The 56,494-nt window shown below is 59.8% G+C and carries 55 protein-coding genes and 4 tRNA genes; 30 read left to right on the top strand and 29 right to left on the bottom strand.

The window, feature by feature from the left end; all coding sequences use genetic code 11:
• Nucleotides 1-51: 51 nt before the first annotated feature.
• From J1G33_RS24965 to rluD, 6 genes are all read right to left on the bottom strand, one after another.
• Nucleotides 52-127 (bottom strand) — tRNA-Lys (locus J1G33_RS24965).
• Between the two features lie 5 nt (nt 128-132).
• Nucleotides 133-209, bottom strand: a tRNA-Pro gene (locus J1G33_RS24960).
• A 9-nt stretch (nt 210-218) separates the two neighbouring features.
• Nucleotides 219-294 (bottom strand) — tRNA-Asn (locus tag J1G33_RS24955).
• 295 nt (nt 295-589) lie between these two features.
• Nucleotides 590-3,154, bottom strand: a complete 2,565-nt coding sequence (gene clpB / locus J1G33_RS24950; protein WP_223018958.1) for an ATP-dependent chaperone ClpB — start codon at nt 3,152-3,154, stop codon at nt 590-592.
• Nucleotides 3,155-3,289: 135 nt separating this feature from the next.
• On the bottom strand, nt 3,290-4,015 hold the full coding sequence (gene pgeF / locus J1G33_RS24945) for a peptidoglycan editing factor PgeF (protein WP_223018957.1): 726 nt from the start codon (nt 4,013-4,015) through the stop codon (nt 3,290-3,292).
• Entirely contained in the window at nt 4,012-4,974 is a 963-nt protein-coding gene (gene rluD, locus J1G33_RS24940; RefSeq protein WP_005784662.1) for a 23S rRNA pseudouridine(1911/1915/1917) synthase RluD, read from the bottom strand. The genes pgeF and rluD overlap by 4 nt, the downstream gene beginning before the upstream one ends.
• Nucleotides 4,975-5,123: 149 nt before the next feature.
• On the opposite strand from rluD, the gene J1G33_RS24935 reads away from it, so the two are divergent.
• Both J1G33_RS24935 and J1G33_RS24930 read left to right on the top strand, forming a co-directional pair.
• On the top strand, nt 5,124-6,149 hold the full coding sequence (locus J1G33_RS24935; protein WP_005784660.1) for an outer membrane protein assembly factor BamD: 1,026 nt from the start codon (nt 5,124-5,126) through the stop codon (nt 6,147-6,149).
• 127 nt (nt 6,150-6,276) lie between these two features.
• Complete coding sequence (locus J1G33_RS24930) at nt 6,277-6,510, top strand: PP0621 family protein (RefSeq protein WP_005784659.1); 234 nt, start codon at nt 6,277-6,279, stop codon at nt 6,508-6,510.
• On the opposite strand, the gene thiO is transcribed toward J1G33_RS24930, so the two are convergent.
• The 5 genes from thiO to pilV all read right to left on the bottom strand — a co-directional run bounded on the left by thiO (nt 6,497) and on the right by pilV (nt 9,807).
• The gene (thiO, locus tag J1G33_RS24925; RefSeq protein ID WP_032877963.1) at nt 6,497-7,606 is read right to left on the bottom strand and encodes a glycine oxidase ThiO; all 1,110 of its coding nucleotides are present in this window, start codon (nt 7,604-7,606) and stop codon (nt 6,497-6,499) included. The genes J1G33_RS24930 and thiO overlap by 14 nt on opposite strands.
• Before the next feature lie 62 nt (nt 7,607-7,668).
• A complete protein-coding gene (locus tag J1G33_RS24920; RefSeq protein WP_032877965.1) occupies nt 7,669-8,070 on the bottom strand; it encodes a type IV pilin protein in 402 nt (133 codons plus the stop codon).
• 11 nt (nt 8,071-8,081) lie between these two features.
• On the bottom strand, nt 8,082-8,612 hold the full coding sequence (locus J1G33_RS24915) for a PilX N-terminal domain-containing pilus assembly protein (RefSeq protein ID WP_032877967.1): 531 nt from the start codon (nt 8,610-8,612) through the stop codon (nt 8,082-8,084).
• Nucleotides 8,613-8,617: 5 nt separating this feature from the next.
• The gene (locus J1G33_RS24910) at nt 8,618-9,325 is read right to left on the bottom strand and encodes a prepilin-type N-terminal cleavage/methylation domain-containing protein (protein WP_223018956.1); all 708 of its coding nucleotides are present in this window, start codon (nt 9,323-9,325) and stop codon (nt 8,618-8,620) included.
• The gene (gene pilV / locus J1G33_RS24905) at nt 9,322-9,807 is read right to left on the bottom strand and encodes a type IV pilus modification protein PilV (protein ID WP_005784655.1); all 486 of its coding nucleotides are present in this window, start codon (nt 9,805-9,807) and stop codon (nt 9,322-9,324) included. The genes J1G33_RS24910 and pilV overlap by 4 nt, the downstream gene beginning before the upstream one ends.
• Before the next feature lie 206 nt (nt 9,808-10,013).
• Here pilV and J1G33_RS24900 point away from each other — a divergent pair, with 206 nt between their 5' ends.
• On the top strand, nt 10,014-10,595 hold the full coding sequence (locus tag J1G33_RS24900; protein WP_078820257.1) for a GspH/FimT family pseudopilin: 582 nt from the start codon (nt 10,014-10,016) through the stop codon (nt 10,593-10,595).
• On the opposite strand, the gene ispH is transcribed toward J1G33_RS24900, so the two are convergent.
• The 6 genes from ispH to murJ all read right to left on the bottom strand — a co-directional run bounded on the left by ispH (nt 10,549) and on the right by murJ (nt 18,066).
• Nucleotides 10,549-11,496, bottom strand: a complete 948-nt coding sequence (ispH, locus tag J1G33_RS24895; protein ID WP_005784653.1) for a 4-hydroxy-3-methylbut-2-enyl diphosphate reductase — start codon at nt 11,494-11,496, stop codon at nt 10,549-10,551. The two genes, J1G33_RS24900 and ispH, sit on opposite strands and share 47 nt — an antisense overlap.
• 177 nt (nt 11,497-11,673) lie before the next feature.
• The gene (fkpB, locus tag J1G33_RS24890; RefSeq protein WP_177464497.1) at nt 11,674-12,111 is read right to left on the bottom strand and encodes an FKBP-type peptidyl-prolyl cis-trans isomerase; all 438 of its coding nucleotides are present in this window, start codon (nt 12,109-12,111) and stop codon (nt 11,674-11,676) included.
• 7 nt (nt 12,112-12,118) lie between these two features.
• The gene (lspA, locus tag J1G33_RS24885) at nt 12,119-12,631 is read right to left on the bottom strand and encodes a signal peptidase II (RefSeq protein WP_032877979.1); all 513 of its coding nucleotides are present in this window, start codon (nt 12,629-12,631) and stop codon (nt 12,119-12,121) included.
• The gene (gene ileS, locus J1G33_RS24880; protein WP_223018955.1) at nt 12,624-15,455 is read right to left on the bottom strand and encodes an isoleucine--tRNA ligase; all 2,832 of its coding nucleotides are present in this window, start codon (nt 15,453-15,455) and stop codon (nt 12,624-12,626) included. The genes lspA and ileS overlap by 8 nt, the downstream gene beginning before the upstream one ends.
• Before the next feature lie 14 nt (nt 15,456-15,469).
• Nucleotides 15,470-16,408: a bifunctional riboflavin kinase/FAD synthetase gene (ribF, locus tag J1G33_RS24875; RefSeq protein WP_003188404.1), complete on the bottom strand. Its 939-nt coding sequence runs from the start codon at nt 16,406-16,408 to the stop codon at nt 15,470-15,472.
• Between the two features lie 119 nt (nt 16,409-16,527).
• On the bottom strand, nt 16,528-18,066 hold the full coding sequence (gene murJ / locus J1G33_RS24870) for a murein biosynthesis integral membrane protein MurJ (RefSeq protein WP_078820255.1): 1,539 nt from the start codon (nt 18,064-18,066) through the stop codon (nt 16,528-16,530).
• 253 nt (nt 18,067-18,319) lie between these two features.
• Here murJ and rpsT point away from each other — a divergent pair, with 253 nt between their 5' ends.
• A complete protein-coding gene (gene rpsT / locus J1G33_RS24865) occupies nt 18,320-18,598 on the top strand; it encodes a 30S ribosomal protein S20 (protein ID WP_003188401.1) in 279 nt (92 codons plus the stop codon).
• Nucleotides 18,599-18,861: 263 nt separating this feature from the next.
• Here rpsT and J1G33_RS24860 read toward each other — a convergent pair whose 3' ends face one another.
• Entirely contained in the window at nt 18,862-19,347 is a 486-nt protein-coding gene (locus tag J1G33_RS24860) for a peptidylprolyl isomerase (RefSeq protein ID WP_003171645.1), read from the bottom strand.
• Here J1G33_RS24860 and J1G33_RS24855 point away from each other — a divergent pair.
• The 3 genes from J1G33_RS24855 (at nt 19,346) to J1G33_RS24845 (ending at nt 22,715) form a co-directional block, all read left to right on the top strand.
• Nucleotides 19,346-19,636, top strand: a complete 291-nt coding sequence (locus tag J1G33_RS24855) for a DUF3565 domain-containing protein (RefSeq protein ID WP_103734661.1) — start codon at nt 19,346-19,348, stop codon at nt 19,634-19,636. The genes J1G33_RS24860 and J1G33_RS24855 overlap by 2 nt on opposite strands.
• A gap of 79 nt (nt 19,637-19,715) precedes the next feature.
• Nucleotides 19,716-21,815, top strand: a complete 2,100-nt coding sequence (gene pta, locus J1G33_RS24850; RefSeq protein WP_078820253.1) for a phosphate acetyltransferase — start codon at nt 19,716-19,718, stop codon at nt 21,813-21,815.
• Nucleotides 21,816-22,715, top strand: a complete 900-nt coding sequence (locus J1G33_RS24845; protein ID WP_005784643.1) for an acyltransferase — start codon at nt 21,816-21,818, stop codon at nt 22,713-22,715.
• Nucleotides 22,716-22,908: 193 nt separating this feature from the next.
• Here the strand turns inward: J1G33_RS24845 and cysN are convergent, their stop codons facing one another.
• The 3 genes from cysN to J1G33_RS24830 form a co-directional block, all read right to left on the bottom strand.
• The gene (gene cysN / locus J1G33_RS24840) at nt 22,909-24,807 is read right to left on the bottom strand and encodes a sulfate adenylyltransferase subunit CysN (RefSeq protein WP_223018954.1); all 1,899 of its coding nucleotides are present in this window, start codon (nt 24,805-24,807) and stop codon (nt 22,909-22,911) included.
• A gap of 9 nt (nt 24,808-24,816) precedes the next feature.
• Entirely contained in the window at nt 24,817-25,734 is a 918-nt protein-coding gene (gene cysD / locus J1G33_RS24835) for a sulfate adenylyltransferase subunit CysD (protein ID WP_005784641.1), read from the bottom strand.
• Between the two features lie 259 nt (nt 25,735-25,993).
• Nucleotides 25,994-26,752, bottom strand: coding sequence for a Nif3-like dinuclear metal center hexameric protein (locus tag J1G33_RS24830; protein ID WP_078820249.1), 759 nt, complete (start codon nt 26,750-26,752; stop codon nt 25,994-25,996).
• 101 nt (nt 26,753-26,853) lie between these two features.
• On the opposite strand from J1G33_RS24830, the gene algW reads away from it, so the two are divergent.
• Both algW and J1G33_RS24820 read left to right on the top strand, forming a co-directional pair.
• Complete coding sequence (gene algW / locus J1G33_RS24825; RefSeq protein WP_005784639.1) at nt 26,854-28,014, top strand: Do family serine endopeptidase AlgW; 1,161 nt, start codon at nt 26,854-26,856, stop codon at nt 28,012-28,014.
• A gap of 112 nt (nt 28,015-28,126) precedes the next feature.
• The gene (locus J1G33_RS24820; protein ID WP_223018953.1) at nt 28,127-30,220 is read left to right on the top strand and encodes a TonB-dependent siderophore receptor; all 2,094 of its coding nucleotides are present in this window, start codon (nt 28,127-28,129) and stop codon (nt 30,218-30,220) included.
• Nucleotides 30,221-30,347: 127 nt separating this feature from the next.
• Here the strand turns inward: J1G33_RS24820 and hemH are convergent, their stop codons facing one another.
• Nucleotides 30,348-31,373: a ferrochelatase gene (gene hemH, locus J1G33_RS24815; protein WP_223018952.1), complete on the bottom strand. Its 1,026-nt coding sequence runs from the start codon at nt 31,371-31,373 to the stop codon at nt 30,348-30,350.
• A 14-nt stretch (nt 31,374-31,387) separates the two neighbouring features.
• Complete coding sequence (locus tag J1G33_RS24810; protein ID WP_032877988.1) at nt 31,388-32,287, bottom strand: TIGR01777 family oxidoreductase; 900 nt, start codon at nt 32,285-32,287, stop codon at nt 31,388-31,390.
• Nucleotides 32,288-32,499: 212 nt separating this feature from the next.
• On the opposite strand from J1G33_RS24810, the gene J1G33_RS24805 reads away from it, so the two are divergent.
• The 12 genes from J1G33_RS24805 (at nt 32,500) to J1G33_RS24750 (ending at nt 42,491) form a co-directional block, all read left to right on the top strand.
• Complete coding sequence (locus tag J1G33_RS24805; protein ID WP_223018951.1) at nt 32,500-33,486, top strand: FAD-dependent oxidoreductase; 987 nt, start codon at nt 32,500-32,502, stop codon at nt 33,484-33,486.
• Nucleotides 33,483-33,698: a TIGR02450 family Trp-rich protein gene (locus J1G33_RS24800; RefSeq protein WP_005784634.1), complete on the top strand. Its 216-nt coding sequence runs from the start codon at nt 33,483-33,485 to the stop codon at nt 33,696-33,698. The genes J1G33_RS24805 and J1G33_RS24800 overlap by 4 nt, the downstream gene beginning before the upstream one ends.
• 111 nt (nt 33,699-33,809) lie before the next feature.
• Nucleotides 33,810-34,769 carry a DUF523 and DUF1722 domain-containing protein gene (locus J1G33_RS24795; protein ID WP_005784633.1) on the top strand — a complete coding sequence of 320 codons (960 nt, stop codon included), beginning with the start codon at nt 33,810-33,812 and terminating at the stop codon, nt 34,767-34,769.
• A 3-nt stretch (nt 34,770-34,772) separates the two neighbouring features.
• Complete coding sequence (locus J1G33_RS24790; protein WP_223018950.1) at nt 34,773-35,702, top strand: MerR family transcriptional regulator; 930 nt, start codon at nt 34,773-34,775, stop codon at nt 35,700-35,702.
• The gene (phrB, locus tag J1G33_RS24785) at nt 35,703-37,145 is read left to right on the top strand and encodes a deoxyribodipyrimidine photo-lyase (RefSeq protein ID WP_032877992.1); all 1,443 of its coding nucleotides are present in this window, start codon (nt 35,703-35,705) and stop codon (nt 37,143-37,145) included. It abuts the gene before it with no gap.
• Nucleotides 37,138-37,560 carry a nuclear transport factor 2 family protein gene (locus J1G33_RS24780; protein ID WP_032877993.1) on the top strand — a complete coding sequence of 141 codons (423 nt, stop codon included), beginning with the start codon at nt 37,138-37,140 and terminating at the stop codon, nt 37,558-37,560. Before phrB ends, J1G33_RS24780 begins: the two co-directional genes overlap by 8 nt.
• Nucleotides 37,557-38,339 (top strand): SDR family NAD(P)-dependent oxidoreductase, encoded by a 783-nt coding sequence (locus J1G33_RS24775; protein WP_032877994.1) that lies wholly within the window; start codon nt 37,557-37,559, stop codon nt 38,337-38,339. The genes J1G33_RS24780 and J1G33_RS24775 overlap by 4 nt, the downstream gene beginning before the upstream one ends.
• Nucleotides 38,336-39,583: an FAD-dependent oxidoreductase gene (locus J1G33_RS24770; RefSeq protein ID WP_223018949.1), complete on the top strand. Its 1,248-nt coding sequence runs from the start codon at nt 38,336-38,338 to the stop codon at nt 39,581-39,583. Before J1G33_RS24775 ends, J1G33_RS24770 begins: the two co-directional genes overlap by 4 nt.
• The gene (locus J1G33_RS24765; protein WP_148853436.1) at nt 39,580-40,389 is read left to right on the top strand and encodes a DUF1365 domain-containing protein; all 810 of its coding nucleotides are present in this window, start codon (nt 39,580-39,582) and stop codon (nt 40,387-40,389) included. The genes J1G33_RS24770 and J1G33_RS24765 overlap by 4 nt, the downstream gene beginning before the upstream one ends.
• Nucleotides 40,376-41,647 (top strand): cyclopropane-fatty-acyl-phospholipid synthase family protein, encoded by a 1,272-nt coding sequence (locus J1G33_RS24760; protein WP_223018948.1) that lies wholly within the window; start codon nt 40,376-40,378, stop codon nt 41,645-41,647. Before J1G33_RS24765 ends, J1G33_RS24760 begins: the two co-directional genes overlap by 14 nt.
• Entirely contained in the window at nt 41,640-42,131 is a 492-nt protein-coding gene (locus J1G33_RS24755; RefSeq protein WP_032877998.1) for a DUF2878 domain-containing protein, read from the top strand. Before J1G33_RS24760 ends, J1G33_RS24755 begins: the two co-directional genes overlap by 8 nt.
• A 54-nt stretch (nt 42,132-42,185) precedes the next feature.
• Nucleotides 42,186-42,491: a YkgJ family cysteine cluster protein gene (locus J1G33_RS24750; protein WP_032803249.1), complete on the top strand. Its 306-nt coding sequence runs from the start codon at nt 42,186-42,188 to the stop codon at nt 42,489-42,491.
• 137 nt (nt 42,492-42,628) lie between these two features.
• Here J1G33_RS24750 and J1G33_RS24745 read toward each other — a convergent pair whose 3' ends face one another.
• From J1G33_RS24745 to hemA, 6 genes are all read right to left on the bottom strand, one after another.
• Nucleotides 42,629-43,147: an acyloxyacyl hydrolase gene (locus J1G33_RS24745; RefSeq protein WP_005784623.1), complete on the bottom strand. Its 519-nt coding sequence runs from the start codon at nt 43,145-43,147 to the stop codon at nt 42,629-42,631.
• A 110-nt stretch (nt 43,148-43,257) separates the two neighbouring features.
• On the bottom strand, nt 43,258-44,052 hold the full coding sequence (gene murI, locus J1G33_RS24740; protein ID WP_032877999.1) for a glutamate racemase: 795 nt from the start codon (nt 44,050-44,052) through the stop codon (nt 43,258-43,260).
• A complete protein-coding gene (locus J1G33_RS24735; protein WP_223018947.1) occupies nt 44,045-44,800 on the bottom strand; it encodes a molybdopterin-synthase adenylyltransferase MoeB in 756 nt (251 codons plus the stop codon). The genes murI and J1G33_RS24735 overlap by 8 nt, the downstream gene beginning before the upstream one ends.
• Nucleotides 44,794-45,624, bottom strand: a complete 831-nt coding sequence (gene prmC / locus J1G33_RS24730) for a peptide chain release factor N(5)-glutamine methyltransferase (RefSeq protein WP_078820237.1) — start codon at nt 45,622-45,624, stop codon at nt 44,794-44,796. The genes J1G33_RS24735 and prmC overlap by 7 nt, the downstream gene beginning before the upstream one ends.
• Entirely contained in the window at nt 45,625-46,707 is a 1,083-nt protein-coding gene (gene prfA / locus J1G33_RS24725; RefSeq protein ID WP_032878002.1) for a peptide chain release factor 1, read from the bottom strand. It abuts the gene before it with no gap.
• Nucleotides 46,704-47,993, bottom strand: a complete 1,290-nt coding sequence (gene hemA, locus J1G33_RS24720) for a glutamyl-tRNA reductase (protein WP_032878003.1) — start codon at nt 47,991-47,993, stop codon at nt 46,704-46,706. Before hemA ends, prfA begins: the two co-directional genes overlap by 4 nt.
• A gap of 182 nt (nt 47,994-48,175) precedes the next feature.
• On the opposite strand from hemA, the gene J1G33_RS24715 reads away from it, so the two are divergent.
• The 9 genes from J1G33_RS24715 to J1G33_RS24675 all read left to right on the top strand — a co-directional run bounded on the left by J1G33_RS24715 (nt 48,176) and on the right by J1G33_RS24675 (nt 56,338).
• Complete coding sequence (locus J1G33_RS24715) at nt 48,176-49,900, top strand: tetratricopeptide repeat protein (protein WP_122733165.1); 1,725 nt, start codon at nt 48,176-48,178, stop codon at nt 49,898-49,900.
• 4 nt (nt 49,901-49,904) lie between these two features.
• Entirely contained in the window at nt 49,905-50,522 is a 618-nt protein-coding gene (gene lolB / locus J1G33_RS24710) for a lipoprotein insertase outer membrane protein LolB (RefSeq protein WP_032878005.1), read from the top strand.
• Between the two features lies 1 nt (nt 50,523).
• On the top strand, nt 50,524-51,372 hold the full coding sequence (gene ispE / locus J1G33_RS24705) for a 4-(cytidine 5'-diphospho)-2-C-methyl-D-erythritol kinase (protein WP_032878006.1): 849 nt from the start codon (nt 50,524-50,526) through the stop codon (nt 51,370-51,372).
• A gap of 37 nt (nt 51,373-51,409) precedes the next feature.
• A tRNA-Gln gene (locus J1G33_RS24700) sits at nt 51,410-51,484 on the top strand.
• A 46-nt stretch (nt 51,485-51,530) separates the two neighbouring features.
• Nucleotides 51,531-52,472 (top strand): ribose-phosphate pyrophosphokinase, encoded by a 942-nt coding sequence (locus J1G33_RS24695; protein WP_003208392.1) that lies wholly within the window; start codon nt 51,531-51,533, stop codon nt 52,470-52,472.
• A gap of 138 nt (nt 52,473-52,610) precedes the next feature.
• Nucleotides 52,611-53,216: a 50S ribosomal protein L25/general stress protein Ctc gene (locus tag J1G33_RS24690; RefSeq protein ID WP_005784612.1), complete on the top strand. Its 606-nt coding sequence runs from the start codon at nt 52,611-52,613 to the stop codon at nt 53,214-53,216.
• Between the two features lie 167 nt (nt 53,217-53,383).
• A complete protein-coding gene (gene pth / locus J1G33_RS24685; RefSeq protein WP_005784610.1) occupies nt 53,384-53,968 on the top strand; it encodes an aminoacyl-tRNA hydrolase in 585 nt (194 codons plus the stop codon).
• 22 nt (nt 53,969-53,990) lie between these two features.
• Nucleotides 53,991-55,091, top strand: a complete 1,101-nt coding sequence (gene ychF, locus J1G33_RS24680; protein ID WP_005784608.1) for a redox-regulated ATPase YchF — start codon at nt 53,991-53,993, stop codon at nt 55,089-55,091.
• A gap of 323 nt (nt 55,092-55,414) precedes the next feature.
• On the top strand, nt 55,415-56,338 hold the full coding sequence (locus tag J1G33_RS24675; protein ID WP_032878007.1) for a sigma 54-interacting transcriptional regulator: 924 nt from the start codon (nt 55,415-55,417) through the stop codon (nt 56,336-56,338).
• Nucleotides 56,339-56,494 lie beyond the last annotated feature (156 nt).

Raw genomic sequence — 56,494 nt, 5'->3', positions numbered from 1 at the left:
CTAGAACCTCTGATTCTAAGATTTGATTCCAGCGTGAACTGGTCTCAAAAATGGTGGGTCGTGTGGGATTCGAACCTACGACCAATTGGTTAAAAGCCAACTGCTCTACCAACTGAGCTAACGACCCAAATATGGTCGGGGTAGGGGGATTCGAACTCCCGACATCCTGCTCCCAAAGCAGGCGCGCTACCGGACTGCGCTATACCCCGATTTGAAATTGGCTCCGTGACCAGGACTCGAACCTGGGACCCAATGATTAACAGTCATTTGCTCTACCGACTGAGCTATCACGGAACTACATATTTCAAATTTACTGCTGTGTAACCTTCTCTTCGACCCTGTCCGTATCGCTACGTTAGCGTCTCTGAGGCGCGCTATTCTACAATCTTAAAAACCCCTGTCAACCCTTTAAATTGCTTTTAAGACAATGATTTGCGCTTCTTTCTGATTTCTTCTTGGGGAGAAGAAACCCGTGGGCTGACGTTGCTGCGGGGCGCACTTTACAAGCCTTTGCCTTACAGTTCAACGCCCTATCGAAAAAAAAGGCCTCGCAATGCGAGGCCTCTTGTTATTACACCGGGTGCTGGCCTCAGTGGAAGACGATTTCGTCGTCTTTCACCGTTGCCGTGACGCGAGTGCCCGGCATAAAGCTGCCCGACAGGATCAACTGTGCCAGCGGGTTCTCGATCCAGCGCTGGATCGCACGCTTCAACGGCCGTGCGCCATACACCGGGTCGTAGCCCACTGCGATCAGCTTGTCCAACGCCTCGCCGCTCAGCTCAAGGTCGAGCTCACGCTCAGCCAGGCGACTGCGCAGGCGGCCCAACTGGATTTCGGTGATACCCGCAATCTGATCCCGTGCCAGAGGCTCGAAGATCACCACTTCATCCACCCGGTTGATGAATTCCGGGCGGAAGTGGGTGGTCAAGGCGTCCATCACCGCTGCGCGCTGGGCTTCGCGATCCCCCACCAGTTCCTGGATCTGTGCCGAGCCCAGGTTGGAGGTCATCACGATCACCGTATTGCGAAAGTCCACCGTACGCCCGTGGCTGTCCGTCAAGCGACCATCTTCCAGCACCTGCAGCAAAATGTTGAACACATCCGGGTGCGCCTTCTCGACCTCATCCAGCAGGATCACCGAGTAAGGCTTGCGTCGCACGGCCTCGGTCAGGTAACCGCCCTCCTCGTAGCCCACATAGCCTGGTGGTGCGCCGATCAGGCGAGCCACCGAGTGTTTCTCCATGAACTCGGACATATCAATGCGCACCATGGCCTCTTCAGTATCAAAGAGGAACTCGGCCAGGGCCTTGCACAGCTCAGTCTTACCTACGCCGGTCGGGCCGAGGAACATGAACGAGCCGCTTGGACGGTTCGGGTCGGACAAGCCGGCACGGGAACGCCGTACCGCATTGGATACCGCCACCACAGCCTCTTCCTGACCGATGACGCGCTGGTGCAACAAACTTTCCATTTTCAGCAGTTTGTCGCGCTCGCCTTCGAGCATTTTCGAGACTGGAATGCCGGTCCACTTGGAGACTACTTCGGCGATCTCCTCCTCGGTCACCTTGCTGCGCAGCAACTGGTTCTCAGGCTTGCCGTGCTGGTCGACCATCTGCAGGCTGCGTTCCAGGTCCGGAATCACACCATATTGCAACTCAGCCATGCGGCTCAGATCGCCTTTACGACGCGCGGCTTCCAGTTCCTGACGGGACTGCTCGATTTTCTGCTGGATCTGCGCCGAACCCTGTACTTCGGCTTTTTCCGAGGTCCAGATTTCTTCGAGGTCCGAATACTCACGCTCCAGACGGACGATTTCTTCCTGAAGTTTTTCCAGGCGTTTCTTCGCTGCCTCGTCCTCTTCTTTCTTCAACGCCTGGGATTCGACTTTCAGTTGAATCAGGCGCCGATCCAGGCGGTCGAGCACTTCCGGCTTGGAGTCAATCTCCATGCGAATGCGGCTGGCCGCTTCGTCGATCAAGTCGATGGCCTTGTCCGGCAACTGACGATCGGTGATGTAGCGATGACTCAGCTTGGCCGCCGCAATGATTGCGCCATCCGTGATCGCCACCTTATGGTGGACCTCATAGCGTTCTTTCAGGCCCCGCAGGATCGCGATGGTGTCTTCTTCGCTTGGCTCTTCCACCAGCACTTTCTGGAAACGCCGCTCAAGGGCCGCATCCTTTTCAATGTACTGACGGTATTCGTTAAGCGTGGTCGCACCGACGCAATGCAACTCGCCCCGCGCCAAGGCCGGCTTGAGCATGTTGCCAGCATCCATGGAGCCTTCGCCTTTACCGGCGCCGACCATGGTGTGCAGTTCGTCGATAAACAGAATGATCTGGCCTTCCTGCTTCGACAATTCATTAAGCAGGGATTTCAGTCGTTCTTCGAACTCACCACGGAACTTGGCACCGGCGATCAGGGCCCCCATGTCCAGGGACAACAGGCGTTTGCCTTTTAAGCCGTCCGGCACTTCACCATTAATGATGCGCTGGGCCAGGCCTTCGGCAATCGCGGTTTTACCCACGCCAGGCTCACCGATCAGCACCGGGTTGTTCTTGGTGCGACGCTGCAGGACCTGGATGGTGCGACGAATCTCATCGTCACGACCAATCACCGGGTCGAGCTTGCCTTCTTCTGCACGCTTGGTCAGGTCGACGGTGTATTTGTCCAGGGCCTGGCGCGACTCCTCATGGTTGGGGTCGTTCACGGGCTCGCCGCCACGCAGGTTGTTGATAGCGTTTTCCAGGGCTTTCTTGCTCACGCCCTGCCCCAGCAACAATTTGCCGAGCTTGCTGTTGTCGTCCATGGCGGCGAGCAGCACCAGTTCGCTGGAGATGAACTGGTCACCCTTCTGCTGGGCCAGGCGGTCCGCCTGATTGAGCAGGCGCGCCAGGTCCTGGGACATATTCACGTCGCCGGTAGGGTTTTGAATTTTCGGCAGTTGGTCGAGCTCTTTACTCAACTCCTTGCGCAGGCTGTTGATGTCAAAGCCCACCTGCATCAACAAGGGTTTGATAGAACCACCTTGTTGCTCCAGGAGCGCCTGCATCAAGTGTGCCGGCTCAATCGCCGGATGGTCGAGGCCGACCGCCAGGGATTGGGAGTCCGATAAGGCCAACTGCAATTTGCTGGTTAAACGATCAATACGCATTAGTCACCTTCCTTTTGAGCAGGCCGGAGCTATGAACAAACACATCCTGAATGAAGAAACCTGCCAGATACCCTTATAGATGGGGTGGATTCTGGGGGTTTCAAGCGGCGGACTGTTGATACAGGTCAGGACAGTCTAGCGTTCAAGCCAGATAAGGGAGGCGAATCGGCCCGTACGCGGGCTGCGGCGATAAGAAAAGAAGCGTGTATCGGTCACGGTGCAAAAACCACCACCATATACAGCGGCGACACCGTTTGCTGCCAGACGCAGGCGCGCCAGCTGGTAGATGTCGGCCATGAACTTGCCGGGGTTGTGGCTGGGAACAAAGGCTTCAGCGGTGGCCGGCAGTTGCTGCATGAACGCTTCACGTACCTCCGGGCCGACCTCAAAGGCTTGCGGGCCAATGGCTGGGCCGAGCCAGACCAGGACGTCTTCAGGAGCAGTATCCAGGCTTTCGAATGCGGCCTCCAGCACGCCAGCCGCCAAGCCACGCCAACCGGCATGGGCTGCGGCAACCCGGGTACCCGCACGATTACAGAACAGCGCAGGCAGGCAATCGGCGGTCATGGATGTGCAGGCGATGCCGGGGGTGCTGGTCCAACTGCCATCTGCCTCGACGGTAAGGCCTGGATCGGCCTCAACCACGTGAGTACCGTGGACTTGGCGCAACCAGGCAGGCTGGATATCGAAGGCGCTGCTCAGACGACGGCGATTTTCAAGGACGGCCTCAAGGCTGTCCTCGACGTGATCGCCCAGGTTGAGGCTGTCGAACGGCGCCAGACTGACACCGCCCGCACGAGTCGTGACGCAGGCTTTGACCTGAGACGGCGCGGGCCAGTCAGGAATCAGCCAGTCACTCATCCGATAAACGCCTCACGATCCTGCTTGAGCAGCGACAACAACCAGACCAGGTCGTCTGGAAGTGGCGATTCCCAACTCATGCGCTTACCGCTCGTCGGATGATCCAGTTCCAGGAAGCGTGCGTGCAGTGCCTGGCGCGGGAAGGACTTCAGCGATTCGACCATTGTCTGGCTTGCCGCCGGCGGAATACGGAAGCGCCCACCGTAGGCAGGATCGCCGACCAACGGGAAGTTGATATGCGCCATGTGCACGCGAATCTGGTGGGTGCGCCCGGTCTCCAGCTTGACCCGCACATGGGTGTGGGAGCGGAAACGCTCCAGCACACGGTAGTGGCTGACGGCTTGCTTGCCACCTTCCATCACCGCCATACGCTGGCGCTGCTGGCCATGGCGACCAATCGGGGCGTTGATCTTGCCCCCGGCCACCACCACACCGATCACGATGCACTCGTAGATCCGGCTGACGCTGCGACTCTGCAACTGAGTAACCAGTTGCGTCTGCGCCTGAATGGTCTTGGCCACCACCATCAAACCGGTGGTGTCCTTGTCCAGACGGTGCACGATGCCGCAGCGCGGGACATTGATGATGTCCGGGACGTGGTGCAACAGGGCATTGAGCAAAGTGCCATCAGCGTGCCCGGCAGCCGGGTGAACCACCAGGCCAGCGGGTTTGTTGATGACCAGGATGTCGTCGTCTTCATAGACGATATCCAGCTCGATGTCCTGGGCGACCCATTCTCCCTGGGCTTCCTGCTCGGCAGTCAGCTCAAGAATCGCACCGCCATGAACTATGTCTCGCGGGCGGATAACCGCTCCATCCACAGTCAGGCGGCCGTCTTTGATCCAGGCGGAAAGGCGCGAGCGCGAGTGCTCAGCGAATAATTGTGCGGCGACTTGATCGAGGCGTTGGCCGCCCAATTCGGACGGCACCTCTGCGCGAAGTTCAATTTTATCGGACATGCTCAGACTAGGCGTGGCACAGCCTTTGGTTTCGGCTGCGCGCTTGTGGTTAAATACGGCGTCTTTTGCCCCGAGGCTTTCAACGGGGCGCTCATCATAACAGGACGGCCCCGCCCAAGACAGCGGCCGTCATAGGGACGCAAGCCGCCATGCAAGTGAAACACCTGCTGCTGATCGCCATCCTCGCCATGACTGCTGCTTGCTCGTCAACAAAGGACGTCGTCGACGAAAACCTGAGCGAAGTCGAGCTGTACCAGCAAGCTCAGACAGACCTGGACAATAATAGCTACACCAGCGCCACAGCGAAGCTGAAGGCATTGGAGTCGCGCTACCCATTCGGCCGCTATGCCGACCAGGCCCAGTTGGAGCTGATCTACGCCAACTACAAGAACGCCGAGCCGGAAGCTGCCAAGTCCGCCGCCGAGCGTTTTATCCGCCTGCACCCACAGCACCCGAACGTGGACTACGCCTACTACATGAAAGGCCTGACCTCGTTCGACCAGGACGTTGGCCTGCTGGCGCGCTTCCTGCCGCTGGACATGACCAAGCGTGACCCGGGCGCTGCACGCGACTCCTACAACGAGTTCGCCCAGCTGACCAGCCGCTACCCCAACAGCCGCTACGCGCCGGACGCCAAGCAGCGCATGATCTACCTGCGCAACCTGCTGGCCTCCTACGAAATCCACGTGGCCCACTACTACCTGACCCGTCAGGCCTACGTAGCTGCCGCCAACCGTGGCCGCTATGTTGTGGAGAACTTCCAGGAAACCCCATCCGTGGGCGACGGCCTGGCGGTGATGACCGAGGCTTACCAGCGTCTGCACCTGGACACCCTGGCGACCACCAGCCTGGAAACCCTGAAGCTCAACTACCCAGATCACCCAAGCCTGAAAGATGGCCAGTTCGTGCCTCAGGTTGCCGAAGCCGACAACCGTTCGTGGCTGAGCAAGTACACTTTGGGCCTGATCGAGTCTCGTCCGCCACTGCCGCCGGGTGAAACCCGCGCCAACCAGGACGTGATCAAGCAGTACCAGGACGCCAAGGATGCCATCCCTTCGGACCTCAAGCCTCACGACGAGAACGGCGACGTTATCGAAGAAGAGGAGCCGCAGGCCCTTGGCAACAACGAAGACCGTTCGTGGTTCAGCTACATGACCTTCGGTGTGTTCGACTGATTGTTCGACGCAACGCAAAAGGGAGCTCTGAAGGAGCTCCCTTTTTTATGAGCGAGTATTTATTGCGCTGTGCGCCTGTGGCCAGCTTGGCTAAACTGGCGCATTCCTTGTCGAGAAACTGCCCATCATGCTTCGTCTACTGTTCTGGATTGCCGTCATTGCTGCCGCGGTATGGTTCTGGCGCAAATTCAAAAACCCTGCAGCCCGCCAGCAACGACCTGCCGAGCCGAACGCAGCGCTGATGGTGCGATGCGCCCACTGCGGCGTGCACCTGCCGCAGGATCGCGCACTGAGTTCGCGCCAGGAGTGGTACTGCACCCAGGCGCACCTGGAACAAGGGCCGAAGTCTATCCAGCGTTGAGGCGACCTGCCGGGGCATAAGGCGCCGGATCAATGATCGGAGCCCGCCCCAACAGCAAGTCGGCGAACAACTGGCAGGAGGCAGGTGCGAGTACCAGGCCATTGCGGTAATGCCCGCAATTGAGCCACAAGCCCTGAAAGCCGGGAACCTCTCCGATATAGGGGATACCTTCCGGCGAACCGGGCCTCAACCCCGCCCAATGCCCGACTACCTCGGCGTCCGCCAAGGCGGGGATCAGTTCCACCGCAGACGCCTTGAGGCTCGCCAACGCAGTTTCGGTCGGCGTCTTGTCGAACCCCTCATGTTCCAATGTGCTTCCAATCAGAATGTGCCCATCGCGGCGGGGGATTGCATAGCGCCCCTTGGCCAAGACCATGCTGGATAAAAAGTCGGACGCGCACTTGTACAGGATCATTTGGCCTTTGACCGGCTCCACGGGAAGGGTCATGCCCAGTGTGCTCAGCAACTGCCCGCTCCAGGCCCCGGCGGCGAGCACCACCTGATCGGCAAAAACCGGTCCCGTAGCAGTGTTCACCCCCACCACGCGATTGTTGTTCTGCACAAAACCCGACACTTCGCAGTGCTCGTGAATCGTCACATCCGGCAACGCCAGCAGCGCCGCCTTCAAGGATTTAACCAGGCGAGGGTTGCGCACATTGGCCACATCGGCCATGTAGATCGCCCGGGAGTAGCCGCCTCCCAGCGCCGGCACGGCATCATGAGCCTGGGACACATCCACCTTGCTCAATGGCCGCCCTTCACGCGCAGCCCAGGCCAATGCATCAGCCTCATCATCCAGGTCAAGCCAGTACAAACCCGTGGTATGAACCTCGGGATCGACACCGGTTGCGGCAAACAAGCGCTGTGCCAACTGCGGATAGAAATCCTGGGACCAATGGGCCAAGGCAGTCACGGCCGGGCTATAACGCCATGGATACAACGGTGAGACAATTCCGCCACCCGCCCAGGAAGACTCCTGCCCAAGCCCCACACGCTCCAGCAGCATGACTGCACGCCCTTCTCTGGCAAGGTTGTACGCCGTCAACAGCCCGATTACTCCGCCGCCGACAATCACCACTTGCTGTTGCTTTGCCATCATCTGATCCCGCCGATAAACAGGGAAAGGCGCGCCCGGCGCCCACTCTTCAAGCACTCTCATCACTGCCCCCAGCAGACTTTGCGCGACATTTCAGGCGCCGCTCCCGGGTTGCTTCGCATACCGGTGCTGCTCAAGCTGAAAGCTGCACACGCGTCGTCCGCCATGACTGAGTCCACGGCAGGCGTAGCGAGCAAGTCGAAATCCTGGGGGTTTAAAATCACACTGATTCTATAGTGATCGTTACCCGCAATGGCGCCGCCCGCATCAATAAAAGTGCCGTTTCTGGTATATGCGCGCTCCAGGTGCTGGGCTTGCTCGCTCAGCAACGCGACTATTTGCGCGCGATACACCTTTTTTACCTGGCCGATGTACCCGGGATACGCAATGCCGGCCAACAACGCAACGATCGCCACGGCGATCAATAACTCCATCAGGGTAAAGCCCTGGCTATCCATGCCCATCCCATTGCTCCTTATTGAAGTTGCCGCCATGAAATCCGTCGAAACCTGACGTTGCCGCCCTCCTCCACCCGTGCATAAACCGACTCCAGCACCGTGCGCGATTGGCCTGTAAGGCCCACGGCAGTGATGCGAAAGAGCGCTGCCCGTGTATCGGGCGGCAAATGAGCCAGCCCTGCTCCTTCCCCCAGGGATTGAACGCCATAAAACCCACCCCTCAAGGCCAACCAGGTGACCGCTGAGACAGGGTTTGCCCCTGCGCCAGTCAAGGAAAATGCTTCATTGGGCGGTACACACGTAATAACCGAGTTGCACACAGGCATCGCAGGGCCGCCCCTCTGCACAACCGACTCCCCCAGCCGCAAACCGCTCTCAGCAGACTGAAAGGATTGATTACGCTGCCACAGGCTACTCGCGACTTTTTGCTGGGCGACCGCCCCCTGTATCGACGACAGCCCCAGCTGCGATAACAACAGCAGGAATACCAGACTGATCAGCAGCACCATCCCGTTCTGCCGTACCCGAATACCGCCAAGCATCGACATCGCCCCTAACCCAACCGATTTCGCAGCGCCGCGACGACACTGTAGGTCTGATCCTTAACCCGCCCAGTTGGGTCTTGCAGAGTCATGGAGATACGCACACTACGTACCAAAGAACTGTCAGCCGAATGGCTGTCGTAACGCACCACAACCGTTGATGCAGGCTCAGCCGCCAAGCCAAAACTGATGTCGAATGCACGCACGTTATCAATCAGTACCGCCTTTGCCGGTGCTGCCGGAGTACTGACCTTCAACTGGCCCGATTCATAGGTGTAGGTGAGCTGGCGTATGCCAAAGCGGATCAGGCCAGGGGCGGCGGCAGGCGCTGCCCCCTCATACGCATGGGCCGTCTCCTTGCAGTCGGACAACACCGTCCAGTCGGGCTTGCCAGCGCCGTCACCGATGTACGCGGTGACCAACGTCAGCGACCTTGAACTTCCCGACGCGTCCCAGCTTATCGGTCGATCGAAGGCAGCCGGGGCGTTGTCGATAACGGTCGCGGCCAAACATCCCAACATGCCTGCCTGACGAATGTCCTGTGTGATCTTGCCCAGGGCAAGCCGCGCATCATCCTGCAGCACCATGGCGGCCTGCTGGCTGTCGTGAGTCAATCGTGAACTTATGAGCACCTGACTCACCCCCAACACCAGCACCAGCCCGACGGCGAGTGCCAGCAACAACTCCACCAGGCTGAAACCTCGGGCATGACGATTCATTGCAAGGCTCCCTGCTCACTGGTGACTCGGCTGGTCAGCGTGAAGGTTTCCCGTGCTCCTGGGGTGCCTGCTGAGCGGCGATCCTCCCAACTGATGCTGATGGTGACCTCATGCCCGCTTACCGCCACGGATCCCTTGGCATCCTTGCCAGCAAAACCAATGATATTGGCCTCGAAATCGTGCAGGTCCAGGTCGCGCACACTGGCGGCCGAAGTGTTGGGCGGCCCCGACTCGTCCCTCCCCCACGTGTAATCCGCACCAGCATTGGCGCGAATTCGGTCGAGCATGTCGTAGGCGATAAAGCTGGCTTGGCTGATCATCCTGGCGCTGTCGGTGTACTTGAGCGCGTTGAGCTGAAGCATTGCAGCGCCCATCAGGCCGACAGCCAGGATCAACAGCGCTATCAGCACCTCGATCAGCGTCATGCCGGATTGGTGCCGATGCGCGGAGCGCAGGAAAAATCGATTCGGGCGGGCAGGCATTACCGTCGTCATCCATGTCGAAGGCCGGAAAAAAGCAGGCAAACCCTGCTGTGCGATCCAAGACTAGCGGCGGATTTCGAGCAGCGCTGCTGCCGGAACAAAGGGAAATACTTTGGACATAAAGGCCATCACCCAGCATTCGCGGCCAGGCGCTATACCTAGGTCTGCAACTCGAAGATTCACTCGTGTCCATGGAGGGAACGCACATGACACAACGAGGGTTCACCCTGATTGAAATGCTGCTGGGGCTGATCGTCACCAGCTTCCTCGCGCAATTGGCCGTACCCGGTTTCAAAGGTTTGCTTGAATCGCAGCAACGACAAAGCGTGGCCCAATCACTTGCCGCCGGACTGCGTTACGCACGCATGGAGGCCATCACGCGCAATCAGGCGGTGGTCATTCATGCAAACGACAGGGACTGGAGCCTGGGGTGGCGGGTGATACTGGATGTCAGTGGACGCGGCCATCAGGACGACGACAACCCGGTGCTGCTGGAGCGCCAGGGTGATGGTCGCGTGCCAGTGGCAGGCAATGGCCCGGTCACGGACCAGGTGCGTTTCAGCGGCTTGGGAGAACCGGTTTTCGCCGGCGGAGGCTTCCGTGCCGGCACCGTGCATGTGTGCGACACGAGCCAGGCACAGAGCCTGTATCAGATCGTGCTGGCCCCCAGCGGACGCATCAGCCTGCGCAGTGACAAGACCGAGCAGGCATTATGCCGAGCCGATGCCGGCATTGTTGGCGTCAGAGCAGCGAGCGGACCCGCAGTTCCTTCGGCATCGAGAACGTGATGTTCTCTTCACGACCTGCCAGCTCATCGGCGCCAGTAGCGCCCCAGGCCTGCAACTGCTGGATCACGCCGCGTACCAGCACTTCCGGTGCGGAGGCGCCTGCCGTGATGCCGATACGCTCGACACCATCGAACCAACTGCGCTGCATGTCTTCGGCACCGTCGATCAGGTACGCCGGCGTAGCCATGCGCTCGGCCAGCTCACGCAGGCGGTTGGAGTTGGAGCTGTTAGGGCTGCCGACCACCAGCACTACGTCACACTCATTTGCCAGTTGCTTGACCGCATCCTGGCGGTTTTGCGTGGCGTAGCAGATGTCATCCTTGCGCGGGCCGCCAATGGCCGGGAACCGCGTGCGCAGGGCATCGATTACGCGGCTGGTGTCGTCCATGGACAAGGTGGTCTGGGTCACGAAGGCCAGGCGTTCCGGATTGTGCACCTGCAAGTTGGCGACGTCTTTCTCGTCCTCGACCAGGTAGATAGCACCGCCGTTGCTGGCGTCGTATTGGCCCATGGTGCCTTCTACCTCCGGGTGACCGGCGTGGCCGATCAGGATGCACTCACGACCGTCGCGGCTGTAGCGCGCCACTTCGATATGCACCTTGGTCACCAGTGGGCAGGTGGCATCGAACACCTTGAGGCCACGGCCCGCCGCTTCGGTACGTACAGCCTGGGAAACACCGTGGGCACTGAAGATGACGATCACGTCGTCGGGCACCTGATCGAGTTCTTCGACAAAGATCGCCCCGCGCGCGCGCAAGTCTTCGACCACAAATTTGTTATGGACGACTTCATGGCGCACATAAATCGGCGGCCCGAAGACTTCCAGGGCGCGATTGACGATTTCGATCGCCCGGTCCACGCCGGCGCAGAAGCCACGGGGGTTGGCGAGTTTGATTTGCATGCTGTGCCTCGTGTATTGCAGCCACATTGAGTCAATTTGACACTGACTCAACCGACAATGGAGATCAAAGGTGGGAGGGGGCTTGCTCCCGATATAGGTATATCAGTCTGCACATTTAGCTGATACACCGCTATCGGGAGCAAGCCCCCTCCCACATTTTAGACCGCGTACGGTCGGTTACAGCACTTTGACGTCGATAATCTCGACGTCAAAGGTCAACGTCTTGCCGGCCAACGGGTGATTGAAGTCGATGGTCACTTGCGCGTCATCAAATGCTTTCACCACGCCAGGCAATTCAGTGTTCGCCGCATCATTGAAGATCACCAGCAAGCCTTCCGACAGGTCCATGTTCTGGAACTGCGAACGGGGGATGATCTGCACGTTTTGCGGGTTGGGCTGGCCAAAGGCGTTTTCCGGCAGGATTTGCAGGGTGCGCTTGTCACCGGCCTTGAAACCGAACAGTGCCGCTTCGAAACCCGGCAGCAGGTTGCCGTCGCCGACCTTGAAGGTCGCGGGGGCCTTGTCGAACGTGCTGTCGACCGTGTCGCCATTCTCCAGACGCAGTGCGAAATGCAAAGTGACTTCCGTGTTCTGGCCGATGCGTTGCTCAGCCAATACCTGATCAGTCATTGACGGTTTCTCCGGTTTTCTTGCTCTTGAACATATCCAGCGCCAGCATGATTGCGCCGACGGTGATAGCGCTGTCGGCAAAGTTGAACGCCGGGAAGTAGTGGCGGTTCTGCCAATGCACCAGGATAAAGTCGATCACATGGCCCAGGGCGATGCGGTCATACAGGTTGCCCAGCGCGCCACCCAACACCAGGGCCAGCGCGATGGCCAGCCAGGTGTCGTCGCGGCCCAGGCGCTTGAGCCACACCACCAGCACGGCACTTACTACCACGGCGATCACAGCAAACAGCCAGCGCTGCCAGCCACCGCCGTCAGCGAGGAAGCTGAAGGCGGCGCCAGTGTTGTAGGCCAGGGTCCAGCTGAAGTAATCCGGGATCACCACGATTTGCTGGAACATTTCCAGGGAGCCCTCGAAGTGAGCCTTGCTGACCTGGTCAATGACCAGGACCAGCAGGCTCAGTACGAGCCAGCCCAGACGTCCGAAACGACTGTCTGCATTAGGCATAGTGGCGAACCTCGCCTTCACCGCTGATGTTGTCGACACAACGACCGCAGATTTCCGGGTGCTCAGGGTTCACGCCGACGTCTTCACGGCAGTGCCAGCAACGAGCGCACTTGGGGAAGGCCGACTTGACCACTTTGAGCTTAAGGCCAGGCACTTCGGTAGCCACCGCATCTGCCGGAGCCTGGGTAAACGGCGCCAGGCTCGCAGTAGAGGTGATCAGCACGAAGCGCAGCTCGTTGCTCAGCTTGGCCAGGTCGGCGGTCAGGCCGTCTTCGGCAAACAGGGTGACTTCGGCTTGCAGGTTGCCACCCACGGCCTTGGCCGCACGCTGGACTTCCAGTTCCTTGTTCACCGCAACCTTGACGGCCATCACGCCTTCCCAGTACTCGCGGCCCAGTTCGAAGTCAGCCGGCAGTTCGGTCAGGCCTTCGTACCAGGTGTTGAGCATGACGGACTCGTTACGCTCGCCCGGCAGGTACTCCCACAGTTCGTCAGCGGTGAATGCCAGAATCGGTGCGATCCAGCGCACCAGCGCTTCGCTGATGTGGTACAGCGCGGTCTGCGCCGAACGGCGCGCCTTGCTGTTGGCGCCAGTGGTGTACTGGCGGTCCTTGATGATGTCGAGGTAGAAACCACCCAGCTCCTGCACGCAGAAGTTGTGGATCTTGGAGTAGACGTTCCAGAAGCGGTATTCGCCGTAGTGTTCCTGCAACTCGCGCTGCAGCAACAAGGTACGGTCCACAGCCCAACGGTCGAGGGCGAGCATGTCTTCGGCCGGCAGCAGGTCGCTGGCCGGGTTGAAGCCGGTCAGGTTCGACAGCATGAATCGCGCGGTATTGCGGATACGGCGGTAGGCGTCGGCGCTGCGGGCCAGGATCTGGTCCGAGACGGCGATTTCACCCGAGTAATCGGTGGAAGCCACCCACAGGCGCATGATGTCGGCGCCCAAGGTGTCGTTGATCTTTTTCGGCTCGATCACGTTCTTCAGCGATTTGGACATCTTGCGGCCCGTCTCGTCGACGGTGAAGCCGTGGGTCAGCAGCTCGCGGTACGGCGCATGGTTGTCGATGGCGCAACCGGTGAGCAACGACGAGTGGAACCAGCCACGGTGTTGGTCCGAACCTTCCAGGTACAGGTCGGCACGCGGGCCGGTCTCGTGGCCCATCGGGTGCGAACCACGCAGCACATGCCAGTGAGTGGTGCCCGAATCGAACCACACGTCGAGGGTGTCGCTGATCTTGTCGTACAGCGGCGCTTCGTCGCCCAGCAGCTCGGCAGCGTCCAGCTTGAACCAGGCTTCGATGCCTTCCTGCTCGACACGCTGGGCCACGACTTCCATCAGCTCGACGGTGCGCGGATGCAGCTCACCGCTTTCCTTGTTCAGGAAGAACGGGATCGGCACGCCCCAGTTGCGCTGGCGGGAGATGCACCAGTCCGGACGGTTGGCGATCATGGAGTGCAGGCGCGCCTGACCCCAGGACGGGACGAACTTGGTGTCTTCGATGGCCTTGAGCGAGCGTACACGCAAGGTGTCGCCGCTGGTCGGCTCTTTGTCCATGCCGATAAACCACTGCGCCGTAGCGCGGTAGATCAGCGGGGTCTTGTGACGCCAGCAATGCATGTAGCTGTGCTGGATGGCGGCGGTTTGCATCAACGCACCGACTTCACGCAGCTTTTCGATGATCGGCTGGTCAGCCTTGAAGATGAACTGGCCACCGAAGAACTCGAGCGAAGGCACGTATACGCCGTTGCTCTGCACCGGGTTGATGATGTCGTCGTTGACCATGCCGTACTTCTTGCAGATCACGAAGTCGTCCACGCCATAGGCAGGCGAGCAGTGGACAATGCCGGTACCCGAACCCAGCTCGACGTAGTCAGCCAGGTACACTGGCGACAGACGGTCATAGAACGGGTGACGGAAGTTGATCAGTTCCAGCGCGGAGCCGGTGGCGGTGGCGATCACCGAGCCTTGCAACTCGTAGCGGACAAGGCACGACTCGACCATTTCTTCGGCCAGCACCAACAGGCGATCACCGACATCCACCAGAGCGTAGGTGAATTCCGGGTGCACGTTCAGCGCCTGGTTGGCCGGGATGGTCCACGGGGTGGTGGTCCAGATCACGATGGCAGCCGGCTTGGCCAGGCTTGCCAGGCCGAATGCCTCGGCCAGCTTGGCGTCATCGGCAATCGGGAAGGCCACGTCGATGGTCGACGACTTTTTGTCTTCGTATTCGACTTCCGCTTCGGCCAGGGCCGAACCGCAGTCAAAGCACCAGTTCACGGGCTTGAGACCCTTGAACACGAAGCCGCCCTTGACGATTTCAGCCAAGGCACGGATTTCACCGGCCTCGTTCTTGAAGTTCATGGTCTCGTAGGGGTTGTCCCACTCGCCCAGCACGCCCAGGCGAATGAATTCGGACTTCTGCCCTTCGATCTGCTCGGTGGCGTAGGCACGGCAGAGTTCGCGGGTCTTGTCCGCGCCCAGGTTCTTGCCGTAGGTCACTTCGACTTTGTGCTCGATCGGCAGGCCATGGCAGTCCCAGCCCGGAACGTACGGCGCGTCAAAGCCCGACAGGGTTTTGGAGCGCAGGATCATGTCCTTGAGAATCTTGTTCAGCGCATGACCGATATGAATCGTGCCGTTGGCATAAGGAGGGCCGTCGTGCAGGACGAATTTCGGACGATCCTTGCCAATTTCGCGCAACTTTCCGTACAGGCCAATACTGTTCCAGCGCTGCAGGATCTGCGGTTCGCGCTGTGGCAGGCCGGCCTTCATTGGGAAGGCGGTGTCCGGAAGGTTTAGCGTGGCTTTATAGTCGGTCATTTAAGGCTCTTCGGTTAGCGATGGGCGCTAGGTGCGGCTAGTGCACGGGCGGCGGCGACATCCGCATTGATCGCCGTTTTCAACGCCTCCAGGGAGGCGAAACGCTGCTCTTCACGCAGCTTCTGGTGGAAAACCACCGTCAAACGCCGGTCGTATAAATCACCGGCAAAATCCAAAAGGTGAACTTCCAGGTGGGCCTTGCCATCACCTGCAACCGTGGGCCTGACGCCTATATTGGCGACTCCCGGCCACGATTGGCCGTCGATGTCGACGCTGACCAGGTAAACCCCGGTCAGCGGCACACGGCGGCGCTTGAGTTGCACGTTGGCAGTTGGCGTGCCCAATTGGCGCGCCAGCTTCTGGCCGTGCAGTACCCGCCCGGCAATGCGGAAGGGGCGACCGAGCAAACGCTCGGCCAGGTCGAAGTCGGCGGCAGCCAAGGCGTTACGCACCTGGGTGCTGCTCACACGCAGGCCGTCCAGTTCGACGGTTTGGGCGGCTTCAACGGTAAAGCCCTGGTTGACGCCGGCATGTTGCAGGAAATCGAAATCCCCGACCCGATCGCAACCGAAATGGAAGTCGTCACCGACCTCCAGGTGTTGTACACCCAGGCCATCGACCAGGATGCGGTCGACGAACTCGGCGGCGCTGAGGCTGCGCAAACGCTGGTTGAAAGCCAGGCAGAGGACGCGGTCCACGCCCTCCTCCGCCAGCAGTTGCAGCTTGTCGCGCAAGCGCGCCAAACGGGCCGGCGCTGTTTCCGGGGTAAAGAACTCCCGCGGTTGTGGCTCGAAAATCACCACGCAGCTGGGCACACCCAACTCGACCGCACGCTCGCGCAACCTTGCCAGGATAGCCTGGTGGCCACGGTGAACACCGTCAAAGTTGCCAATAGTGGCGACGCAGCCCCGATGCTCGGGGCGCAGGTTGTGGAGACCTCGAACCAGCTGCATAACGCGCTTCTTGCTCATAAAGTGGTCGATTATAACCACACCCGGCCCCGGACGACAGGCAACAGCGCAGGCCAAATGGGTCGAATCGATAAAACAATCGTTTTATCGCGGCGAAGTCTCTATCCCAGCGACTTGCGATTGAAATCGCGCAGGCGGAAACCCTGCAACAGCAACATCCCGAAGTACACCGCCACACCCGCAACCACCAACACGCCCAGGCGCATAAAGCGCTCCAGCATATCGCCATCGCCCCAGGCCGGCATCACGTGCATCAAGCCCACCAGCACGGCGGACATCGCAGCCACCGCCACGAGCAACTTGAGGGTAAACATCCCCCAACCCGGCTGTGGTTGATACATCTGCTGTTTGCGCAGTTGATAAAACAGCAGGCCTGCATTGATACAAGCTCCGGCACTGATCGCCAGCGCCAGCCCGGCATGGGCCAAAGGACCGATAAATACCAGGTTGAGCAGTTGCGTGACAATCAGCGTGAAAATCGCGATTTTCACCGGCGTACGGATGTTCTGCTGCGCGTAGAAGCCCGGCGCCAGCACCTTGATCACAATAATGCCGAGCAGGCCGACGGAGTAGGCAACCAGCGCGTGCTGGGTCATCAAGGCGTCATGCGCATCGAATTGCCCGTATTGAAACAGCGAGACCGTCAGCGGCTCGGCCAGGATTCCCAGGGCCAAGGCGCATGGCAACACCAGCAGGAAGCACAGACGCAGGCCCCAATCGAGAATGCGCGAATACTCCTGACGATCCTTGCTGGCGTAGGTGCGTGCCAGGGTCGGCAGCAGGATCGTGCCCAATGCCACACCAAGCACACCGGATGGCAACTCCATCAAGCGGTCGGCGTAGTACATCCACGATACCGAGCCGGATACCAGCAACGAGGCGAACGCGGTGTTGATGATCAGGGAAATCTGACTGACCGATACCCCGAGTATCGCCGGCAGCATATTGCGCATCACGCGCCAGACGCCGGTGTCCTTGAGGTTCAGGCGTGGCAGTACGAGCATGCCGATTTTTTTCAGGTGCGGCAGTTGGTACAGCAACTGCGCCAGGCCGCCGGCCAGGACCGCCCAGCCCAGGGCCATGACGGGCGGATCGAAATACGGCGTAAGGAACAGCGCAAAAATAATCATGCTGACGTTCAGCAAGGTCGGCACAAAGGCCGGTACCGAGAAACGATTCCAGGTATTGAGGATCGCCCCGGCGAGCGAAGACAGGGAAATCAGCAATATATAAGGAAAGGTCACCCGCAGCAGATCAGTGGTGAGCGCAAACTTTTCCGGCGTATTGGCAAAACCGGGCGCCGTGGCCCAGATCACCCAGGGCGCGGCGAGCATCCCGACGATGGTTACCAGCATCAGTACCAGCGTCAGCAAACCCGAGACGTAGGCGATGAACGTACGAGTCGCCTCCTCGCCATGCTGGGTCTTGTATTCGGCCAGAATCGGCACGAACGCCTGGGAGAACGCGCCTTCGGCAAAGATCCGTCGCAGCAGGTTGGGGAGTTTGAAGGCAATAAAGAAGGCATCCGTGGCCATACTGGCGCCAAAGATGCGCGCCAGCAGAGTGTCACGCACAAACCCCAAAACCCGGGAGATCATCGTGATAGAGCTGACCGCAGCCAACGATTTGAGCAGATTCATTGAAAGAGTTTGCGCCTATAGATAAAGAGCAGGCGAACAAAGCGCCCACTTATGCGATACTGCGCGCCTGCAACAGCACAGAGCCAAAGCTCGCGAGTTTACAGGTCAAGCGCCGGAAATAAATCACCCGCCTCTTCAGATCGACCACTCAGCAGTTCGCATCAGCCGCCCTTGACAACCCATCAAGTCATCGGCATGATTCGCGGCCTATTTTGTTTGCTATTTCCTAAAAAGTCTTTCGAGGAGCTCGACGGTGGCCAACACACCTTCCGCCAAAAAACGTGCAAAACAGGCTGAGAAGCGTCGCAGCCACAACGCCAGCCTGCGTTCCATGGTTCGTACCTACATCAAGAATGTAGTTAAAGCCATCGACACCAAAGACGCTGAAAAAGCTCAAGCTGCTTACGTTCTGGCCGTGCCAGTTATCGACCGTATGGCCGATAAAGGCATCATCCACAAGAACAAGGCCGCTCGCCATAAGAGCCGCCTGAATGGCCACATCAAGGCTCTGAGCGTTCCTGCTGCAGCCTAAGTGGTAACAACTGCCACGCAGCCCAGGCTGCGTAACAGTTAAGAAATGCCCCGTACCGAAAGGTCCGGGGCATTTTTGTTTGCCCAAAGATTCATCACAACTTCCCTTGTGGGAGGGGGCTTGCTCCCGATGGCGGAGTGTCAGTCAGAATATCTGGTACTGATACACCGCTATCGGGAGCAAGCCCCCTCCCACATTAAAACGCAAAAAAAAACGCCCCGAACCAGTCGGGGCGTTTTTGCTACCGATTGATCAAACCACAATCAATGGTGGTGACCGCCTTCACCGTGGACGTGGCCGTGAGCCACTTCTTCCTGGGAAGCATCGCGGATGGCAACGATTTTCACTTGGAAGTTCAGGCGCTGGCCAGCCAGAGGGTGGTTGCCGTCGACAGTCACATCATCGCCGTCCAGGTCACGGATGGTGACGATCTGCATTTGGCCGTCCGGCGCGGAAGCGTGGAACTGCATGCCCACTTCCAGCTCGTCAACGCCTTCGAACATGCTGCGGCTCAAAGTGCTGACCAGCTCGGCGGAGTATTCGCCGTAGGCATCTTCAGGTTCTACGGCTACGGTCAGTTCGTCACCGACTGCCTTGCCTTCCAGGGCCTTTTCCAGGCCTGGGATGATGTTACCTGCGCCTTGCAGGTAGACCAGCGGCGCGCCGCCGGCTGAGCTGTCGATGACCTCACCAGCGTCGTTGGTCAGGGTATAGTCGATGGAGACAGCCTTGTTAGCGGCGATCGTCATGGGGCGAGACCTTTTGCATAAGAATGAAGAACGGACAAGTCTAAACAAGGATTTGCCCGAAAGCGAACAGAACCCGGACAGACGGGGCCGACCAACGGTCTCGACGATCACCGGATTCCACCAGGATGACGACCTGCACTGGGTTGCCGAGCTGTCCTGCGGCCACACCCAGCACCTGCGCCACCAGCCGCCGTGGCAGTCGCGCGCCTGGGTCGTCGACCCCGCGCAACGCCTTGAAAAAATAGGCCAACCCTTTGCGTGCGGCTGGTGTGCGCAAGTGCGCGAATAACGATAACCTTGACGCCTGATTCGCGGTAGGCGCCCATGCATAGGGCGCCACCCAAGCCATGCACCTCCAGAGAATTCGCATGCAGACTTTTTTTATCGCGCCCACCGATTTTGGTGTGGGTCTGACCTCCATCAGCCTTGGGCTGGTGCGCACCCTGGAACGGGCCGGCCTTAAAGTCGGCTTCTTCAAACCGATTGCCCAGCCACACCCGGGCGATACCGGTCCGGAGCGCTCCACTGAGCTGGTGGCACGTACCCACGGCCTGAAGCCACCACAACCCCTGGGCCTGGCCCATGTGGAGCGAATGCTCGGCGACGGCCAACTCGATGAGCTGCTTGAAGAAATCATCACCCTGTATCAGCAGGCCGCCGTAGGCAAAGACGTGCTGATCGTCGAAGGCATGGTGCCGACCCGCAGCGCCAGCTACGCCGCGCGGGTCAACCTGCACCTGGCCAAGAGCCTGGATGCGGAAGTGATCCTGGTCTCGGCGCCGGAGAACGAAGTGCTCACCGAGCTTTCTGGCCGGGTGGAATTGCAGGCCCAACTGTTCGGCGGCCCCAAAGACCCGAAAGTATTGGGCGTGATCCTCAACAAAGTGCGCACCGACGAAAGCATGGAGGCATTCTCGGCGCGCCTTAAAGAGCACTCGCCGTTGTTGCGCAGCGGCGATTTCCGCCTGCTTGGCTGCATCCCCTACCAGCCCGAACTCAATGCCCCGCGCACCCGCGATGTGGCCGACCTGATGGGTGCGCAGGTCCTCAACGCCGGTGACTATGAAACCCGGCGCATGACCAAGATCATCATTTGCGCCCGTACCATGCGCAACACCGTAGAGCTGCTCAAGCCCGGCGTCCTGGTGGTCACCCCAGGCGATCGCGACGACATCATCCTCGCCGTCAGCCTGGCCGCGATCAACGGCGTGCCGCTGGCCGGCCTGCTGCTGACCAGCGACACCCTGCCCGACCCGCGCATCATGGATCTGTGCCGCGGCGCCTTCCAGGCCGGGTTGCCAGTGCTGTCGGTGAGCACCGGCTCCTACGACACCGCCAACCAGCTCAATAGCCTCAACAAGGAAATCCCCATCGATGACCGTGAGCGCGCGGAGATCATCACCGACTTCGTCGCCAGCCACCTCGACGCACGCTGGCTGCACCAACGGTGTGGCACGCCCAGGGAGATGCGCCTGTCGCCGGCGGTGTTCCGCTACCAGTTGATCCAACGGGCCCAGGCCGCCAACAAGCGCATCGTGTTGCCCGAGGGCAGCGAGCCGCTGACGGTGCAGGCCGCCGCCATCTGCCAGGCCCGAGGCATTGCCCGCTGCGTGCTGTTGGCCAAACCGGCGGATGTCGAAGCGGTCGCCCGTGCCCAGGGTATCGAGCTACCCGAGGGCCTGGAGATTCTTGACCCGGACCTGATTCGCCAGCGCTATGTCGAGCCGATGGTTGCCTTGCGCAAGACCAAGAGCCTCAACGCACCAATGGCCGAGCAACAACTGGAAGACACAGTGGTGATCGCCACCATGATGCTCGCCCTGGACGAAGTGGACGGCCTGGTCTCCGGCGTCATCCACTCCACCGCCAATACCATTCGCCCGGCCCTGCAACTGATCAAGACCGCGCCGGGCTGCACCCTGGTGTCGTCGGTGTTCTTCATGCTGTTCCCCGAGCAGGTGCTGGTATACGGCGACTGCGTGATGAACCCGCACCCGAGCGCCGCGGAACTGGCGGAAATCGCCCTGCAAAGCGCCGACTCGGCCGCCGCGTTCGGCATCACGCCACGGGTGGCAATGATCAGCTACTCCAGCGGTGATTCGGCCAGCGGCGAAGAAGTCGAGAAAGTCCGCGAAGCCACCCTGCTCGCCCACGAACAGCAAGGCTCGCTGCTGATCGACGGACCGCTGCAATACGACGCCGCCGCCAATGAAAGCGTGGCCCGGCAATTGGCGCCCAACAGCCAGGTGGCGGGCAAGGCCACGGTGTTCGTGTTCCCCGACCTGAACACCGGCAACACCACTTACAAAGCCGTGCAACGCAGCGCCGATTGCGTGAGCCTGGGGCCGATGCTCCAGGGCCTGCGCAAACCGGTCAACGACCTGCCGCGCGGCGCCCAGGTAGACGACATCGTGTACACCATCGCGCTGACTGCGATCCAAGCCGCCAACCGACCTATGGATATCTAAATGCTGGATTTTCTACCTGCCGCCGTACGCGGGGTGATCGCTTCGCTGTTGCTGGCGCTGAACACGATCCTGCTGTGCTCGTTCCTGTTTATTGTCGCGCTGTTCAAGGCACTGCCCTTCGCCAAGCGCTTCAGCGAATGGCTGATGAACCACACCCACGAAGCCTGGGTGACCAACAACAAAGGCTGGATGAACCTGGTGCGCCGCACACGCTGGCACCTGAGCGGCCTTGAAGGCCTGGACTATCAGCATTCGTATCTGGTGACCAGCAACCACCAGAGCTGGGTCGATATCATGGTGCTGCAATACGTGCTCAACCGGCGCATTCGCCCGCTGAAGTTTTTTCTCAAGCAAGAGCTGATCTGGGTGCCGGTGATTGGTCTGGCGTGGTGGGCACTGGGCTTTCCGTTCATGAAGCGCTACACCAAGGCTTATCTTGAGAAGCACCCGGAAAAGAAAGGCAAGGACCTGGAAACCACCCGCAAGACCTGTGCGAAGTTTCGCGACAATCCGGTGGGCATTTTCAACTTTGCCGAGGGCACACGGTTTACGCCGGGCAAACATGCGCAGCAAAACTCCCCATTTCGCTATTTGCTCAAGCCCAAGGCCGGCGGAATTGCGTTTGTGCTGGATGCCATGGGGGAGCAGCTCAAATCACTGGTGAATGTAACCATTCACTACCCTGCCGGGCGCCCTGGCTATTGGGATTTGCTGTGCGGGAATGTGAAGGAGGTGGTGGTGCAGTTTGAAGAGGTGCAGATCCCGGCTGAATTCATTGGCAAGAATTATGAGCAGGATGGGGAGTACCGGTTAGCGTTCCAGGGCTGGATCAACCGGTTGTGGGAAGACAAGGATGCGTTGCTGGAGCAGTTGCACAAAGACTTTCCAGCCAGCCGCTGATCAACATGTGGATGCAATTCAATGTGGGAGCTGGCTTGCCTGCGATAGCGGTGGATCAGCTAAGGATAAATAAACTGACAGTCCGCCATCGCAGGCAAGCCAGCTCCCACATTGACCGAGTCCACATTTGAGAATGTGTAAAAAGCCCGCCACCGATCACTCGGTGGCGGGCTTTTTTATGCGGCAATAAAGCCTAGATCGCGCCGCGCTGACGCAACAACTCCAGCACTTGCTTGACGCTGTCTTCCAGCGACAAGGCCTGGGTATCGATCACCAGGTCGGCATTCAACGGCACGTCGTACGGGAAGGACTCGCCAGGGATGTTATCCCCACCGGCCGCGTACAAACCTTGCGGATCACGCTCGGCACATACCAGCGGCGACGCCTGCACATATACGGTCAACAGGCGATCACTGCCAATCAGCGCCTTGGCCTGTTCACGGCCTTCGGCATCCGGCGCGACAAAAGCCGCCAGGGTCAGCAAACCGGCTTCGTTGAACTGACGCGCCACGTGAGCCGCACGGCGCCAGTTCTCGGTACGCCCGGCACGGTCCTGAGGCAAGCCTTTGTTCAGGTCATGCCGCAGGTTCTGGCCGTCCAGCACGAACACCGCACGCCCCATGTCGAACAGCTTGCGCTCAACCGCATAGGCCAACGTGCTCTTGCCGGCACCCGACAAGCCGCTGAACAACACGGTGGCCGGCTGCTGGCCGAAACGCAGGGCACGTTCTTCAGTGGCCACGTGTGCCAATTTGTCGTGCTGCGCTGCACCGCCCTGGCTGGCCGGTGGCGCGATGATCATGCCCCCGGCCACGGTGCCATTGGTCAGGCGGTCGATGACGATAAAGGCACCGGTGGTGCGATTGCTGTCATAGCCATCCAACGCAATGGCGGCATCAAGGCTGACCTTGACCCGGCCAATTTCGTTGAGCTGCAGCGAACTCGCCGGACCTTCGGCCAGGGTGTTCACGTCCACGCGATGCACGATGCTGGTGATAGAGCCCGGCACGTAGCTGGTAGCGCGCTTGATGTCGTATTTCTTGCCCGGCAGCATCGGCTCTTCAGCCATCCACACGAGCATGGCGTCGAACGCATCGGTCACTTGCGGCACATTGTCGGCATGCACCAACAGGTCGCCACGGGAGATATCGATCTCGTCTTCCATGGTCAGGGTCACGGCCTGGCCTGGGCCGGCGTGCTCCAGCTCACCTTCGAAGGTGACGATGGATTTGACCCGGCTGCGTTTGCGTGACGGCAGCACCACGACTTCGTCGCCTTTGTGCACGATGCCGCTGGCAAGAGTGCCGGCAAAACCACGGAAGTTCAGGTTCGGGCGGTTGACGTACTGCACCGGGAAACGCAGGTCGGTGTAGTTGCGGTCGTTGGCGATCTCGACGGTCTCGAGGATCTCCATCAGCGACTGGCCGGTGTACCAGGGCGAACGCTCGCTCTTGTTCACCACGTTGTCGCCCTTGAGCGCCGACATCGGCACGAAGGCCAGGGTACTTGGCTTGAACGCGATGCCTTCGGCGAACTTCAGGTAATCGGCCTTGATCGACTCGAATACGCTTTGGTCAAAGCCGTTGATGTCCATCTTGTTGACGGCCACCACGATGTGCTTGATGCCCAGCAACGAGGCGATAAAGCTGTGGCGACGGGTCTGGGTCTGCACGCCATAGCGGGCGTCGATCAGGATAATCGCCAGGTCACAGGTGGACGCACCGGTGGCCATGTTGCGGGTGTACTGCTCATGGCCGGGGGTGTCGGCGATGATGAACTTGCGCTTGGCGGTGGAGAAGTAGCGGTAGGCAACATCGATGGTGATGCCCTGCTCACGCTCGGCCTGCAGGCCGTCGACCAGCAAGGCCAGGTCGATGTCATCGCCGGTGGTGCCGGACTTCTTCGAATCGCGGGTGATGGCTTCCAGGTGATCTTCGTAGATCATCTTGGAGTCGTGCAGCAGGCGCCCGATCAGGGTGCTCTTGCCGTCGTCGACGTTGCCGCAGGTCAGGAAGCGCAACATCTCTTTGCGCTCGTGCTGGCCCAGGTAGGCGAGGATGTCCTCGCTGATCAAATCAGATTGATGCGACATGACAGCCCCTTAGAAATAGCCTTGACGTTTTTTATCTTCCATGGAGCCTGCGCCATCGTGGTCGATGACCCGGCCCTGGCGCTCGGAAGTTCGCGTCAGGAGCATTTCCTGAATGATGTCCGTCAGCGTCTCGGCTTCGGACTCCACCGCGCCCGTCAACGGGTAGCAGCCAAGGGTACGGAAACGGACTTTCTTTTTGACGATGCGGGCTTTGTCTTCGTCGGACAGGTGTTCGAGGATGCGGTCGTCGTCGATCATGATCAACGTGCCGTTCTTCTCGATCACTTCGCGCTCGGCGGCGAAGTACAACGGCACGATCGGGATACCTTCCAGGTAGATGTACTGCCAGATATCCAACTCGGTCCAGTTGGACAACGGGAACACGCGGATCGACTCGCCCTTGTTGACGTTGCCGTTGTAAACGTTCCACAGCTCCGGACGTTGGTTCTTCGGGTCCCAGCGGTGCTTGCTGTCGCGGAACGAGTACACGCGCTCTTTGGCACGGGACTTCTCTTCATCGCGACGGGCGCCGCCGAACGCTGCATCGAAACCATGCTTGTCCAGGGCTTGCTTGAGGCCCTCGGTCTTCATGATATCGGTGTGCTTGGCGCTGCCGTGGGTGAAGGGGTTGATACCCTGCGCCACGCCATCCGGGTTGACGTGAGTGATCAGGTCCAGGCCAAGCTCTTCGACCATTTTGTCGCGGAACTTGTACATTTCCTGGAATTTCCAGCGCGTGTCGACGTGCATCACTGGGAACGGCAGCTTGCCCGGGAAGAAAGCCTTGCGTGCCAGGTGCAACATCACGGCGGAGTCTTTACCGATCGAGTAGAGCATCACCGGGTTGTCGAACTCGGCGGCGACCTCGCGGATGATGTGGATGCTTTCCGCCTCCAGCTGTTTCAGATGCGTCAGTTTGTCGACCATGGTTACTCACGGAAAAACGATCTTATGGACGGCCAGGCGGGCCGTGTTCGAGCGGGGCATGCTAGCACAGCACCTTCTTCTATTCAGGGCGCCATCTAGATCGAAACGGTATATGAATATACCGACCAGTTTGGCCGCAAATAGACTCAAGTGTGGGAGGGGGCTTGCTCCCGATAGCAGTGTGTCAGTTAGTACATATTTCAATGATCCATCGCCATCGGGAGCAAGCCCCCTCCCACATTCAGTCGCGCTCTAAGGCTCAGATCGGGTTCGGGCAGTCGATAAATAAATGCTCCAGGGCAAAGCGTCGCGCCAGGTAATCGCCCAACGCCTGCACCCCATAGCGCTCGGTGGCGTGATGACCGGCAGCAATGAAGCTGACGTCGTTTTCACGGGCGCTGTGGAAGGTCTGCTCGGATGCCTCGCCGCTCAGGTACAGGTCGACCCCGGCGGCAATCGCCTGGTCGATATAGCCCTGGCCACCTCCGGTGCACCAGCCGACGCGGCGGATCATCTGGCTGCCTTCGACCAACAGCGGTTCGCGCCCCATTGCATCCTGCACACGGCGGGCGAAATCACGCGGTGACAAAGGTTCGGCCAGCGACCCCACCAAGCCGACCACCTTGGGGTTGCTCGGGTCCAACGGGCCTTCAACCGTGATGTCCAGTTGTTTGGCCAACTGCGCGTTATTGCCCACCTCAGGGTGCAGGTCCAATGGCAGGTGATAGGCCAACAGGCTGATGTCGTGCTTGAGCAGCGTTTTCAGGCGGCGCTGCTTCATGCCGGTGATACATGGGCTCTCGCCCTTCCAGAAATAACCATGATGCACCAGCACCAGGTCGGCCCCGGCTTCGACGGCGGCGTCCAGCAGCGCCTGGCTTGCGGTCACACCGCTGACGATGCGCATCACCTGCGGGCGGCCCTCGACCTGCAAGCCATTGGGGCAATAATCGGCAATTTTGGCACTGCCAAGGTAGCGGTCGGCTTCCTCAACGAGGGTGGTAAGAGGGACGGCCATAAAAGACTCCTAAATATCCGGTTCGCAGGCATCGCAGCCTCGTATAATGCGCGACATTATGGGCGCTCGCCCGCCCCCTGCAACCTGTCAGGACTTACTTGATGCTCAAGGCACTGCGTTTTTTTGGATGGCCATTGTTGGCTGGCGTGCTGATCGCGATGCTGATTATTCAGCGTTATCCCCAATGGGTGGGCCTGCCTACCCTGGATGTGAACCTGCAACAAGCACCGCAAACCAACACGGTGGTGCAGGGCCCGGTCACCTATGCCGACGCGGTCACCATTGCGGCCCCTGCGGTGGTCAACCTGTACACCACCAAGGTCATCAACAAACCGGCGCACCCGCTGTTCGAGGACCCGCAGTTTCGCCGCTATTTCGGTGACAACGGCCCCAAGCAGCGCCGCATGGAGTCGAGCCTGGGTTCCGGGGTAATCATGAGCCCCGAAGGCTACATCCTCACCAATAATCACGTGACTACCGGCGCCGACCAGATCGTGGTCGCCCTGCGTGATGGCCGCGAAACCCTGGCCCGTGTGGTGGGCAGCGACCCGGAAACCGACCTCGCAGTACTGAAAATCGATTTGAAGAACCTGCCATCGATCACCCTCGGTCGCTCCGACGGGTTGCGCGTGGGTGACGTAGCACTGGCGATCGGCAACCCGTTCGGCGTGGGCCAGACAGTCACCATGGGCATCATCAGCGCCACCGGGCGCAACCAGTTGGGCCTTAATAGCTACGAAGATTTCATCCAGACCGACGCAGCCATCAACCCGGGCAATTCCGGCGGTGCGCTGGTGGATGCCAATGGCAACCTGACCGGCATCAACACGGCGATTTTCTCCAAGTCCGGCGGCTCCCAAGGCATCGGTTTTGCGATCCCGGTGAAGCTGGCGATGGAAGTGATGAAGTCGATCATCGAACACGGCCAGGTCATTCGCGGCTGGCTGGGCATTGAAGTGCAACCCTTGACCAAGGAACTGGCCGAGTCGTTTGGCCTGACCGGACGCCCAGGCATCGTGGTCGCCGGGATCTTCCGCGATGGCCCGGCACAGAAAGCCGGCCTGGAGTTGGGCGATGTAATCCTCAGCATCGACGGTGCACCGGCCGGTGATGGCCGCAAGTCGATGAACCAGGTAGCGCGAATCAAACCGACCGACAAGGTGGCGATCCTGGTCATGCGTAACGGCAAGGAGATCAAGCTCTCGGCGGAAATCGGCCTGCGTCCGCCACCGGCGACCGCACCGATAAAAGAAGAGCAATAACCGTCGCGACCCTAGCGCCCGTTCGCGGGCGCTTGTAGGGCGACATTTCTTAGCGATTCATTCTCATTAGGCATGTTATATTGTTTCAATATCGCTATTGGAACGCTCTATCATGCCGTCTCGAAAGTTTGTGCCCTTGGCCGGCCTGGCCTTGGGTTTGCTGCTCGACCCTGCCTACGCCGAAGAAAACACCCTGGAACTGGACACCATCAGCGTAACCTCCGAGGCGTATGAGTTCGCCACAGGCCCGGTCCAAGGCTATCGCGCCACCCGCTCTGCCAGTGCCACCAAAACGGATACCGCCCTTCGCGACATACCGCAATCGATCAGCGTGATCCCCGCCACGGTGCTCAAGGACCTGGGCAGTACCAGCGTGGAGCGCGCCCTGGAATTTGCCGGCGGCGTATCCAAGCAAAACAACTTCGGTGGCCTGACCCTCTACGAATACAGCGTGCGCGGCTTCACCACGTCTGAGTTCTACCAGGACGGTTTCAGCGCCAACCGCGGTTACCCCAGTACGCCGGACGCGGCAAATATCGAACGCATTGAAGTTCTCAAAGGCCCCGCCGCCAGCTTATATGGGCGTGGCGATCCTGGCGGCACGGTGAACATCGTCACCAAGAAACCCCAGCCCGAAGCGTTCACCACCTTGCAAACCAGTGCTGGTAGTTGGGACCGCTACCGCACTGCGCTGGATGTGAATACGCCGCTGGACAGCGAGGGGCGCGTCTTGTCACGGGTGAATCTGGCGGTTGAAGACAAGCACAGTTTCCGCGATCACGTGGACGCTAAACGAGTGTTCGTCGCGCCGTCGTTCAGTTGGCAGTTGACCCCGGACACTCAGTTGCTGGTCGAAAGCGAATTCGTGCGCCACAGCTCCACCTTCGACCGGGGCATCGTCGCCGATACTGGCATGTCCCATTCCACCTTTCTGGGCGAGCCCAACGACGGCAATATTCGCAACCACAACAACCGCATCCAGGCCGCGTTGGAACACCACCTCAACGACGCCTGGAAGCTGCGCCTGGCCAGCCACTACAAGCAGGGCAGCCTGTGGGGCGATGCGTCGGAAAGCCGTGCGCTGAATGGGGATGGTCACACCGTCAACCGTCGCTACCGTGAACGCTCGACCGGTTGGCATGACAGCATCACCCAGCTGGAACTGCGCGGGCTGTTCGATATCGGCAGCTGGCAGCATGAACTGCTGATCGGCACCGAATACGAGGACTACCGCAAAAAGGAGCGTGTGACGGCGATTGGCGGTGACTACCCTATCGACATCTATAAACCGGTCTATGGCCAGGCCAAACCCAATGGCGCACGCTCCGGCACCGACTTCTTCGAACAGACCAAAAGCCACGCCCTGAACCTGCAAGACCAGATCATCTTCACCGACCGCCTGCGAGGCATGATCGGTGCGCGCTTCGAGCACTTCGAACAGAGCACCGAGAACTTCGCCCGCAACCACGCCAAAAGCCGCCAGACCCACGACGCCCTGACCCAACGCGCCGGCCTGCTCTATCAGCTGACACCGCAAGTCGGGGTATTTGCCAACGCATCCACCTCGTTCAAGCCGAACAGCGGCCTGGATGCCGGCGGCAAATCCTTCAAGCCAGAAGAAGGCGTGGGCTATGAGGTGGGTATCAAGAGCGAGATGTTTGACGAGCGCCTCAGCGCGACGCTCGCGGCCTTCCATATCGAAAAGGAAAACGTCCTCACCCTGGACCCGGCGACCAACACCGACCGCGCCATTGGCAAGGCGCGCAGCCAGGGGTTTGACCTGCAGGTGACCGGGCAAGTGACCGACGCCATACGCGTGATTGGCGCACTGGCCTATATCGACGCCGAAGTGACCAAGGGCGACAAAGCCATCCCCACGGGCAGTCGCATTCTCGGGGTCGCCAAGCGCAGCGGCAGTCTGTTGGGCGTTTATGAATTCCAGGATGGGGCGTTGCGCGGTTCAGACCTGGGGGCGGCGTTTACTTATGTGGGTGACCGTTCCGGCGAGGCGGGCACAGGCTTCGAACTGCCGGCCTACCACACCGTGGATTTACTGGCCCACTACAAGGCCACGAAGAATGTCACCGTGGGGCTGAACCTGAATAACCTGTTCGATGAGAAGTACTACGAGCGCTCCTACAGCCGCTATTGGACCAACCCCGGTGAACCGCGCAACCTCACCGTCAGCCTGACCCTCAATCTCTGACGAGCATGGAACTGAATGTGGGAGGGGGCTTGCTCCCGATAGCAGAGTATCAGGCAGTATATCTGTCACTGATCCACCGCCATCGGGAGCAAGCCCCCTCCCACATTTGAGTCACCGCAAGGCTTGACTACAAGGCAACGGGCGCTCGTTCGCACAGGGTATTGAGCGCCGCCGCCCATTGCGGGTCATCATTCAAGCACGGCACCAACACCAACTCCTCGCCCCCCGCCTCGCGGAACTGCTCCCGCCCGCGATCACCAATTTCTTCCAGGGTCTCGATGCAGTCGGCGACAAACGCCGGGCACATCACCAGCAGCTTCTTCACGCCCTGCTGGGCCAGCGCGTCCAGGCGGGCCTCGGTGTAGGGCTCGATCCACTTGGCCCGGCCAAGGCGCGATTGAAACGCCACCGACCACTTGCCATCGGGCAAACCGGCACGCGCGGCAAAATCCCGGGCGACGCTGAAGCATTGGGCGCGATAGCAGGTGGCGAGCACCTCTGGCGATGCGTTCTTGCAGCAGTCGGCATCCTTGAAGCAATGCCCGCCGGTAGGGTCGAGCTTTTTCAGATGGCGCTCGGGCAGACCATGGAAACTGAGCAGCAAGTGATCGAAATCCTGCTCCAGGTAAGTGCGTGCGCTGGTTACCAGAGCATCGAGGTACTCGGGCTGGTCGTAAAAAGGCTGCAGGATCGAAAACTGGATAGCGAGTTTCTTGTCGCGCACCACGCGCCTGGCTTCTTCTATCACCGTGGTCACGGTGCTGTCGGCAAATTGCGGATACAGCGGCGCCAGTGTCACCTTGCCGATACCCTGGGCGGCCAGCCGTGTCAGGGCGGTTTCCAGCGACGGCTCGCCATAACGCATTGCCAGTTCCACAGGGCCGTGGGTCCACTGCGCAGTCATCTGCTGTTGCAGACGACGGCTCAAGACCACCAACGGCGAGCCCTCATCCCACCAGATCGACGCATAAGCATGGGCAGACTGCTCAGGGCGCTTGATCAGGATCAGCGACACCAGCAAACGCCGCACCGGCCATGGCAGGTCGATCACATAAGGGTCCATCAGGAACTGATTGAGGTAGCTGCGCACATCAGCCACCGAAGTGGACTTTGGCGAACCCAGGTTGACCAGTAACAACGCGTGATCGGTCATGCAACATCCTATCTTTAGAGGCGGCTGGACAGGTCGTCCAGAGCCGCACGCAACTCAGTGAACTGGAAAGTGAAACCCGCCGCCAGCAGCCGTTCAGGCAAGGCCTTCTGCCCGCCCAGCAACAAACCAGACAATTCGCCCAGGCCAACCTTCAGTGCAAACGCCGGCATCGGCATGAACGCCGGGCGGTGCAACACCTGGCCGAGGGTCTTGGCAAACTCGCGATTACGCACCGGGTGTGGCGCGCAGGCATTATAAGGACCGCTGGCGTCAGTCTTGTGCAGAAGAAAATCAATCAGGGCGATTTGATCCTTGATATGCACCCATGGCATCCACTGCCGACCGTTACCGATCGGCCCGCCCAGCGCCAGTTTGAAGGGCAGCAACAGGCGCGACAAAAAGCCGCCCTGCGCCGACAGCACCAGGCCGGTGCGCACCAGCACCACGCGAACGCCCAGGGCTTCGGCACGTTGGGCGGTTTCTTCCCAGGCAATACACAACTGGCTGGGGAAATCGTCCAGCACTGGCCCGCTGGCTTCGGTCAATTCGCGCTCGCCGCCGTCGCCATACCAGCCCACTGCGGAGCCGGAGATCAGTACCGCCGGTTTCTGCTCCAGGCTGTCGATCCAGGCCAGCAGGGTTTCGGTGAGGTTGATGCGGCTGCTCCACAGCAATGCCTTGCGCTTGTGGGTCCAGGGCCGGTCAGCGATGGGTGCACCCGCAAGGTTGACCACCGCGTCCACCGCGCCAATCACCTCTTGCAGGCGAGCCACCCCAAGCACCTGTGCGCCGCAGACCCTGGCGACCGTTTCCGGTTGCCGGCTCCACACCGTCAGGCGATGACCCTGGGCGAGCCAGTGTTGGCAAAGTTGACGGCCAATCAGGCCGGTACCGCCGGTCAGCAAAATATGCATGGGACTCTCCTCATGTAACGTTCGCCGCCGCTCACTGGTCTATTTTATAAGCAGGGATCAATTTGATAATCGAGCGTGACGCGCGTTCAAGCCTGAGCTTAACCATAGGTCACACCACACAATCAGGCACGCCAAAACTTATACCAAAAAACAATATTGTACAGCTATTGGTGTCGGCGTAGTCTGTACCCAACGGTAAAACGAGGCCTCCCATGACTGTCCCCATCGCGATCATCGGCACCGGCATAGCCGGTCTCTCCGCCGCCCGAGCGTTGAAAGACGCGGGCCACACCGTACAACTCTTCGATAAAAGCCGCGGCAGCGGTGGCCGCATGTCCAGCAAGCGCAGCGATGCCGGCGCGCTGGACATGGGCGCGCAATACTTCACCGCCCGCGACCGGCGCTTCGTCAACGAAGTGCAGCGCTGGCAAAGCAATGGCTGGGCCGAACAGTGGAAGCCCCAGCTGTACAACTTCAAGTCCGGCCAACTGACGCCTTCCCCCGATGAACAGATCCGCTGGGTCGGTACACCGCGCATGAGCGCGATCACCCGCGCACTGCTCGATGACCTGCCGGTGGAGTTCGGTTGCCGCATCACCGAGGTGTTCCAGGGCACACAGCACTGGAACCTGCTCGACGCCGACGGTGAGAGTCACGGCCCCTTCAGCCATGTGATCATCGCCACACCGGCCCCTCAGGCCACTGCCCTGCTGGCCGCTGCCCCCAAGCTGGCAAGTGCCGCCGCCGGGGTGAAAATGGACCCGACCTGGGCCATTGCGCTGGCCTTCGACAAGCCCCTGGATACACCGATGGAGGGCTGCTTCGTGCAAGACAGCCCCCTTGACTGGCTGGCGCGCAACCGCAGCAAACCCGGGCGCGACACCATCCTCGACACCTGGGTGCTGCACGCCACCAGCGCCTGGAGCAAGGCGCACCTGGACCTGCCCAAGGAAGCGGTAATCGAGCACTTGCACGGCGCCTTCGCCGAACTGCTGCACAGCGCCATGCCCGCGCCGTCATTCAGCCTGGCACACCGCTGGCTCTACGCTCGCCCGTCGGGCAGCCATGAGTTCGGCGTACTGGCCGATGCCGACCTGGGCCTGTTCGTCTGCGGCGACTGGTGCCTCTCGGGCCGGGTGGAAGGCGCCTGGCTCAGTGGCCAGGAAGCGGCACGACGCTTGATCGCACACCTGCAATGAACCGCCTCAACCCCAGCAAGCTGCTGCTGTCGAAATGGACGGCAGCACAGCCACGCAACAAGGAAAAACACTTTTTGGTCACCGAGTTGTTTCGTGATGACGAAGGCACGGTGCTGGAAATCGAGCTGCAAGCGGTGCTGACCCACCGTGCCGAACGCCTGCCATGGCAGACCCTGCAAAACGCCGAGTGCTGGAAAATCGGCTGGAAGTAGCGCTGCAAAAAACCTATACAAACTATTTGACTTGTACAACATCGAATCTATGATGAGACGTAGTTGTACAAACTTTATAAGTTGTACAGGATTATTGCAGAGGTTTTGGGTATGTCGAGTAGTACAAAACCGAAGATCGCCATCAGCGCCTGCCTCCTTGGCGAGAACGTGCGCTTTAACGGTGGGCATAAACAGTCGCTGCTGTGCACCCAGACACTCAGCGACTACTTCGACTTCGTGCCGTTGTGCCCGGAAGTTGCCATCGGCATGGGCATCCCCCGCGAGCCAATCCGGCTGGTAGGCGACCCTGCGCAGCCGCAAGCCGTTGGCACGGTAAACCGTGAACTCAACGTCACGCAGCCACTGCACGACTACGGCCAGCAAATGGCCCAGGCACACACCGACCTGTGCGGTTATATCTTCATGCAGAAGTCGCCATCGTGCGGCCTGGAGCGGGTCAAGGTGTACCGCGCCAACGGCACGCCCGTTGACGGTGGCGGCCGCGGCATTTACGCCCAGGCGTTTTGTGCGCGCCACCCTAACCTGCCGGTAGAAGAAGACGGCCGGCTGAACGACCCTGTGTTGCGGGAAAATTTCCTGACCCGCGTATTCGTGTATGCCAGCTGGCAACAACTGCTGGCCGAGGGGCTCACCCGCCACGGCTTGCTGACGTTTCACTCGCGCTACAAGTACCTGCTGATGGCCCACAGCCCGGCGCATTACAAAAGCCTGGGCCATTTGCTCGGCAGCATGGGCAAGGACGTCGATCTCCAGGCTCTGGCCCACGGCTACTTCGGCGAGCTGATGACGGGCCTGAAGAAGTGCGCCACCCGCGGCACACACAGCAATGTGCTGCAACACATCAGCGGCTACCTCAAGCAGGTCATCAGCGCCGATGACAAACAGGAAATGCAAACCGTGATCGGCCAGTACCGTCAAGGCATCGTGCCGCTGGTAGTGCCACTCACCCTGCTCAAGCATCACTTTCGCCAACATCCGGACCGTTACATCGCACAGCAGGCCTACCTGCAACCGCACCCGGAAAACCTCAGCCTGCGTAATGCGATATAACCCATGAAAGCTGCCCTGCTTGACGAACCCGGCGAAGACATTGCCCTGGCCATTGAAAACGGCTGGTTGCCAATCCGCGAAGTGGCGCGCCAGACCGGCGTCAACGCCGTGACCCTGCGCGCCTGGGAGCGCCGCTACGGCCTAATCGTGCCCCAGCGCACGCCCAAGGGGCACCGGCTGTTCAGTGCCGAACATGTACAACGCATCCACGCCATCCTCACCTGGCTCAATCGAGGCGTGCCGGTCAGTCAGGTCAAAGGCTTGATCGACTCAGCCCAGGCCAGCCCCGCGCCCATGGAAAACGAGTGGCACGCCCTGCGCCAGCATTTGGTGGATGCCATCAGCGAACTGGCCGAACGCCGGGTCGATGACGCCTTCAACCAGGCCATGGCGCTCTACCCGCCACGCACCTTGTGCGAGCAATTGATGCTGCCGCTGCTCAAGGAGCTGGAACAACGGTGGCAGGGCCAGTTCGGCGCGCAGATGGAGCGGGCGTTTTTCCTGTCGTGGCTGCGCAGCAAGTTCGGCGCGCGGATTTATCACAACAATCGCCAACTCCACGGCGCGCCGCTGCTGCTGGTCAACCATTCCGACTTACCGCTGGAACCGCACCTGTGGCTCAGCGCCTGGCTGGCGAGCAGCGCCGACTGCCCGGTGGAAGTATTCGATTGGCCGCTGCCTGCCGGCGAACTGGCCCTCGCGGTGGAACACCTGCAAGCACGCGCCGTGCTGTTGTATTCGAGCAAGACCCTCCATTTGTCGACACTGACAAAACTATTGGGCGACGTCAGTTGCCCAATAGTGATTGCCGGCCCGACGGTGCGCATTCACAACGCCGAGTTGTCCGTACTCACCCGCGACATCCCTGAGTTGTTCATGGCGCAAGACCCGTTGTCGGCCCACCAATTATTGATCCAGCGTGGAATCGTCTAAATGCATCTGATCTGGCTGCGCACCGACTTGCGCCTGCACGACAACACGGCCCTTGCTGCTGCGTGCCAGCGTGGCCCCGTCGCGGCCATTTACCTGATCACTCCCCAGCAGTGGCTGGCCCACGATGACGCGCCGTGCAAAATCGATTTCTGGCTGCGCAACCTGCAGCACTTGAGCCAGGCGCTGGGCGAACTGAACATCCCTTTATTGATCCGCTACGCCGCGACCTGGGACCAGGCGCCCGCTGCACTGAGCGAACTGTGCCGGGAACTGTCGGTGGAGTCTGTGCATGTCAACGAGGAATACGGCATCCACGAGAGCCAGCGTGATGCTGGCGTGGCAGAGACGCTGCAAACGCAGGGAATCACGTTTCACAGCTACCTGGACCAACTGTTTTTCCAACCCGGTAGCGTACTGACCAAGACCGGCACCTATTTCCAAGTGTTCAGCCAGTTTCGCAAGGTTTGCTACAACCGCCTGCACAGCGCCCTGCCGCGCCAGGTGGCAACGCCGAAAGCTCAGGCCAGGCTCGACGTGAGAAGCGATCCGGTGCCGACCACGGTCGACGGTTTCGAGTCGCCCAGCGAAACTTTGCGCGCCCTGTGGCCAGCCGGTGAAGACGAGGCGCGCCGCCGCCTCGACGCCTTCACCGACGAGCAGATCAGCTATTACAAGGACGAGCGCGACTTCCCAGCCAAACCCGGTACCAGCCAGCTTTCGGCCTACCTCGCCGCCGGTGTGGTTTCGCCGCGCCAGTGCTTGCACGCTGCGCTGCAAACCAATCAGGGCGAGTTCGAGAGCGGCGACATCGGCGCCATCACCTGGATCAACGAGCTGCTATGGCGCGAGTTCTATAAACACATTCTGGTCGGCTACCCACGGGTGTCCCGCCACCGCGCCTTTCGCCCGGAAACCGAAGCGCTGGCCTGGCGCAATGCCCCCGAAGACCTCGCGGCCTGGCAACAGGCGCGCACGGGTTTGCCGATCATCGACGCGGCCATGCGCCAATTGCTGGAGACCGGCTGGATGCACAACCGCCTGCGCATGGTGGTGGCGATGTTCCTGACCAAGAACCTGCTGATCGACTGGCGCGAAGGCGAGCGCTTTTTTATGCGCCACCTGATCGACGGTGACCTGGCGGCCAATAATGGCGGTTGGCAGTGGAGCTCATCGACCGGTACCGACTCGGCACCGTACTTCCGGATTTTCAGCCCGTTGAGCCAATCGGAGAAATTCGACGGCGACGGCATTTTCATCAAGCGCTGGCTGCCGGAACTGGCCACGCTGAATAAAAAAGAAGTGCATAACCCGGCAGCGGCTGGCGGTTTGTTTGGCGTGGCGGATTACCCCTGCGCCATCGTCGACCTCAAAGCCTCTCGGGAACGCGCATTGGCTGCCTTTCGCCGCCTGCCTTCACGTCAGGAAATGGCCGATCATGAGTGACTTCCTGCGCCGCTTCGCCGAAGCCTTCACCACGCTGGACAAGCACAACCTGCACCTGCTTGGCAGTTTGTACAGTGATGACATTGTATTTGCCGACCCGCTGCATGAAGTCCATGGGCTGCCCGAACTGCAGCGTTATTTCGCTCAGCTATACAGCAACGTCAGCCAACTGGATTTCGAGTTTCAGGGTATCGACCAGACGGCCGAAGGCGAAGGCTACCTGCGCTGGATCATGAGTTTTCGTCATCCGCGCCTGGCCGCAGGCAAGATGATCCGGGTAGAGGGCTGTTCCCACTTGATGTGGCGCGACAAGGTCTACCGGCATCGCGATTACTTCGATGCGGGCGCACTGCTTTATGAACATGTGCCGATTCTCGGCCGCGTCATCAGTTGGCTGAAAAGGAGAATGGGATGAGCCTTGCATCGCCCCGCCGTTATTGGCTAACCGGCGCCAGCAGTGGCATCGGCGCCGCATTGGCCGTAGAGCTGCTCAACAGTGGCGCCCATGTGGCCCTCAGTTCCCGCACCAAAGGCCCGCTGGAAGCACTCGCCCATCGTTATCCAGGGCAAGTGCTGGTGGTGGCCGGCGACCTGACCGACAGCCAGACCGTGCGCGAGATCGGTGAACACATCGCCCAGGTCTGGGGTGAGTTGGACACGGTGATCCTCAATGCCGGCACCTGTGAATATGTCGACGCCCGGCAATTTGACGCTTCGATCATCGAACATGTGGTGCGTACCAATCTGTTGGCCAGCAGTTATTGCATCGAGGCCGCGCTGCCGCTGTTGCGCGCGGGGCGTACCCCGCATCTGGTGGGCGTGGCCAGCGCGGTGACTTACCTGCCGATGCCACGCGCCGAAGCCTATGGCGCATCCAAGGCCGGCCTGCGTTACCTGTTCGAGTCCCTGCGCATCAGCCTGTCACCGGAAAACATCGACGTCACCGTGATCAGCCCAGGCTTTGTTGACACACCGCTGACCGAACGCAATGACTTCCCGATGCCCCTGAGCTGGTCCGCCGACAAGGCGGCGCGGCACATCTTTGCGAAACTGGAGAAACGCCCGCTGGAAATTGCCTTCCCGGCCATGTTCATTGCCACCCTGTGGCCGCTGTCGAAGTTGCCTAACCGCGCGCAATTGATCATCGGCAAGCGCATGTTGCGCAGCCCGCCACCGAAAAAGGACATTCCGTGAAGATCGCCATTGTCGGCAGCGGTATCGCCGGGCTGACCAGCGCCTACCTGCTCAGCCGCCGCCACGACATCACGGTGTTCGAAGCGGGCGACCGCATCGGCGGGCACACGCACACAGTCCACGTTACCGTAGAGGGCGAACGCTATGCCGTGGACACCGGCTTTATTGTGTTCAACGACTGGACCTACCCCAACTTCATCCAGTTGCTGGGCCAGATCGGCGTGACGTTCAAACCCACCGAAATGAGCTTTTCGGTGTGTGACCAAAGCAGCGGGTTCGAGTACAACGGCAACAACCTCAACAGCTTGTTTGCCCAACGCCGCAATATTCTGTCGCCCGGGTTCTGGGGCATGTTGCGCGATATCCTGCGCTTCAACCGCCAAGCGCCTTTGGACCTGCAAGAGCAGCGTATCAGTGCCGAGATGACCCTCGGTGACTACCTCGCAGCCGGCGGTTACGGCCAAAGGTTTATCCGCCACTACATCGTGCCAATGGGGGCTGCGATATGGTCAATGTCCCTTTCGGACATGCTCGGTTTCCCACTGCAATTCTTCGTGCGCTTCTTCAAGAACCACGGCTTGTTGTCGGTCAACAACCGGCCGCAATGGTGCGTGATCGAAGGCGGTTCAAGCAGCTACATCGAACCGCTGACCCGCAGTTTTCGCGAGCGTGTGCGCCTCGGTTGCCCTGTGCATAAAGTGCAACGCACCGACAATGGCGTGGTTATCCACAGCCCGTACGGCAGCGAAACCTTCGACCGGGTGGTATTGGCCTGCCACAGTGATCAGGCCCTGGAATTGCTTGATGACCCGAGCCAGGCCGAACAAGAGATCCTCGGCGCCCTACCCTACGCCGACAACGACGTAGTGCTGCACACCGACACGCGCTTGCTGCCTGACCGCGAGCTGGCCTGGGCCAGTTGGAATTACCGGTTGACCGGCCACTCGCAGAATCAGGCCGCCGTCACCTACGACATGAACATCCTGCAGGGCATCGACAGCGACACCACGTTTTGTGTCAGCCTCAACCAGACGCAAGTGATCAACCCGTTGAAGATCCTCGCGCGCTACACCTACGCCCATCCGCAGTACAGCCTGGCCGCCGTGGCCGCTCAAGCACGCTGGGAAGAATTGCACGGCACCCGCAACACCTTCTACTGCGGCGCGTACTGGGCCAACGGCTTCCACGAGGACGGCGTGGTCAGTGCCCTGCGCGTGGCCCAGGCGTTCGGGGAAAGCCTGTGAACAGCGCCCTGTACAGCGGCTGGATCGCCCATCGCCGGTTTACGCCCAGGGCCCACGCCTTTCGCTACCGCATCGGCCTGCTGTATCTGGACCTCAGCGAACAGGATGCAGTACTCGGGCTTTCACCCCTGGCCGGCACTGGTCGCCTGGCGCCTTTCGGCTTTCGCCAGCAGGACTACCTGCGTGAACTCACGCGCCACGGCATGAGTTTGAGCGATGCCGTGCGCCACGAAGTCGGCAAAGCTCTGGGGCGAACACCCCAGGGCGCTATCTGCCTGCTGACCCAGGCCCGCAGTTGGGGCCTGGCGTTTAACCCGGTGAGTTTCTTCTACTGCTTCGAGGCCGACGGGCAGTTGGCCGCGATTCTGTGTGAAGTGACCAACACGCCATGGCGCGAGCGCTATCACTACGTGCTGCCGGCCCAGCCCCTCGACGCCGATGAGCATCAGCACTTCGCCGTGGCCAAAGGGTTCCATGTGTCGCCCTTCTTACCGCGCGACCTGGAATATCGCATGAGTTTCAGCCCTCCATCTGCCCGGCTCGGCGTGCACATGGCCGACTGGCAGGGCACGCAAAAGGTTTTCGACGCCACCTTGAGCCTGGAAAAACACTCACTCAGCCGCGCAAGCCTGCATCACTATTTGTGGCGTTTCCCCTGGATGACCGCCAAGACCTGCCTGGCAATCTACTGGCAAGCCTTGCGCCTGCTGCTCAAGCGCACACCGATTTTTTCCCACCGGGCCGCCGATGGCGCCTCTCGCACCGCCGTCGGGTACACCAAGGATCGCCGCCATGAAACACCCTAGTTTATCGGTCAAGGCTAACCGCCTGAACGTCAATGGCATGACCGCTGCGCTGTTGCGCAAGGCGGTGCTGCGCCAGCTCAGCCAACTGCGTCACGGCCAGTTGGTGGTGATCGAAGACGGCGAGCGACAAGTGTTCGGCGCACGGGAAGCGCACCTGTTAGGCGAAATTCAGATTCTCGACTCGGCGGTATGGGGCATGGTGGCCGCCAATGGTTCGATCGGCGCCGGCGAGGCGTTTATCCATGGTTACTGGACCAGTCCCGACCTCACCGCCGTGGTCCGGGTGATGGTCAGCAACCTGGAAGTACTCGACGCCATGGAAGGTGGCCTGGCACGGATGGCCCGCCCGTTCACCCAAGGCCTGCACTGGCTCAACCGCAATACACGCAAGGGCTCGCAGAAAAACATCGCCGCCCATTACGACCTGGGCAACGACCTGTTCGAAGAGTTTCTCGACCCGACCATGATGTACTCGTCGGGGCAGTTTTTGACACCCGACGACAGCCTGGAACAAGCGCAACTGAACAAGCTGGAGCGCATCTGCCAGAAACTGGCGCTCAAGCCCAGCGACCATCTGCTGGAAATCGGCACCGGCTGGGGCAGCATGGCGTTGTATGCGGCGCAGCATTACGGCTGCAAGGTCACCACCACGACCCTGTCCAAGGAACAATTCGCCTACACCGAGAAACGCATCCATACGCAGGGCCTGCAAGATCAAGTGACCTTGCTGCTCAGCGATTACCGCGACCTCACCGGCGAGTATGACAAGCTGGTGTCGATCGAGATGATCGAAGCGGTGGGCCATCGGTTCCTGCCGACCTATTTCAAACAATGTGCGCACTTGCTCAAGCCCAACGGCCTGATGCTGCTGCAAGCCATCACCATTCGCGAACAGCGCTTTGAGCAGGCCAAGCGCAGCGTCGACTTCATCCAGCGCTACATTTTCCCCGGTGGCGCCCTGCCCTGTGTACAGAACATGCTGCACATCGTCAGCCGCGACACCGACATGAACCTGCTGCACATGGAGGAATTCGGCCTGCACTACGCCCGTACCCTGCGCCTGTGGCATGAAAACTTCCGCCGCGCCCATGGCCGTCTCATGGAATTGGGCTACGACGAATATTTCCTGCGTTTGTGGGAGTTCTACCTGTGCTATTGCGAAGGCGGGTTTATGGAACGCACCATTGGTACCGCACAACTGCTGCTGGCCAAACCCGCGGCGATCAACCCGCCATTGCTTGGGCGCTTCAGTGCTTAAAACCCTGGCCAATGCCGCGCTGTTCCAATGCGGCTGGTTTGCCTGCGTACTCGGCGGCGACAGCCCATGGCTGCTGGTGGGTTTGGCGGCACTGGGCGTGCATCTGCTGTGGATAAGTTCGCCGGCGGATGACGGCCTGCTCGTGCTCAACGTGACACTGGCGGGCACACTGCTGGACACGCTGTTGCGCACCCTGGGCGTTTTCCACTTCAGCGAGCCCGGGCCGTTGATTCCATTCTGGTTGATCGTACTGTGGGCGCTGCTGGCCACGACCCTGCGCCATTGCCTGGCCTGGAGTGCACGGCCCTGGTGGCTGGCCGGCCTGTTGGGCGCAGTGGGTGGGCCTTTGTCTTATTACGCCGGCAGCCAATTGGCCGGTGTGGGTTTTGGCTACGGCACGGCAGCCACTCTGACCGGTCTGACGCTGCTATGGGCCATGCTGTTTCCCTTGCTGCACGGGCTCGCGCGCAAGCTCGAACACTGACGCTTGTCCGAGCATTCATACACGTTTAACGCACTTGCCTTACACTGCGCGGCTATGACCAACATCCCCCATATCCAAATCACTGAACCGGCCGTCACCTGCTCGACGTGCGCGGCCTGCTGCTGTCAGCTGGAAGTCATGCTGATCACCGACACCGGCGTGCCGCAGCGCTTTATCGATACCGATGAGTGGGGCGGCGAAGTGATGCTGCGCCTGGACGACGGCTGGTGCGCCGCACTGGACCGGGACACGATGATGTGCACGATTTACGCGCTTCGCCCGCTGATTTGCCGGGAGTTTGAGATGGGTGCGCCGGAGTGTCTTGAAGAGCGGGAAGGCATCGCGACGGTCTACCGCTGATCCTGCGATGAGCAAAGATCTAAATGTGGGAGCAGGCTTGCTCGCGAAGGCGGTGGGTCAGTCTATGCATGTGCTAGCTGATACACCGCTTTCGCGAGCAAGCCCGCTCCCACAGGGGGGGCTTCGTTGTTGTTGAATTACAACGGCATGGTGTAGTGCAACGAGTAGCTCTCTACCCCATCGTTATTGCTGCTGATGCCGGCGTTGGAATAGTGCGTGGCGCGAATGCCCACTTCATGCCCACCGGTAAACCGCAGGCCGAAACCCAGGCGGTCCTCGAACTGAAAAGCTTGGCCGATGTTGTTGTCTTCCAGCCGGGTGCGGGAGAACACCGCCACGCCGATACCGGCTTCGATGTAGGGCTTGACTGACTGGCCGGCAAACTCATACACAAACACCGGCGAGAACGACAGGCTGCTGGCACCTGCCCGGTCATCACCTTCCCAATACGTGTAGGCGCCGCTCCAGTAGCCGGTCAGACGGCCAACATCGCTTTGCATCCAGCTTTTATCCCAATCCGAAGTCAGGCCCAGTCGATAGGTCAACGTCGAATCACTGGTACTCCCCAACCCGAACTCCAGGCCGGCGGCCTGGGCTGAAACAGAGTGTCCCAACACAGCGGCCGCAATCGCAGCCAAACAGAACAAGCGCTTCATAAGAAACATCCTTCCGAACGAAGTTATATAGTTTTAAACAGGCTAACTGGCTATAGAAGCTGACGTAGAGCCGGAAGTTCAGCTTTTATCAGCACCATTTCACGAAATTTTCACGAGCCAAAGCTTCGCACAACTCCGGGATGTTTCCAAAGTGTCGGTAGGATATTTCTTAGGTGGGTCAGATCGCCGCTGGTCCAGAACTGTGCAGTGTCGGGATTGCCAGCTGCCAGCAGGTCGCGCTCATCCAGCAAACGCTTGAGCTGGCGCGCCACGGCGGCGCCGGTGTCGATCAGGATAATACTGGGGGGCAGCATCTGCGCCAGGAGCGGCTTGAGGAAGGGATAGTGGGTGCAACCCAGGATGATGGTGTCGCAACCGGCGCTGAGCAGTGGCTCGATATAGCCCTGCAACAGTATGTGCAAAGCCGGGCTGTTCAGGTCACCGGCTTCAATCAGCTCCACCAGGCCCGGACAGGGTTGGGTCACCACTCGTACATCAGTGGCGAAGCGGTCGAGCAAGGCCGCGAATTTGGCGCTTTGCAGCGTCCCAGTGGTGGCGAGCACACCCACCACGCCGCTGCGGGTAGCGGCAGCAGCGGGCTTGACCGCAGGCTCCATGCCGACCAAGGGCCAATCTGGGTAGTCCTGGCGCAAATCGGCAACGGCGGCGACCGTTGCGGTGTTACACGCGATCACAAATGCCTTGGCGCCGCGCTCGCGGAAAAACTCGGCGACGGTTCGAGAACGCTCAAGGATGAAAGTGGGCGTTTTCTCACCATAGGGGATATGCCCGCAGTCGGCCACATACAGCAGCGATTCATGGGGCAATAACTGCTGGATCTCCTCCAGCACCGTCAGGCCGCCGACGCCGGAGTCGAACACACCGATGGGCGCGCCCTTAACCATGCCGGGTTCCACACACGCTGCAACCCGGGTCGCGCTTGACGCGCAATTCGCGAAAACGCGTGGTCAAGGCGTCGATCAGCAACAGGCGCCCCACCAGCGGCTCACCGAAACCTGCCAGCAGCTTCAAGGCTTCCAGCGCTTGCAGGCTACCGACCAGCCCCACCAACGGCCCGACCACACCGGCTTCGCTGCAGGTCAGTTCGGTGTCGCTGCCGTGCCCGTATAAACAGTGATAGCACGGGCTGTCGGCGCGACGCGGGTCGAACACCGACAATTGCCCCTCAAGGCGAATGGCCGCGCCACTGATCAATGGCTTGCCCGCCACGACGCAGGCCGCATTCACCGCTTCGCGGGTAGAGAAGTTGTCGCTGCAATCGAGCACCACATCCACCGCGCCGATTGCAGAGACCAGCGAGTCAGCATCCAGCGCCACGCGATGGGCGGTCAGGGTGATTTCAGGGTTGATCGCGCTCAGCCGACGCATGGCCGAATCTACCTTGGTCTGCCCTACGCTGTGGGTGTCATGGATGATCTGACGTTGCAGGTTGGTCAAATCGACCGTGTCAAAATCCGCCAGGTGCAGCTCACCTACACCGGCAGCGGCGAGGTAGAGCGCAACCGGAGCGCCCAGGCCACCGAGGCCGACGATCAACGCGCGGCTCTGTTTCAGGCGCAACTGCCCTTCGATGTCGACATGCTGCAACAGAATCTGCCGGCTATAACGCAACAGCTCCTGATCGGTCAGCACGGTCGGTGCCCCAGGGTGATGCGTTCGTGACCGCCAAGATCGATACGACTGTGTACGCCTTCAAAGCCTTGGCTCAGCAACAAGTCACGCACAGCCAAGGCCTGGTCGTAGCCGTGCTCAAGCAACAGCCAGCCACCGGCATTCAGATGGGCCGGTGATTGATCGATGATCAGGCGCAAATCGTCCAGGCCATCAGGCCCGGCCACCAGGGCGCTCGCCGGTTCAAACCGAACATCCCCCGCCACCAGATGCGGATCGTTGTCGGCAATGTAGGGCGGGTTGCTGATGATCAAGTCAAAGCGATCGCCTTGCAGGGCGCTGAACCAATGGCTGTTCAGCACCGTCGCGTTATTGAGGTGCAGACGCTGGCGGTTGCGCTCGGCCAGGGCCACCGCTTCGAGCACGCGATCAACGGCGGTGACTTGCCAGGCCGGGCGTTCGCTGGCCAACGCCAAGGCAATGGCGCCACTGCCGGTGCCCAGGTCCAGGACTTTGGCCGGGGTAGCAGGCAGCAGTTCCAGAGCGGCTTCCACCAGCAATTCGGTTTCCGGACGCGGAATCAGCGTGTGCGGCGCGACTTCCAGATCCAGCTTCCAGAAGCCTTGCTGGCCGAGGATATAGGCCACCGGCTCGCCGCTGCGGCGGCGCTGCAGGTAGTCGGCAAAGGTCAGGGCGTCTTCGCTGCTGACGATCTTTTCCGGCCAGGTGTGCAGGTAGCTGCGGGACTTGCCCAGGGCGGCGGCCAGCAGCAGTTCCACATCCAGGCGCGCGGTGGGCGAATCGGGCAGGTCGGCCGCGCGCAGCAGGCTGGCTATGATGGTCATTTATTCACCTATCGCGGCCAGTTGATCCGCCTGATATTCGGCGAGCAACGGCTCGATCACCGCATCCACGCCGCCAGCGAGAATCTCGTCCAGGGAATAAAGGGTGAGATTGACCCGATGGTCGGTCACCCGGCCTTGGGCAAAGTTGTAAGTTCGGATGCGCTCGGAGCGATCGCCCGAGCCCACCAGCAGCTTACGCTCGCTGGCAATCGCGTTGGCGGCGGCGCTGGTTTGCTGGTCGTTCAATTTGGCCGACAGCCAGGACATGGCCCGCGCCCGGTTCTTGTGCTGGGAACGTTCTTCCTGGCATTCCACCACGATGCCCGACGGCAAGTGGGTAATCCGAATCGCCGAGTCGGTCTTGTTGACGTGCTGGCCACCGGCGCCCGACGAGCGGTAGGTGTCGACACGCAAGTCCGCGGGGTTGATCTCGATGGCCTCCTGCTCGTCCGGCTCAGGCAACACCGCTACGGTGCACGCCGAGGTATGGATACGGCCCTGGGACTCAGTCGCAGGGACACGCTGCACACGGTGGGCGCCGGATTCGAACTTCAGCTTGCCGTAGACGTTGTCACCTTCGACCCGAGCAATGACTTCTTTATAGCCACCGTGTTCACCTTCGTTCTCGGACAGGATCTCGACCCGCCAGCCGCGTCGTTCGGCGTAGCGCGAATACATGCGGAACAGGTCGCCGGAGAAAATCGCCGCCTCGTCGCCACCGGTACCGGCGCGGATCTCCAAGAACACGTTACGGCCGTCATTAGGGTCCTTGGGCAGCAACATGCGTTGCAGGTCGCCTTCCAGTTCGGCGAGTTTTTCCTTGGCCTCGCGGACTTCTTCCACGGCCATTTCACGCATGTCCGGGTCATTGTCCTTGAGCAGCGCCTGAGCGCCTTCGAGGTCAGCCTGCACTTTGGTGAGATGTTTGTAGGTGGCTACAATCGGCTCAACTTCGGCGTACTCCTTGGAATAAGCGCGAAACTTGGCCTGATCAGAAATGACCTCGCCGTCGCCGAGCAAGGCGGTCAGTTCTTCGAAACGGTCCTGGAGCACGTCCAGTTTATTGAGCAGTGACGCTTTCATTGCGGTTTTTTATCCGAAGAGCTGTCTGACGCGCCCTCACCGAGGGCAAAGAGTTCCTGAGCCATGGCCAGCGCATCGAGGCGGCCTTCGGCGGTAAGCTTTTTCAACTGAACGCTGGGTGCATGGAGCAGTTTGTTGGTCAGGCCACGGGCCAATTGCATCAGCACCTCTTCGGCGCTGCTGCCGTTGGCGAGCAGGCGCTGGGCCTTGAGCAACTCTTCATCACGCAGGCGTTCGCCCTGCTGACGATACGCCTTGAGCACATCCACCGCCGCCAATTCACGCAGGCGCACCATGAAATCTTCAGCACCGGTGCTGACCATCTCCTCGGCGGCCTGGGCGGCACCCTGGCGGCTCTTGAGGTTCTCGGCGACCACTTCATGCAGATCGTCGACGCTATAGAGGTAAACGTCGTCCAACTCGCCGACTTCGGGTTCGATATCCCGGGGAACGGCGATATCCACCATGAAGATCGGCTTGTGCTTGCGCAGTTTCAACGCGCTCTCGACCGCACCTTTGCCGAGGATCGGCAACTGACTGGCGGTGGAGCTGATAACGATATCACTGCGTACCAGTTCAGCCGGAATGTCTGACAACAGCACGGCATGGGCACCGAACTGTTCGGCGAGGATACTCGCCCGTTCGAGCGTGCGGTTGGCGACAACGATGCGCTTCACGCCTAAATCGTGCAGGTGCCGGGCTACCAGGGTAATGGTTTCACCGGCACCTATCAGCAGCGCCTGGCTGCGCTGCAAGTCGCTGAAAATCTGCTTGGCCAGGCTGACAGCGGCAAAGGCCACCGACACCGGGTTTTCGCCGATAGCCGTGTCGGTACGCACCTGCTTGGCCGAATTGAAGGTGGCCTGGAACAGGCGCCCCAGCAGCGGGCCGACCGTGCCGGCCTCACGCGCTACGGCATAGGCAGACTTCATCTGGCCAAGAATTTGCGGTTCGCCCAACACCAGCGAGTCGAGACCGGCCGCCACACGCATCATGTGACGAACTGCCGCATCCTCTTCATGCACATAGGCACTGGCGCGCAGGTCATCGAGGCTCAAATGGTGATAATCGGCCAGCCAGCGCAGTACCACATCCGCTGAAAGATGTTCCTGCTCTATATAGAGCTCGCTGCGATTGCAGGTCGAAAGGATCGCAGCTTCGCGGCTGTCGGTGAGCCGGCAGAGCTGCTGCAAGGCCTCAACCAACTGCTCTGGCGTAAACGCCACGCGCTCGCGCACGTCTACGGAGGCAGTCTTGTGGTTAATACCGAGTGCGAGGAAGGCCATTCAATATCGCTGATGATGTCGGGAAGCCGACAATTGTCCTACTTCGAAAGATCCAGAACAACCACCGTCGTCTATTGTCCTAATGCGTTATGCCTATAAAGGCCTCCACTGAGACTCGGTTATGTTTGGCCGAAGGCTTGTGTCATGATGATCCGACCGCAGGTTAGTCGTCCTCTTCCTATATGAATAGATCTTCCGCGTTGCTCCTTGCTTTTGTCTTTCTCAGCGGCTGCCAGGCCATGGCACCCGTGTCGCCGGAGGCTACGCCGCCGGTAGAAGACACCTCCCCCGCCCCTGAAAAGCCCAAGGTTTATTCCTCGTTCAGTGAAGAAACGATCTACAGCCTGCTGACCGCGGAACTGGCCGGCCAGCGTAATCGTTTCGATATTGCGCTGGATAATTACGTGACCCAGGCCATCAACACCCAGGACCCGGGCATTTCCGAGCGTGCGTTTCGCATCGCCGAATACCTGGGCGCCGACCAGGCTGCGCTGGATACGTCGCTGATCTGGGCAAAAAATGCCCCCGATGATCTGGAAGCCCAGCGCGCCGCCGCCGTGCAACTGGCGCGCGCGGGCCGCTATGACGACTCTATGGTCTATATGGAGAAAGTCCTGCAGGGCAAGGGCGACACGCATTTCGACTTCCTGGCACTGTCGGCCGCCGACACCGATCAGGACACCCGCAATGGCCTGATGAAGAGCTTCGACCGCCTGCTGCAAAAGCATCCGAAGAACAGCCAGTTGATTTTCGGCAAAGCCTTGCTGTTGCAACAGGATGACGAAGCCGACGCCGCACTCAAATTGCTTGAGCAGAACCCGCCGGAAGACGGCGAGATCGCGCCGATCCTGCTGCGAGCACGCCTGCTGCAGAACCTCAACCGCGGCAAGGAAGCGATTCCTCTGCTGGAAAAAAGCATCAAGAAATACCCGGACGACAAGCGCCTGCGCCTGACTTATGCGCGAATGCTGGTTGAGCAGGACCGCATGGAAGACGCCAAAGTGCAGTTCGCCAACCTGGTCCAGCAATACCCCGACGACGACGAACTGCGCTATTCGCTGGCCCTGGTGTGCCTGGAAGCCAAAGCCTGGGATGAGGCCAAGGGCTACCTGGAACAGTTGATTGAACGTGACAGCCATGTCGACTCGGCGCACCTGAACCTGGGCCGCATCGCTGAAGAACGCAACGACCCGCAGGCCGCCCTGCTCGAGTACGCCCAGGTCGGCCCCGGCAATGACTACCTGCCCGCCCAGTTGCGCCAGGCCGACATCCTGATGAGCAATGGCCGTACCGACGAAGCGGAAAAACGCCTGGCGGCGGCCCGCGATGCCGAGCCGGACTACGCCATCCAGCTGTACTTGATCCAGGCCGAGACCTTATCGGCCAACAAGCAGGGCGAACGCGCCTGGAAGCTGCTGCAACAAGCTTTGTTGCAATACCCCGACGATTTGAACCTGCTGTACACCCGCGCCATGCAGGCTGAAAAACGCAATGACCTGGCCCAGCTGGAAAAGGACCTGCGCCTGATCATCAAGCGCGACCCGGATAACGCCATGGCACTCAACGCCCTGGGTTATACCTTGTCCGACCGCACCACGCGTTACGCCGAAGCCAAGGTACTGATCGAGCAGGCCCATGCGCTCAACCCTGAAGACCCGGCCGTACTCGACAGCCTGGGCTGGGTGAATTACCGCCTGGGCAACCTCGACGAGGCCGAGCGCTTGCTGCGCCAGGCACTGGAGCGCTTTCCCGATCAAGAAGTTGCCGCGCACCTGGGCGAAGTGCTTTGGGCCAAGGGCAAGCAACGCGAAGCACGACAAATCTGGGAAAAATTCCTCAAGGAACAACCCGAAAGCCCAATCCTGCGCGGCACCATCAAGCGCCTGACCGGATCCGAGACCCTTTAAGCTTATGTTCTTGCGCCACATTATCGTTTTCAGTTTTATCGCCCTGCTCGCCGGTTGCGCGGGCGTAGGCACCCGTGAATCCGTTGAAGGCCAGGGCAACCCGGCGCAATGGCAACAACACAAGGATCAGCTCAGCAGCATCGACGGCTGGCAGATCGAGGGCAAGGTCGGGGTTCGCGCGCCGAAAGATTCCGGCAGCGGCACCCTGTTCTGGCTGCAACGCCAGGATTATTACGACATTCGCCTCTCGGGCCCGCTGGGCCGGGGGGCGGCTCGCCTGACGGGCCGGCCGGGGCAGGTGAGCCTGGAAGTGGCCAACCAGGGCCGCTATGAAGCGACCTCCCCGGAGGAACTGCTGGAGCAGCAGATCGGCTGGAAGCTGCCTGTCTCGCATTTGGTCTGGTGGGTGCGCGGTCTTCCGGCGCCCGAGAGCAAAAGTCGCCTGAGCCTCAATGGCGACAGTCGCCTTGCCTCCCTGGAGCAGGACGGCTGGCAGGTGGAGTACCTGAGCTACGTGCAACAGAACGGTTATTGGCTGCCCGAGCGCATCAAGCTGCACGGCACCGACCTTGATGTCACGTTGGTGATCAAGGACTGGCAACCGCGCAAGTTGGGGCAATAACGTGACAGAACGCCTGACCCTGCCCTCGCCTGCGAAACTCAATCTGATGCTGCATATTCTTGGTCGCCGTGAAGATGGCTATCACGAGCTGCAGACCCTCTTTCAGTTCCTCGACTATGGCGATGAGCTGACCTTCGCCGTACGCGACGATGGCGTGATCCAGCTGCACACCGAATTCGAAGGCGTGCCCCACGACAGCAATCTGATCGTGAAGGCGGCGAAAAAACTTCAGCAACAATCCGGCTGCCCGCTCGGGATAGATATCTGGATCGACAAAATCCTGCCCATGGGCGGAGGTATCGGGGGCGGGAGCTCGAATGCTGCAACGACGTTGCTGGGGCTGAACCACTTGTGGCAACTGGGCTGGGACCACGATCGCCTGGCTGTGCTGGGCCTGACGCTGGGCGCGGACGTCCCGGTTTTCGTGCGCGGCCACGCCGCGTTTGCCGAGGGCGTAGGGGAGAAACTTACCCCTGTAGAGCCCGAAGAACCCTGGTATGTCGTGCTTGTGCCGCAAGTATCTGTAAGTACAGCAGAAATTTTTTCAGATCCGTTGTTGACACGTAACTCTTCTCCCATTAAAGTGCGCCCCGTTCCCAAGGGAAACAGTCGAAATGACTGCTTACCGGTTGTAGCAAGGCGTTATCCAGAGGTACGTAACGCTTTGAATTTGTTAGGTAAATTTACCGAAGCAAAATTAACCGGAACTGGAAGTTGTGTGTTTGGGGGCTTCCCAAGCAAAGCTGAAGCTGATAAAGTCTCGGCCCTTCTTACAGAGACCCTTACAGGGTTTGTAGCAAAGGGAAGCAACGTTTCGATGTTGCATCGCAAGCTGCAAAGTCTGCTCTAAAAGGAATCGAGTGTTAGGCACTCGTTGCAACAGATACAGGGGCGTCGCCAAGCGGTAAGGCAGCAGGTTTTGATCCTGCCATGCGTTGGTTCGAATCCAGCCGCCCCTGCCATTTTCTAATACTCATCCAGGTTACCCTCAGCCTCTAGGTACTGCGCGTGTCCAAGATGATGGTCTTTACGGGGAATGCCAACCCCGATCTGGCTCGACGTGTCGTACGTCAGCTGCATATCCCTCTCGGTGACATCTCTGTCGGTAAGTTTTCCGACGGCGAAATTACAGCCGAGATCAATGAAAATGTCCGCGGTAAAGACGTCTTCATTATTCAGCCGACCTGCGCTCCGACCAACGATAACCTGATGGAACTCGTCGTGATGGCTGATGCCTTCCGCCGCTCCTCAGCGACTCGAATCACAGCTGTAATCCCTTACTTTGGTTATGCCCGTCAGGATCGCCGTCCGCGTTCCGCACGTGTGGCTATCAGCGCGAAAGTCGTTGCTGACATGCTGACCGTGGTAGGCATCGACCGTGTTCTCACGGTTGACCTGCACGCTGACCAAATCCAGGGTTTCTTCGATATTCCGGTAGATAACATCTACGGCTCCCCCGTTCTGGTGGATGACATCGAAGACCAGCGCTTTGAAAACCTGATGATCGTGTCCCCGGACATTGGTGGCGTCGTGCGTGCACGGGCCGTTGCCAAATCCCTGGGCGTGGACCTCGGGATCATCGATAAACGCCGTGAAAAAGCCAATCACTCTGAAGTGATGCATATCATCGGTGATGTCGAAGGGCGTACCTGTATTCTGGTTGATGACATGGTCGACACCGCCGGCACCCTGTGCCACGCGGCGAAAGCCCTGAAAGAGCACGGTGCTGCAAAAGTCTTCGCCTACTGCACACACCCTGTGCTGTCGGGCCGAGCGATCGAGAACATCGAGAACTCCATGCTGGACGAACTGGTGGTGACTAACACCATCCCGTTGTCCGCTGCTGCTCAAGCCTGTTCGCGTATCCGTCAACTGGATATCGCACCGGTAGTTGCCGAAGCGGTTCGCCGCATCAGCAATGAAGAATCGATCAGCGCGATGTTCCGTTAAGGGTCAAACCTTCGGAGCACCTCACTGACGAAAAGCGCCCCGCCCCAACATACTGTTGGGGCGGGGCTTTTTTGCCCATATCGCCTTTAGCGCTGGTCGCAAACGCTGGGGCGAATGTGGTTATTTTGGAGATACAACATGAACGATTTTACTCTGAATGCTGAAGTGCGTTCCGACCTGGGGAAAGGTGCGAGCCGCCGCCTGCGTCGTCTCGCAAGCCTGGTTCCAGCTGTAGTTTACGGTGGCGACAAAGCCCCTGAATCCATCAGCATGCTGGCCAAAGAAGTTGCCAAACTGCTCGAAAACGACGCTGCCTACAGCCACGTTATCGAACTGAACGTTGGCGGCAAAAAGCAGAACGTTATCATCAAGGCCCTGCAGCGCCACCCTTCCAAGGGCCACGTACTGCACGCTGACTTCGTACGCGTCGTAGCTGGTCAGAAACTGACCGCTATCGTGCCTGTGCACTTTGTTGGCGAAGAAGCTCCAGTCAAGAAAGGTGGCGTTGTTTCTCACACCACTACCGAGCTGGAAGTAAGCTGCCTGCCGAAAGACCTGCCTGAGTTCATCGAAGTCGACCTGTCGGCTGCTGAAATCGGCACCATCATCCACCTGTCCGACCTCAAGGCCCCTAAAGGCGTTGAGTTCGTTGCACTGGCTCACAACGACGACAAGGCTGTTGCCAACGTCCACGCGCCACGTGTTGTAGCAGAAGATGAAGCCGGCGAAACCGCTGCCGAGTAATACACTCTGCAACGAAGGAGCTTGAGGGAACATCGCGGACCGAAACGTAGCGAGAAAGCGGGCAACAACGCGAAGTTTATCTCTGGATAAGTGAGCTCCTGTCGTCCACTTTCGCCGCACGCTGGTGTAGCGATGTTATCCACAACTCCAAAGGAAGGGCCCCTGTCGTGACTGCCATTAAACTGATCGTTGGCCTGGGAAATCCAGGCGCCGAATACGAACAGACCCGGCATAACGCGGGGGCCCTTTTTGTTGAGCGCATCGCCCACGCCCAAGGCATCAACCTTGTGGCCGATCGCAAATATTTCGGCCTGACCGGGCGCTTTTCGCACCAGGGTCAGGATATTCGTCTACTGATTCCCACCACCTACATGAACCGCAGCGGCCAGGCTGTCGCGGCGCTTGCGGGCTTCTTCCGGATCAAACCCGAAGAAATCCTGGTGGCCCATGACGAACTGGACCTGCCACCCGGCGTTGCCAAGCTCAAGCAAGGCGGCGGACACGGCGGGCACAATGGCCTGCGCGACATCATCGCGCAGCTGGGCAATCAGAATACCTTTTACCGTCTGCGGCTCGGCATTGGCCACCCAGGCGTTGCCAGTATGGTTTCAAATTTCGTCCTGGGTCGTGCGCCACGCGCCGAACAGGAAAAACTCGATGCCAGCATCGATTTTGCCCTCGGCGTGCTGCCGGATATCTTCGCCGGTGAATGGAACCGCGCGATGAAAAACCTGCACAGCCAGAAGGCCTGACTTTTACCCGAGGGGAAACACCATGGGATTCAATTGCGGCATCGTCGGCCTGCCCAACGTCGGCAAATCCACCCTGTTCAACGCCCTGACCAAGTCCGGTATTGCGGCGGAGAACTTCCCCTTCTGCACCATCGAACCCAACAGCGGCATCGTGCCGATGCCGGACCCACGCCTGGAGGCACTGGCAGCGATCGTCAACCCCAAGCGCATCCTGCCGACCACCATGGAATTCGTCGACATCGCGGGCCTGGTCGCTGGCGCATCCAAAGGCGAAGGCCTGGGCAACAAGTTCCTGGCCAACATCCGTGAAACCGATGCCATTGCCCATGTGGTCCGCTGCTTTGAAGACGAGAACGTGATCCACGTCTCCAACAGCGTCGACCCCAAGCGCGACATCGAAATCATTGACCTGGAACTGATCTTCGCCGACCTCGACAGCTGCGAAAAGCAACTGCAGAAAGTCGCGCGTAACGCCAAAGGCGGAGACAAGGACGCAGTGGTCCAGAAAGGCCTGCTGGAGCAGTTGATCGCTCACTTCACCGAAGGCAAGCCGGCACGCAGCCTGATGAAGAGCATGGGCACCGATGAGAAGGCTGTGATCAAGGGCTTCCACCTGCTGACCACCAAGCCTGTGATGTACATCGCCAACGTCGCCGAAGACGGCTTCGAGAACAACCCGCTGCTCGACGTGGTCAAGGCCATTGCCGAGGAAGAAGGCGCCATTGTTGTTCCGGTATGCAACAAGATCGAAGCTGAAATCGCCGAGCTCGATGACGGCGAAGAAAAAGATATGTTTCTTGAGGCCCTGGGCCTTGAAGAGCCTGGCCTGAACCGTGTGATCCGCGCCGGCTACGAGATGCTCAACCTGCAGACCTACTTCACCGCCGGTGTCGAAGAAGTTCGCGCCTGGACCGTCAAGGTTGGCGCTACCGCGCCACAAGCTGCCGGCGTGATCCACACCGACTTCGAAAAGGGCTTCATCCGCGCCGAAGTGATCGCCTACAACGACTTCATTCAGTACAAGGGTGAAGCCGGCACCAAGGAAGCCGGTAAATGGCGCCTGGAAGGCAAGGAATACGTCGTCAAGGATGGCGATGTAATGCACTTCCGTTTTAACGTGTAAGTACAACCCGCGGTATTGACTGCGGGACCAGAAAAAGCCGATGCATTGCATCGGCTTTTTTGTGGGCGAGCGCTTATGAAAAAAGACTTGTATCCCCAAAAAAAACAGACTCTCAGAATATTCCTACTTACCAATCGACCGATTAACCCCGCACTTATTCCTGCGACCAACAAGCCTTAACTTACCATCATTTTCCTACATCACTCCTCCGCTTAAACCTCTCTACACCGAGTGACAACTTTTATAATCTACGCTCTACTGAAATGGCGCTTGCACACCGTATTTGCAACAGTGAAGTAATAGCGAACAGGGAGTATCAATTCATGTCGACCTACGTCCAGAAGGATAATAAAACAGACGTTTCACTCATCGAAGGTCCGGAAATTGAAACCACGCTTAACAACACTGCCGCGCTCAACGTTGACATTCTGTTGCTGGGAGAAACCGGCACCGGAAAAGACACTCTTGCACAGCGGATTCATCGTTTATCGGGGCGACGCGGTAATTTTGTTGCCGTGAACTGTGCGGCAATCCCAGAAAGCCTCGCGGAAAGCCAGTTGTTCGGTGTCAACAGCGGGGCTTATACCGGGGCAATACAATCAAGGGCTGGATTCGTCGAAGCAGCCCACCTGGGTACCCTATACCTGGATGAGATCGACAGCATGCCCCTGAACCTGCAAGCCAAGCTCCTGCGCGTGCTGGAGTGCCGTGGGGTGGAACGCCTGGGCTCGACTCGGCTGATCTCCGTGGACATGCGCGTCATCGCATCAGCCCAGCAGTCGCTGCAAATCATGGTCGAACAAGGCGCCTTCAGGCGTGACCTCTACTTTCGTTTGAATGTGGTCAACATCGAGCTCCCCGCCCTGCGAGATCGGCGCGAACGCATCATCCCATTGTTTCTGGAAATGGTTCAGGAAGAAGCGGAGCAGTTCAAATGCAGTGCCCCATCGCCTCCTGACAGCCTGCTGCATCAACTGCTCTGTCACTCCTGGCTGGGTAATGTGCGCGAACTACGTTCGACGGCGAAACGGTTCGTCTTGGGCCTCCCGCCGCTCTCAACTCCCGCATGCAGACAGCAACCACTTCAGACGGACCTGAAGACACGCCTCCAACAAATTGAAAAAGCATTGATTGAAGAATCCATGTACCGCCACCACCACTGTGTAGATACCGTAGCAATTGAACTGGGGGTCGCTAAGCGCACGCTGTATTACAGGATGAAACACTTGAAGATATCACTGGCATAAGCTCAATCATTCCTCTCACAGCTAACAAGTAGGCCATAAAAACCCTGTATCGCCAAAGACCTGATCAAACAACCACTCAAGAAAACAATTAGTTACATCGCGACCTGGAAACATCTGGAACGCATTACTAATACGGGCCACACAGTTGTTGCCAGA

The sequence above is a fragment of the Pseudomonas sp. P867 genome, from assembly GCF_019891455.1.
In the GTDB taxonomy this organism is placed as follows: domain Bacteria; phylum Pseudomonadota; class Gammaproteobacteria; order Pseudomonadales; family Pseudomonadaceae; genus Aquipseudomonas; species Aquipseudomonas synxantha_A.
The sequence above is the reverse complement of the archived record's forward strand: the minus strand, read 5'-3'. Positions and strand labels throughout refer to the sequence as shown.

Excerpts from the sequence above, each read along its gene's own strand:
- J1G33_RS24930 (WP_005784659.1), top strand. The coding sequence starts at position 6,277 with ATGCTTCGTCTACTGTTCTGGATTGCCGTCATTGCTGCCGCGGTATGG.
- J1G33_RS24900 (WP_078820257.1), top strand. The coding sequence starts at position 10,014 with ATGACACAACGAGGGTTCACCCTGATTGAAATGCTGCTGGGGCTGATC.
- prfA (WP_032878002.1), bottom strand. The coding sequence starts at position 46,707 with ATGAAAGCGTCACTGCTCAATAAACTGGACGTGCTCCAGGACCGTTTC.
- murI (WP_032877999.1), bottom strand. The coding sequence starts at position 44,052 with ATGGTTAAGGGCGCGCCCATCGGTGTGTTCGACTCCGGCGTCGGCGGC.
- J1G33_RS24830 (WP_078820249.1), bottom strand. The coding sequence starts at position 26,752 with ATGGCCGTCCCTCTTACCACCCTCGTTGAGGAAGCCGACCGCTACCTT.
- hemH (WP_223018952.1), bottom strand. The coding sequence starts at position 31,373 with ATGACCGATCACGCGTTGTTACTGGTCAACCTGGGTTCGCCAAAGTCC.
- J1G33_RS24675 (WP_032878007.1), top strand. The coding sequence starts at position 55,415 with ATGTCGACCTACGTCCAGAAGGATAATAAAACAGACGTTTCACTCATC.
- J1G33_RS24855 (WP_103734661.1), top strand. The coding sequence starts at position 19,346 with ATGGGGCGAGACCTTTTGCATAAGAATGAAGAACGGACAAGTCTAAAC.
- J1G33_RS24810 (WP_032877988.1), bottom strand. The coding sequence starts at position 32,287 with ATGCATATTTTGCTGACCGGCGGTACCGGCCTGATTGGCCGTCAACTT.
- J1G33_RS24745 (WP_005784623.1), bottom strand. The coding sequence starts at position 43,147 with ATGAAGCGCTTGTTCTGTTTGGCTGCGATTGCGGCCGCTGTGTTGGGA.
- J1G33_RS24750 (WP_032803249.1), top strand. The coding sequence starts at position 42,186 with ATGACCAACATCCCCCATATCCAAATCACTGAACCGGCCGTCACCTGC.
- ribF (WP_003188404.1), bottom strand. The coding sequence starts at position 16,408 with ATGCAGCTGGTTCGAGGTCTCCACAACCTGCGCCCCGAGCATCGGGGC.
- phrB (WP_032877992.1), top strand. The coding sequence starts at position 35,703 with ATGCATCTGATCTGGCTGCGCACCGACTTGCGCCTGCACGACAACACG.
- J1G33_RS24820 (WP_223018953.1), top strand. The coding sequence starts at position 28,127 with ATGCCGTCTCGAAAGTTTGTGCCCTTGGCCGGCCTGGCCTTGGGTTTG.
- cysN (WP_223018954.1), bottom strand. The coding sequence starts at position 24,807 with ATGTCGCATCAATCTGATTTGATCAGCGAGGACATCCTCGCCTACCTG.
- pgeF (WP_223018957.1), bottom strand. The coding sequence starts at position 4,015 with ATGAGTGACTGGCTGATTCCTGACTGGCCCGCGCCGTCTCAGGTCAAA.
- lolB (WP_032878005.1), top strand. The coding sequence starts at position 49,905 with ATGTTCTTGCGCCACATTATCGTTTTCAGTTTTATCGCCCTGCTCGCC.
- J1G33_RS24715 (WP_122733165.1), top strand. The coding sequence starts at position 48,176 with ATGAATAGATCTTCCGCGTTGCTCCTTGCTTTTGTCTTTCTCAGCGGC.
- prmC (WP_078820237.1), bottom strand. The coding sequence starts at position 45,624 with ATGACCATCATAGCCAGCCTGCTGCGCGCGGCCGACCTGCCCGATTCG.
- clpB (WP_223018958.1), bottom strand. The coding sequence starts at position 3,154 with ATGCGTATTGATCGTTTAACCAGCAAATTGCAGTTGGCCTTATCGGAC.
- rluD (WP_005784662.1), bottom strand. The coding sequence starts at position 4,974 with ATGTCCGATAAAATTGAACTTCGCGCAGAGGTGCCGTCCGAATTGGGC.
- J1G33_RS24800 (WP_005784634.1), top strand. The coding sequence starts at position 33,483 with ATGAACCGCCTCAACCCCAGCAAGCTGCTGCTGTCGAAATGGACGGCA.
- J1G33_RS24860 (WP_003171645.1), bottom strand. The coding sequence starts at position 19,347 with ATGACGATCGCCGCTAACAAGGCTGTCTCCATCGACTATACCCTGACC.
- ispH (WP_005784653.1), bottom strand. The coding sequence starts at position 11,496 with ATGCAAATCAAACTCGCCAACCCCCGTGGCTTCTGCGCCGGCGTGGAC.
- pilV (WP_005784655.1), bottom strand. The coding sequence starts at position 9,807 with ATGCCTGCCCGCCCGAATCGATTTTTCCTGCGCTCCGCGCATCGGCAC.
- hemA (WP_032878003.1), bottom strand. The coding sequence starts at position 47,993 with ATGGCCTTCCTCGCACTCGGTATTAACCACAAGACTGCCTCCGTAGAC.
- J1G33_RS24935 (WP_005784660.1), top strand. The coding sequence starts at position 5,124 with ATGCAAGTGAAACACCTGCTGCTGATCGCCATCCTCGCCATGACTGCT.
- J1G33_RS24915 (WP_032877967.1), bottom strand. The coding sequence starts at position 8,612 with ATGTCGATGCTTGGCGGTATTCGGGTACGGCAGAACGGGATGGTGCTG.
- J1G33_RS24760 (WP_223018948.1), top strand. The coding sequence starts at position 40,376 with ATGAAACACCCTAGTTTATCGGTCAAGGCTAACCGCCTGAACGTCAAT.
- J1G33_RS24790 (WP_223018950.1), top strand. The coding sequence starts at position 34,773 with ATGAAAGCTGCCCTGCTTGACGAACCCGGCGAAGACATTGCCCTGGCC.
- lspA (WP_032877979.1), bottom strand. The coding sequence starts at position 12,631 with ATGCCTAATGCAGACAGTCGTTTCGGACGTCTGGGCTGGCTCGTACTG.
- J1G33_RS24780 (WP_032877993.1), top strand. The coding sequence starts at position 37,138 with ATGAGTGACTTCCTGCGCCGCTTCGCCGAAGCCTTCACCACGCTGGAC.
- J1G33_RS24910 (WP_223018956.1), bottom strand. The coding sequence starts at position 9,325 with ATGAATCGTCATGCCCGAGGTTTCAGCCTGGTGGAGTTGTTGCTGGCA.
- thiO (WP_032877963.1), bottom strand. The coding sequence starts at position 7,606 with ATGGCAAAGCAACAGCAAGTGGTGATTGTCGGCGGCGGAGTAATCGGG.
- J1G33_RS24795 (WP_005784633.1), top strand. The coding sequence starts at position 33,810 with ATGTCGAGTAGTACAAAACCGAAGATCGCCATCAGCGCCTGCCTCCTT.
- pta (WP_078820253.1), top strand. The coding sequence starts at position 19,716 with ATGCAGACTTTTTTTATCGCGCCCACCGATTTTGGTGTGGGTCTGACC.
- J1G33_RS24775 (WP_032877994.1), top strand. The coding sequence starts at position 37,557 with ATGAGCCTTGCATCGCCCCGCCGTTATTGGCTAACCGGCGCCAGCAGT.
- murJ (WP_078820255.1), bottom strand. The coding sequence starts at position 18,066 with ATGAATCTGCTCAAATCGTTGGCTGCGGTCAGCTCTATCACGATGATC.
- J1G33_RS24920 (WP_032877965.1), bottom strand. The coding sequence starts at position 8,070 with ATGGGCATGGATAGCCAGGGCTTTACCCTGATGGAGTTATTGATCGCC.
- J1G33_RS24690 (WP_005784612.1), top strand. The coding sequence starts at position 52,611 with ATGAACGATTTTACTCTGAATGCTGAAGTGCGTTCCGACCTGGGGAAA.
- algW (WP_005784639.1), top strand. The coding sequence starts at position 26,854 with ATGCTCAAGGCACTGCGTTTTTTTGGATGGCCATTGTTGGCTGGCGTG.
- J1G33_RS24805 (WP_223018951.1), top strand. The coding sequence starts at position 32,500 with ATGACTGTCCCCATCGCGATCATCGGCACCGGCATAGCCGGTCTCTCC.
- cysD (WP_005784641.1), bottom strand. The coding sequence starts at position 25,734 with ATGGTCGACAAACTGACGCATCTGAAACAGCTGGAGGCGGAAAGCATC.
- ychF (WP_005784608.1), top strand. The coding sequence starts at position 53,991 with ATGGGATTCAATTGCGGCATCGTCGGCCTGCCCAACGTCGGCAAATCC.
- J1G33_RS24845 (WP_005784643.1), top strand. The coding sequence starts at position 21,816 with ATGCTGGATTTTCTACCTGCCGCCGTACGCGGGGTGATCGCTTCGCTG.
- ileS (WP_223018955.1), bottom strand. The coding sequence starts at position 15,455 with ATGACCGACTATAAAGCCACGCTAAACCTTCCGGACACCGCCTTCCCA.